Annotated in this window: 54 protein-coding genes (1 of these 54 only partly in view); 28 read left to right on the top strand and 26 right to left on the bottom strand. The window is 70.6% G+C overall.

Annotation, left to right across the window (positions count from 1 at the left end; translation table 11 throughout):
• On the top strand, positions 1-544 hold the 3' portion of the coding sequence (locus tag ABN273_RS51700) for a response regulator transcription factor (protein WP_349457082.1). 134 nt of this gene lie to the left of the window's left edge; only the last 544 of its 678 coding nucleotides appear in the window; its start codon lies off the left edge, out of view; the stop codon is at positions 542-544.
• 46 nt (positions 545-590) lie between these two features.
• Positions 591-1,301 (top strand): HAMP domain-containing protein, encoded by a 711-nt coding sequence (locus ABN273_RS51695; RefSeq protein WP_349457081.1) that lies wholly within the window; start codon positions 591-593, stop codon positions 1,299-1,301.
• Positions 1,302-1,466: 165 nt separating this feature from the next.
• Here ABN273_RS51695 and ABN273_RS51690 read toward each other — a convergent pair whose 3' ends face one another.
• The gene (locus ABN273_RS51690) at positions 1,467-2,123 is read right to left on the bottom strand and encodes an HNH endonuclease family protein (protein ID WP_349457080.1); all 657 of its coding nucleotides are present in this window, start codon (positions 2,121-2,123) and stop codon (positions 1,467-1,469) included.
• A 217-nt stretch (positions 2,124-2,340) separates the two neighbouring features.
• On the opposite strand from ABN273_RS51690, the gene ABN273_RS51685 reads away from it, so the two are divergent.
• Positions 2,341-3,327, top strand: coding sequence for a helix-turn-helix domain-containing protein (locus tag ABN273_RS51685; protein WP_349457079.1), 987 nt, complete (start codon positions 2,341-2,343; stop codon positions 3,325-3,327).
• On the opposite strand, the gene ABN273_RS51680 is transcribed toward ABN273_RS51685, so the two are convergent.
• From ABN273_RS51680 to aceB, 7 genes are all read right to left on the bottom strand, one after another.
• Positions 3,328-5,241: a zinc metalloprotease gene (locus ABN273_RS51680; RefSeq protein ID WP_349457078.1), complete on the bottom strand. Its 1,914-nt coding sequence runs from the start codon at positions 5,239-5,241 to the stop codon at positions 3,328-3,330.
• A gap of 58 nt (positions 5,242-5,299) precedes the next feature.
• Positions 5,300-5,512 (bottom strand): DUF2277 domain-containing protein, encoded by a 213-nt coding sequence (locus ABN273_RS51675; protein WP_349457077.1) that lies wholly within the window; start codon positions 5,510-5,512, stop codon positions 5,300-5,302.
• 33 nt (positions 5,513-5,545) lie between these two features.
• Positions 5,546-6,310, bottom strand: coding sequence for an IclR family transcriptional regulator (locus ABN273_RS51670; RefSeq protein WP_349457076.1), 765 nt, complete (start codon positions 6,308-6,310; stop codon positions 5,546-5,548).
• A complete protein-coding gene (locus ABN273_RS51665) occupies positions 6,307-7,515 on the bottom strand; it encodes a (Fe-S)-binding protein (RefSeq protein WP_349457075.1) in 1,209 nt (402 codons plus the stop codon). The genes ABN273_RS51670 and ABN273_RS51665 overlap by 4 nt, the downstream gene beginning before the upstream one ends.
• 76 nt (positions 7,516-7,591) lie before the next feature.
• A complete protein-coding gene (locus ABN273_RS51660) occupies positions 7,592-8,791 on the bottom strand; it encodes an FAD-binding oxidoreductase (RefSeq protein ID WP_349457085.1) in 1,200 nt (399 codons plus the stop codon).
• 13 nt (positions 8,792-8,804) lie between these two features.
• Positions 8,805-10,241 (bottom strand): FAD-linked oxidase C-terminal domain-containing protein, encoded by a 1,437-nt coding sequence (locus ABN273_RS51655; RefSeq protein ID WP_349457084.1) that lies wholly within the window; start codon positions 10,239-10,241, stop codon positions 8,805-8,807.
• Between the two features lie 24 nt (positions 10,242-10,265).
• Positions 10,266-11,843 carry a malate synthase A gene (aceB, locus tag ABN273_RS51650; protein WP_349457074.1) on the bottom strand — a complete coding sequence of 526 codons (1,578 nt, stop codon included), beginning with the start codon at positions 11,841-11,843 and terminating at the stop codon, positions 10,266-10,268.
• A gap of 153 nt (positions 11,844-11,996) precedes the next feature.
• On the opposite strand from aceB, the gene ABN273_RS51645 reads away from it, so the two are divergent.
• From ABN273_RS51645 to ABN273_RS51630, 4 genes are all read left to right on the top strand, one after another.
• Positions 11,997-12,689 (top strand): DUF4097 family beta strand repeat-containing protein, encoded by a 693-nt coding sequence (locus ABN273_RS51645; protein ID WP_349457073.1) that lies wholly within the window; start codon positions 11,997-11,999, stop codon positions 12,687-12,689.
• An 84-nt stretch (positions 12,690-12,773) separates the two neighbouring features.
• Entirely contained in the window at positions 12,774-14,192 is a 1,419-nt protein-coding gene (hflX, locus tag ABN273_RS51640; RefSeq protein WP_349457072.1) for a GTPase HflX, read from the top strand.
• A 516-nt stretch (positions 14,193-14,708) separates the two neighbouring features.
• Positions 14,709-15,917, top strand: coding sequence for an imidazolonepropionase (gene hutI, locus ABN273_RS51635; protein WP_349457070.1), 1,209 nt, complete (start codon positions 14,709-14,711; stop codon positions 15,915-15,917).
• 64 nt (positions 15,918-15,981) lie between these two features.
• Positions 15,982-17,019, top strand: a complete 1,038-nt coding sequence (locus tag ABN273_RS51630) for a DegV family protein (RefSeq protein WP_349457069.1) — start codon at positions 15,982-15,984, stop codon at positions 17,017-17,019.
• A 200-nt stretch (positions 17,020-17,219) separates the two neighbouring features.
• On the opposite strand, the gene ABN273_RS51625 is transcribed toward ABN273_RS51630, so the two are convergent.
• Positions 17,220-17,882 carry a DUF4097 family beta strand repeat-containing protein gene (locus tag ABN273_RS51625; RefSeq protein WP_349457083.1) on the bottom strand — a complete coding sequence of 221 codons (663 nt, stop codon included), beginning with the start codon at positions 17,880-17,882 and terminating at the stop codon, positions 17,220-17,222.
• A 1,272-nt stretch (positions 17,883-19,154) separates the two neighbouring features.
• Between ABN273_RS51625 and ABN273_RS51620 the strand changes: the two genes are divergently transcribed.
• The 3 genes from ABN273_RS51620 to holA all read left to right on the top strand — a co-directional run bounded on the left by ABN273_RS51620 (position 19,155) and on the right by holA (position 23,536).
• A complete protein-coding gene (locus ABN273_RS51620; protein WP_349457067.1) occupies positions 19,155-19,571 on the top strand; it encodes a ComEA family DNA-binding protein in 417 nt (138 codons plus the stop codon).
• A 685-nt stretch (positions 19,572-20,256) separates the two neighbouring features.
• A complete protein-coding gene (locus ABN273_RS51615; RefSeq protein ID WP_349457066.1) occupies positions 20,257-22,338 on the top strand; it encodes a ComEC/Rec2 family competence protein in 2,082 nt (693 codons plus the stop codon).
• A gap of 226 nt (positions 22,339-22,564) precedes the next feature.
• Positions 22,565-23,536 (top strand): DNA polymerase III subunit delta, encoded by a 972-nt coding sequence (gene holA / locus ABN273_RS51610; RefSeq protein WP_349457064.1) that lies wholly within the window; start codon positions 22,565-22,567, stop codon positions 23,534-23,536.
• A 280-nt stretch (positions 23,537-23,816) separates the two neighbouring features.
• Here the strand turns inward: holA and ABN273_RS51605 are convergent, their stop codons facing one another.
• Together ABN273_RS51605 and ABN273_RS51600 are read right to left on the bottom strand one after the other, a co-directional pair.
• Complete coding sequence (locus ABN273_RS51605) at positions 23,817-24,947, bottom strand: epoxide hydrolase family protein (RefSeq protein WP_349457063.1); 1,131 nt, start codon at positions 24,945-24,947, stop codon at positions 23,817-23,819.
• Between the two features lie 148 nt (positions 24,948-25,095).
• Complete coding sequence (locus ABN273_RS51600) at positions 25,096-25,581, bottom strand: MarR family winged helix-turn-helix transcriptional regulator (RefSeq protein WP_349457062.1); 486 nt, start codon at positions 25,579-25,581, stop codon at positions 25,096-25,098.
• Positions 25,582-25,650: 69 nt separating this feature from the next.
• Here ABN273_RS51600 and ABN273_RS51595 point away from each other — a divergent pair, with 69 nt between their 5' ends.
• Positions 25,651-26,868 carry an MFS transporter gene (locus tag ABN273_RS51595; RefSeq protein WP_349457061.1) on the top strand — a complete coding sequence of 406 codons (1,218 nt, stop codon included), beginning with the start codon at positions 25,651-25,653 and terminating at the stop codon, positions 26,866-26,868.
• Here ABN273_RS51595 and ABN273_RS51590 read toward each other — a convergent pair.
• The 6 genes from ABN273_RS51590 to ABN273_RS51565 form a co-directional block, all read right to left on the bottom strand.
• The gene (locus ABN273_RS51590) at positions 26,861-27,553 is read right to left on the bottom strand and encodes an ABC transporter ATP-binding protein (RefSeq protein ID WP_349457060.1); all 693 of its coding nucleotides are present in this window, start codon (positions 27,551-27,553) and stop codon (positions 26,861-26,863) included. The two genes, ABN273_RS51595 and ABN273_RS51590, sit on opposite strands and share 8 nt — an antisense overlap.
• On the bottom strand, positions 27,546-28,463 hold the full coding sequence (locus ABN273_RS51585) for an ABC transporter ATP-binding protein (protein ID WP_349457059.1): 918 nt from the start codon (positions 28,461-28,463) through the stop codon (positions 27,546-27,548). Before ABN273_RS51585 ends, ABN273_RS51590 begins: the two co-directional genes overlap by 8 nt.
• Positions 28,460-31,027, bottom strand: coding sequence for an FtsX-like permease family protein (locus ABN273_RS51580; RefSeq protein WP_349457057.1), 2,568 nt, complete (start codon positions 31,025-31,027; stop codon positions 28,460-28,462). Before ABN273_RS51580 ends, ABN273_RS51585 begins: the two co-directional genes overlap by 4 nt.
• Positions 31,024-34,074, bottom strand: a complete 3,051-nt coding sequence (locus ABN273_RS51575; protein WP_349457056.1) for an ABC transporter permease — start codon at positions 34,072-34,074, stop codon at positions 31,024-31,026. The genes ABN273_RS51580 and ABN273_RS51575 overlap by 4 nt, the downstream gene beginning before the upstream one ends.
• Before the next feature lie 174 nt (positions 34,075-34,248).
• Positions 34,249-34,521 carry a 30S ribosomal protein S20 gene (gene rpsT, locus ABN273_RS51570; RefSeq protein WP_349457055.1) on the bottom strand — a complete coding sequence of 91 codons (273 nt, stop codon included), beginning with the start codon at positions 34,519-34,521 and terminating at the stop codon, positions 34,249-34,251.
• A 108-nt stretch (positions 34,522-34,629) separates the two neighbouring features.
• A complete protein-coding gene (locus ABN273_RS51565; protein WP_349457054.1) occupies positions 34,630-35,022 on the bottom strand; it encodes a hypothetical protein in 393 nt (130 codons plus the stop codon).
• A gap of 337 nt (positions 35,023-35,359) precedes the next feature.
• Here ABN273_RS51565 and ABN273_RS51560 point away from each other — a divergent pair, with 337 nt between their 5' ends.
• From ABN273_RS51560 to ABN273_RS51550, 3 genes are read left to right on the top strand one after another with little or no spacing between them, the layout of a single operon-like run.
• Positions 35,360-35,635: a hypothetical protein gene (locus ABN273_RS51560; RefSeq protein WP_349457053.1), complete on the top strand. Its 276-nt coding sequence runs from the start codon at positions 35,360-35,362 to the stop codon at positions 35,633-35,635.
• Entirely contained in the window at positions 35,632-37,500 is a 1,869-nt protein-coding gene (gene lepA, locus ABN273_RS51555) for a translation elongation factor 4 (RefSeq protein WP_502911291.1), read from the top strand. Before ABN273_RS51560 ends, lepA begins: the two co-directional genes overlap by 4 nt.
• A gap of 17 nt (positions 37,501-37,517) precedes the next feature.
• Complete coding sequence (locus ABN273_RS51550) at positions 37,518-38,009, top strand: GNAT family N-acetyltransferase (RefSeq protein WP_349457051.1); 492 nt, start codon at positions 37,518-37,520, stop codon at positions 38,007-38,009.
• On the opposite strand, the gene ABN273_RS51545 is transcribed toward ABN273_RS51550, so the two are convergent.
• Positions 37,997-39,499: a DUF6297 family protein gene (locus tag ABN273_RS51545; protein WP_349457050.1), complete on the bottom strand. Its 1,503-nt coding sequence runs from the start codon at positions 39,497-39,499 to the stop codon at positions 37,997-37,999. The two genes, ABN273_RS51550 and ABN273_RS51545, sit on opposite strands and share 13 nt — an antisense overlap.
• On the bottom strand, positions 39,496-40,119 hold the full coding sequence (ccmA, locus tag ABN273_RS51540; protein ID WP_349457049.1) for a heme ABC exporter ATP-binding protein CcmA: 624 nt from the start codon (positions 40,117-40,119) through the stop codon (positions 39,496-39,498). Before ccmA ends, ABN273_RS51545 begins: the two co-directional genes overlap by 4 nt.
• A 162-nt stretch (positions 40,120-40,281) precedes the next feature.
• Between ccmA and ABN273_RS51535 the strand changes: the two genes are divergently transcribed.
• Entirely contained in the window at positions 40,282-40,524 is a 243-nt protein-coding gene (locus tag ABN273_RS51535; protein WP_349457048.1) for a hypothetical protein, read from the top strand.
• Positions 40,525-41,041: 517 nt separating this feature from the next.
• Entirely contained in the window at positions 41,042-41,677 is a 636-nt protein-coding gene (locus tag ABN273_RS51530; RefSeq protein WP_349457047.1) for an MOSC domain-containing protein, read from the top strand.
• Positions 41,678-41,742: 65 nt separating this feature from the next.
• On the opposite strand, the gene ABN273_RS51525 is transcribed toward ABN273_RS51530, so the two are convergent.
• On the bottom strand, positions 41,743-42,948 hold the full coding sequence (locus ABN273_RS51525; protein ID WP_349457046.1) for a styrene monooxygenase/indole monooxygenase family protein: 1,206 nt from the start codon (positions 42,946-42,948) through the stop codon (positions 41,743-41,745).
• 88 nt (positions 42,949-43,036) lie between these two features.
• Here ABN273_RS51525 and hemW point away from each other — a divergent pair, with 88 nt between their 5' ends.
• Positions 43,037-44,257, top strand: coding sequence for a radical SAM family heme chaperone HemW (gene hemW / locus ABN273_RS51520; RefSeq protein ID WP_349457045.1), 1,221 nt, complete (start codon positions 43,037-43,039; stop codon positions 44,255-44,257).
• Here the strand turns inward: hemW and ABN273_RS51515 are convergent.
• Genes ABN273_RS51515 through ABN273_RS51505 form a run of 3 tightly spaced genes read right to left on the bottom strand, consistent with a single transcriptional unit; the run spans position 44,254 to position 46,369 of the window.
• Positions 44,254-45,111: a DUF4870 domain-containing protein gene (locus tag ABN273_RS51515; protein WP_349457044.1), complete on the bottom strand. Its 858-nt coding sequence runs from the start codon at positions 45,109-45,111 to the stop codon at positions 44,254-44,256. The genes hemW and ABN273_RS51515 overlap by 4 nt on opposite strands.
• A complete protein-coding gene (locus ABN273_RS51510) occupies positions 45,108-45,914 on the bottom strand; it encodes a DUF3097 domain-containing protein (protein WP_349457043.1) in 807 nt (268 codons plus the stop codon). Before ABN273_RS51510 ends, ABN273_RS51515 begins: the two co-directional genes overlap by 4 nt.
• 17 nt (positions 45,915-45,931) lie before the next feature.
• Positions 45,932-46,369 (bottom strand): hypothetical protein, encoded by a 438-nt coding sequence (locus tag ABN273_RS51505; protein WP_349457042.1) that lies wholly within the window; start codon positions 46,367-46,369, stop codon positions 45,932-45,934.
• 461 nt (positions 46,370-46,830) lie between these two features.
• Here ABN273_RS51505 and hrcA point away from each other — a divergent pair, with 461 nt between their 5' ends.
• From hrcA to ABN273_RS51490, 3 genes are read left to right on the top strand one after another with little or no spacing between them, the layout of a single operon-like run.
• A complete protein-coding gene (hrcA, locus tag ABN273_RS51500; protein WP_349457041.1) occupies positions 46,831-47,844 on the top strand; it encodes a heat-inducible transcriptional repressor HrcA in 1,014 nt (337 codons plus the stop codon).
• Between the two features lie 11 nt (positions 47,845-47,855).
• Positions 47,856-48,995, top strand: coding sequence for a molecular chaperone DnaJ (gene dnaJ, locus ABN273_RS51495; protein WP_349457040.1), 1,140 nt, complete (start codon positions 47,856-47,858; stop codon positions 48,993-48,995).
• Between the two features lies 1 nt (position 48,996).
• Positions 48,997-49,722: a 16S rRNA (uracil(1498)-N(3))-methyltransferase gene (locus ABN273_RS51490; protein WP_349457039.1), complete on the top strand. Its 726-nt coding sequence runs from the start codon at positions 48,997-48,999 to the stop codon at positions 49,720-49,722.
• A 7-nt stretch (positions 49,723-49,729) separates the two neighbouring features.
• Here ABN273_RS51490 and ABN273_RS51485 read toward each other — a convergent pair whose 3' ends face one another.
• Positions 49,730-50,380 (bottom strand): hypothetical protein, encoded by a 651-nt coding sequence (locus ABN273_RS51485; protein ID WP_349457038.1) that lies wholly within the window; start codon positions 50,378-50,380, stop codon positions 49,730-49,732.
• Positions 50,377-50,889 (bottom strand): SigE family RNA polymerase sigma factor, encoded by a 513-nt coding sequence (locus ABN273_RS51480; protein ID WP_344987656.1) that lies wholly within the window; start codon positions 50,887-50,889, stop codon positions 50,377-50,379. The genes ABN273_RS51485 and ABN273_RS51480 overlap by 4 nt, the downstream gene beginning before the upstream one ends.
• 278 nt (positions 50,890-51,167) lie before the next feature.
• On the opposite strand from ABN273_RS51480, the gene ABN273_RS51475 reads away from it, so the two are divergent.
• From ABN273_RS51475 to era, 8 genes are all read left to right on the top strand, one after another.
• On the top strand, positions 51,168-51,512 hold the full coding sequence (locus ABN273_RS51475; RefSeq protein WP_349457037.1) for a histidine triad nucleotide-binding protein: 345 nt from the start codon (positions 51,168-51,170) through the stop codon (positions 51,510-51,512).
• Between the two features lie 91 nt (positions 51,513-51,603).
• Positions 51,604-52,644, top strand: coding sequence for a PhoH family protein (locus tag ABN273_RS51470; RefSeq protein ID WP_349457036.1), 1,041 nt, complete (start codon positions 51,604-51,606; stop codon positions 52,642-52,644).
• Positions 52,641-53,111, top strand: a complete 471-nt coding sequence (ybeY, locus tag ABN273_RS51465; RefSeq protein WP_349457035.1) for an rRNA maturation RNase YbeY — start codon at positions 52,641-52,643, stop codon at positions 53,109-53,111. Before ABN273_RS51470 ends, ybeY begins: the two co-directional genes overlap by 4 nt.
• A gap of 2 nt (positions 53,112-53,113) precedes the next feature.
• The gene (locus tag ABN273_RS51460; protein WP_349457034.1) at positions 53,114-54,409 is read left to right on the top strand and encodes a hemolysin family protein; all 1,296 of its coding nucleotides are present in this window, start codon (positions 53,114-53,116) and stop codon (positions 54,407-54,409) included.
• A gap of 321 nt (positions 54,410-54,730) precedes the next feature.
• Positions 54,731-55,357 carry a hypothetical protein gene (locus ABN273_RS51455; protein ID WP_349457033.1) on the top strand — a complete coding sequence of 209 codons (627 nt, stop codon included), beginning with the start codon at positions 54,731-54,733 and terminating at the stop codon, positions 55,355-55,357.
• Between the two features lie 9 nt (positions 55,358-55,366).
• Complete coding sequence (locus tag ABN273_RS51450; protein WP_349457032.1) at positions 55,367-55,684, top strand: cytidine deaminase-like protein; 318 nt, start codon at positions 55,367-55,369, stop codon at positions 55,682-55,684.
• 2 nt (positions 55,685-55,686) lie between these two features.
• Entirely contained in the window at positions 55,687-56,163 is a 477-nt protein-coding gene (locus ABN273_RS51445) for an NUDIX domain-containing protein (RefSeq protein ID WP_349457031.1), read from the top strand.
• Positions 56,164-56,181: 18 nt separating this feature from the next.
• Positions 56,182-57,090: a GTPase Era gene (era, locus tag ABN273_RS51440; protein WP_349457030.1), complete on the top strand. Its 909-nt coding sequence runs from the start codon at positions 56,182-56,184 to the stop codon at positions 57,088-57,090.
• 3 nt (positions 57,091-57,093) lie between these two features.
• Here era and ABN273_RS51435 read toward each other — a convergent pair.
• On the bottom strand, positions 57,094-57,423 hold a 330-nt coding region (locus ABN273_RS51435; protein WP_349457029.1), incomplete at its 5' end, for a hypothetical protein.

Genomic DNA, 57,423 nt, shown 5'->3' with positions numbered 1-57,423 from the left:
ACCTGACCTGATCGTGCTCGATCTGGGGCTGCCGGACCTCGACGGGGTGGAGCTGCTTCGCATGTTGCGGGCGGTCAGCCGGGTGCCGGTCATCGTGGCGACCGCCCGCGACGGGGACGCCGAGATGGTGCCGGTGCTGGACGCGGGGGCGGACGACTACGTGGTCAAGCCGTACAGCGCGGCGCAGCTCGACGCGCGCGTGCGGGCCGTGCTGCGGCGGGCCGGCGGTTCGGTCCCCGAGCCGCTGGCCGTGGGGGCGCTGCGGGTGGACCCGCGGGCGCGTACGGCCACGCTCGACGGGGCCGCGCTGGATCTGACGCCGCGCGAGTTCGACGTGCTCCACTATCTCGCCGCGCGGCCCGGTGAGGTGGTGACCAAGCGGGAGTTGCTGACGGAGGTGTGGCAGCTGCCGTACGGGGGCGCGGACAAGACCGTGGACGTGCACCTGTCGTGGCTGCGCAGGAAGCTCGGTGAGACGGCCGCGGAGCCCCGCTACCTGCACACGGTCCGCGGCGTCGGCGTCAAGCTGGTCGAACCGTCATGAGGCACGCGCATGCAGGGGTGCGCGGGTCCGGGCCGGGGGTGCGGTCGTGAGACGGTGGCTGGCGCTGCTGGTGGCGGCGACGACGTCCCTGGTTCTGATCGCGTTGCTGGTGCCGATGGCGCTGCTCATCCGGGCCGTGGCCGAGAACAGCGCGATGAGCAGGGCGACCGCCGCCGCCGAGTCCGTGGCGCTCGCGGTGGGCACGCCCGACCTGGCGCTGGCCGTGACCAGGCCGGTGGACGGGCTCGCGCGTGTCTCGCACCGGCTGGCCGGAGGCGATCTCACGGCTCGGGCGGAGCCGGGCGGGCCGCCCGAGGTGCGTTCCGTGGCGCTGGCGCTCAACCATCTGGCGGGGCGGATCGACGGGCTGCTGGCGGCGGAGCGCGAGTCGGTGGCCGACCTGTCACACCGCCTGCGCACCCCTCTGACGGGCCTCAGGCTGGACGCGGAGTCCCTGCGGGACCCGGAAGGACGCGGCGCCGCGTACAGGCCCGTGTGGACGCCCTGGAGCGCGCGGCGACACAGAGGCACCCAGGTCGCCGCGCCCGGCGCGTCAGCGGGTCATCTTCATGACGACGGGCCGATGGTCGGACAGGGTGCTCGACAGGACGGCGCCGCTCGTCGTGGACGCCTCTCGTGTAGATGTAGTCGATGCGGGCGTCGCCGAGGGTCGGCTTGTCGGCGTACCTGGCGCCGGTGTCCACCCAGCCCGCGCTCACGAACTTCTTCGACAGCGCGTCCGTGGGCAGGGCGTTGAAGTCGCCGGTGAGGATCAGCCCCGATCGGAGCGATGTTCCAGTCGAGGACCACGAGGTTGGTCGCCGCCCTGGCCGTGGTGGCGAGGGTGGCCACCATGGCCATCAGCACACTGATCCGGCTTGATACTCGCATGGCCGGATCTTCACTGATCACCTGACCGGGATCAACAGTCCGCGAGGATGGTCTCCATGGCGTTCTTCTCCGCCGACGTCACCCAGACCGCGTACTTCGCCTTCACCTCGATCTGGCGGGCGATGTAGGCGCACCGGTACGCCTTGCGCGGCGGCAGCCAGGTGGCCGCGTCGGAGTCGCTCTTCTGGCCGTTCAGCGGGCCGTCCACGGCCAGGAGGTTCAGCGGGTCGTTGGCGAACTGCTTGCGCTTGTCCGCCGACCACTGCTGGGCGCCCTTCTGCCAGGCGTCCGACAGCGGTATCAGGTGGTCGATCTGCACGTCCGTGCTGGTGTCCTGGCCGCGCCTGAAGTTGATCGTCTTGCCGCTGTACGGGTCGTGCAGCGTGCCGGTCAGCACGATGCAGTCGTGCGTGCCGGCCTTGAACTTCTCGTCCACCAGGTCGCGCTTGAGTATGTCGTTACGGGTGTCGCACCCGTTGTGGTCCACGTCCGACCAGGCGGGGCCGAACTTGTCGCGGTCGAACCCGGTCTTCGGCGCGCGCCCCTTCACCGACAGCCTGGCCAGCTTCTTGCGGGCGTCCGAGACCGAGGCCGAGTCCGGCTTGGAGGTCTCGCCGGAGCCGCCCGTGGACTGCACCTCCAGACCGCCGCAGCCCGCCAGCACCGCAACCGTGGCCACACCGGCCATGAATCCCCGAACTCGCCGCCCCACGCCATCCCCCAGACTTGTCCGAGTTTTCGTAAAGTCTAGGTCAAGTGCCCATAAACGGCCTTACAACGCGTCCAGGGCGACGTGTCGCGGCCTCGCCGCTCGAGGATCGGGCGAGGTCCTGAAAGCCCCACGCATCCTCGAACAAGCATGAGTACTCTGAACGCGGATCATGGCATGTCAAGAGAGAGGCGAGATGGCGCAGCGGCGCTTACTGGAGGGACTCGGCGTCACCGTCACCGAGGAGACCGCCTACCGCGCGCTCCTCCGGCACGGCCCGGCCACGCTGAGCGAGCTCGCCGCCGAGACCGGCTCGTCGGCTGCCGCCATCCGCCGCATGCTGCCCAGGCTGGAGGACCTCGGCCTGATCTCCCGGGTGGCCGGCCGCCCGCTGCGGCTGATCGCCACGCCCCCGAACATCGCCATCGACATCCTCGTCGCGCGCCGCCAGGAGGAGATCACGCACAGCCGGGCCGCCGCCGCGCTGCTGGCCACCGAGGTCGCCGAGCGCAGCGGGCCGCACCCGGAGGAGGTGCTCGAGGTGGTGAGCGGGCGCGACGCCGTGGCCCGCCGCTATCTCCAGATGGAACGCAACGCCACGCGGGAGATGCTCGTCCTGGTGCATCCGCCGTACGCCGTGGACGTCAGCGACGACCGGGAAAACCGCCGGCGCGCGGCCCGCCAGGGGGCGCCCACCCGCGGGATCTACGGCCCGCAGGCGTTCGAGCACCCGGGCATGCTGGCCCACACGCGCCGCGCCATCGCCGACGGCGAGCAGGCCAGGCTCGGGCAGGTGCCGGTCAAGCTGGCCATCGCCGATGCCCGCACCGCCATCCTGCCCCTGGTGTCCGACGAGGACAGGGCCGTGGAGAGCGCGCTGGTGGTGCACCCGTCCGCGCTGCTCGACGCCCTGGTCGGGCTGTTCGAGACGTTGTGGCGCACCGCCGTGCCGCTCCGCCTGACCGCCGAGGACACGCTGGAGCACGAGATGTGGCCGCAGCCCCCCGACACGGAGGTGCTGGCGCTGCTGGCGGCCGGCATGAAGGACGACGCCATCGCCCGGCAGCTGGGGCTCTCGCCGCGCACGGTGCAGCGGCGCGTGCAGGTGCTGTCCGAACGCCTGGGCGCCAGGACCCGCTTCCACGCGGGCTTCCTCGCCGCCCAGCAGCGCCTGCTGGAGTGATCACGCCTCGGCGGCGAGTGCCTCCTTCGTCAGCTCGGCCTGGTGCCGTATCTGCCCCATGACGATGGGGTTCACCCCTTTGGCCTGGAACGTGGCGACCATCTGGTCCATCACCGCGTTCGCCCGCCGGAGGTCGCCCTGCCGCGCCTCGGCCCTGGCCAGGCGGCGCATCACCATGTTCAGGGTGATGTTGTCGATGCTCGCGTCCCCGGCGACCCGGGTGAGGTGCTCGATGCCCTGCTTGGGGTCCGGCGGCCGGACGCGCAGCCGCTTGCCGGCCGTCAGCGCCTTGAACTCGCGCTCCGCGTTCAGCCCCTTGACCATGCGGGCGTAGACGGCCAGCGGGTGGGTGCCGTACCGGTCGATGACCTCGTCCAGCGCCAGGTTCCCCGAGCGCAACGTGGGCGAGTCGGAGCCGAGCAGCGAGAACAGCCGGCCCTGCTCCTCGCCCAGCATCAGCGCGGCCACCTGGTGGTCGTCGCGGCTGACCGGGAAGCGCACCCTGACCAGGCACGCGGGGGAGACGATGCGCGAGCCGTCGGCGGCGATGTACTGGGCCCGGACGTGGTACTCGCCGGGCTGCTGGAAGTAGTGGCCGTCGCGGCCGTGGCCGATGTACGCGCTCCGGTACATGGCCGGATTGCCGGCGTCCAGCCGGATCTCCGGCGAGGAGTCCACACAGTGCCGCATCATCGGCCGGTACAGCACGGTTCTGCCGTCCGGCTGCGTGATCGACACCTGCGTGAACTCGGTGTCGGGGTGCAGGTGGCCGTGCGTCGTGCGGGGCTCGCCGGCGCAGGAGAGCTTGAGCTCCACCACCACGGGCTCGCCCAGCTCGAACGACTCCTTGGCACGCAGCTCCAGGCGCAGCCCCGAACGGTCCTCGACCGGCTGCTCGAACGGCGCGATCTCGGCGGCCCCGGTGCCGAACGCGTTCGCGCCCATGGCGACGTCGCGGTAGAAGCCGTGACGCAGGTGGACCAGCTCCGCGTCCGTGAACTGGAAGGGGAAGGCCGCCCAGTAACCCTGTTCACCGCCGGGGAGGTAGTTCTGCACGTAATTCATCCACGAGAGGTCGCCGAAGCCGCCCTGCGGGCCCAAGGGCTGGGGTGGGGTGCCGAGGTTCTTCTGCCAGGAGTGCAACAGGTTGAAGGCGTGCCCGAGCTCGTGCACGTACGTACGTAACTGCGCCCGCCGCGCCTGCGGCGTCGTTCCCTTGATCACGTCGTAGAACACCGCGGACCCCTGCCGCTGGTGCGCGTCGTTGTAGTCGAACATGATCCCCCGGAAGCCGCCCACGTGCTTGCTCGCCACCAGCAGCCACATCCGCCAGGCCGGCGCGTCGCCGAACGCGCTGAACTGCTGGGTCATCGCGTGATGCAGCTCGGCGTCGTCCCACGCCAGGTCCGCGCCGGACCCGTCAACCGGGATGACGCCCGGCTGCGCGAGGGTCAGCTCGATGCCCGCCTCCGCGTACGCGGCGCTCACGCTCAGCTCCCTGGCCGGCGAGCCGCTCGGCCCGGGCAGCGTGCCGGTGTGGTACGACGCGAACGGCACGGTCCCGATGACGGAGTCCTGCTCGAGCAGCACGCTGCGGAAGTACAGCGAGGCGAGGGCCACCTGGTACGTGCGCCCCGCGACCGCGGCCGTCCCCGACCCGTCCACGATCGTGACGCTCACGTCCTTCACCGGGGTCTCGAACGTGAAGACCCCGCGGCCCTGGACCCGCGCCTCGTCACCCGCGGCGTGCACGGTGGGGGCGTCGACCACGAACGAGCCGACGTAGGAGGTCGTCGCGCCCGCCACGGTGAACAGGTCGCCGCTCACCCGCCCGGTGGGCCTGGCCCCGTCGACGTCGACGCGGAGCGCCAGCTGCGAGTCGTCGTCCTGTCCCTGGTAAAGCCCGCTGATCATGGGGAGCTCCCTCGCTTGGGCCTACACGAGGGAACATTTCTCCGACAGCGGGTGCCTGTCAACGCGATCCGCGAACTTGGAGCGCCCCGAGAAGCTCCTCCGACGCCTTCGTGATCGTCTCGACGGCCCGGTCGAACGCCTCCGCGTTGTGCGCGGCGGGCGCGCGGAAGCCGGAGATCTTCCTGACGTACTGCAGCGCCGCCGCCCGCACGTCCTCCTCGGTCACGCTCTCGGTGTACGGGGGCCGGAGCGTCTTGATGCTTCTACACATGCCCTAACGGTAATAGCCGATCCGCCGGCTTATTCAGCGGGCGCCGACGTCAGGGCCGGCCGCTGGGCTGAGCTCGTTGCCGAAGCCGACGGCGATCTTGCGCATGCCCTCGGCCAGGTCGTCGCGGTCGAGCGCGTCGATGCGCTCGGCGGGCCCGGAGACCGACATCGCGGCCACCACCCGGTCGCCGTCCCACACGGGCACGGCCAGGCAGTGCACGCCGAGCTCCTCCTCGCCCAGGTCCATGGCGTGGCCCCGCGCTCTGACGCGATCGAGCTCGGCCAGCATGGCGGTCATGTCGGTGATCGTGTTCGGGGTGCGGCGCGGCATGCCGGTGCGCTCGAAGACGGCGACCGCCTCGGCGGCGGGCCGTCCGGCCAGCAGCACCTTGCCCACGGCGGTGCTGTGCGGCAGCACCCGCCTGCCTACTTCGGCGAACATGCGCAGCCTGCGCGGTGAGAGCACCTGCGCCACGTAGACGACGAAGTCGCCTTCGAGCACGGCCAGGTTCGCGGTCTCACCCGACAGCTCGACCATCTTCGTCAGGTACGGCTGCGCCCATACGCCGACCATGCCCTCGGCGATGCCGCCCAGGCGCACGAGGCCGCCGCCCAGGGCGTACCTCTTGTCGGATTCCTGCCGCACGTAGCCGCGGGCGAGCAGGGTCCGCAGCAGCCGGTGGATGGTCCCGTACGGCAGCCCGGTCCTGGCGGCGATCTCCGACAGGCCCGCCTCGCCCCCGTGCTCGGCCAGCGCCTCCAGCACGTCGAGCGCCCGCTCCACCGACTGCACACTCATAGGGCGACCCCGCGCAGCGAGGCGTCGAGCACCTCGGCCGTGTGGGCCACCCTGATCTGCGCGCCGGCGCGCCGCATGGCCGAGGCGATCTGCATGGTGCAGCCGGGATTGGCGGAGACCAGCAGGTCGGCGCCGGTCGTGGCCACCGCCGCGGCCTTCCTGTCGCCGAGGTCGCGGGCGGCCTCCGGCTGGAAGATGTTGTACGTGCCCGCGGAGCCGCAGCAGATGGCCGACTCGGGGATCTCGCGGATCTCCAGGCCGGGGATGCCGCTCAGCAGCTCGCGCGGCTGGGCGCGCACCCCTTGGGCGTGGGCCAGGTGGCAGGCGTCGTGGTAGGCGACGGTGAGCGGCAGCGGGTGCCGCTTGGCCACGGGCCCCAGCTCGGCGAGGTACTCCGACAGATCGACCACCCTGAACCCGGGCTCGCGCCCGAGCAACTCGGCGTACTCCTTCATCGAAGAGCCGCAGCCGGCCGCGTTCACCACGACGGTGTCCACCCCGGCCTTCTCGAACGTCCGCACCGTCCTGCGCGCCAGCCGTCTGGCCTGGTCGTCGCGGCCCGAATGCACGCTGAGCGCCCCGCAGCAGCCCTGGCCGCGGGGGATGACCACGTCGCAGCCCTCCAGCGAGAGCACCCGCGCGGTGGCCGCGTTCACCTGCGGGAAGAACTCGCCCTGCACGCAGCCGGTGAGCATGCCCACCACGGCCCTGCGCTCGCCCCTCGCTCTTACGATGCGCGGCATGCGCTGCCGGCGCTCCACGCGCGGCGCGAGCGCGGCCATGGCGCCGAGGCTGGGGTTCGCCCTGGTGAGGACGGGCGCCATGCGCTCGGCCAGCCGCATCGCCGGCCGCAGCAGCCGGAGTCTGCGCGGGTAGGGGAACAGGCTGAACACGATGCCGCGTACGGCCCGCTCCTGCGGATCGCGTACATGCCGCCGCTCCACCTCGGCCCTGGTCTGCTCGATCAGGCGGTCGTACTGGACTCCGGAAGGGCAGGCCGTGACGCACGCCATGCACCCCAGGCAGGCGTCGAAGTGCCCGGCCATCTCCGGCGTGATCGGGGTGCCCTCGACGTGCTGCTTCATCAGGTGGATCCGCCCGCGCGGCGAGTCCATCTCCTCGCCCCACAACACGTACGTGGGGCACGTCGGCAGGCAGAACCCGCAGTGCACGCAGTCGTTGATCAGCTCGGGGTCTGCGCCCATGGTCGCGCTCCCTCGGTCCTCCGTTGGCGTAGGGCTGGACGCCCTCGCTCTCTCCGGCCCGGCTCGCCGCTCCATATCAAATGCCTCCCAGGAACCGGCCCGGAGACATCCTGCGCCCGGGATCGAAGCGTTCCTTGACCCGCCGCATCAACGGCAGTGCGCTCACCTGCCCCCACCTGTCGGCGCCCTCGTACGGCGCGGCCAGCACGCTCACGCGCCCGCCCAGCGCCTCGATCCGGGCCCGCAGCCGGGTGACGACGGCCGCCAGCTCCTCCTCCGGGATGTCGCCCCAGCTCTCCAGGTAGGCCCGCCCCGAGGCGGCGGACCCGCGGAACGAGAACCGGGCGTCCCGGGCGGCGGCCAGCGCCTCCACCGTGTGCGCGGGCGGGAAGCGCGCCTCAAGAAGCAGGTCGTCCCTGAGTATCAGCCCCCACCACTCCGGCGCCTCGGCCGTGACCGCGCCGTCTCCGAGCACCTCGCGCAGCGCCAGCGCCCGCGCCTCGGCCGCCGAGCCCTCCACCAGCACCGCGACGGTCGTGTTCTTGCCGTCAGGGCAGTCGATCTCCACGGCGGACGGCTCGGCCTGGGAGGCGGCCAGGCGCAGCAGCACGTCATTCGAGGGCGCAGGAGACTGTCCGGCGCTCGCGACGAGCCAGCGGCGGTCCGCGGGCAGCGGGTGCAGCCGGAACGTGGCCTCCGCGATCACGCCGAGCGTGCCCTGCGAGCCGGTGAAGAGCTTGCCGAGGTCGTAGCCCGCGACGTTCTTGACCACTTTGCCGCCGGACTTCGCGATCGTCCCGTCGGGCAGCACGACCGTGATGCCGATGAGCAGGTCGCGGGCGGTGCCGTAGCGGAAGGCGCGCGGGCCCGCCGTCGCGGTGGCGAGCGTGCCGCCGACCGTCGTGTGCTCCGTGAACGGCGGGTCGAGCGCGAGCTCCTGGCCCCTGTCCGCGAGCGCGGCGGCCAGGGCGTGCATGGTCAGTCCGGCCTGCGTGCGCACCACGAGGTCGCCCGCGGCGTGCTCGAGGACGGCGTTCATGCAGCACATGTCCAGCAGGACGTCGCACCGCTCGGGCGGCGGCCCCCAGTGCAGCTTCGTGCCGCCGCCCGCGGGCACCACCGCGAGGTCCTGCTCGGCGCAGGCCCGCAGCACGGCCGAGACCTCCTCGACGGTCTCGGGCAGCGCGACCCATCGGGGCAGCACGCCGTTGACGGCGTCGTCCGCGTCCGCCTGCCTGACGGTGGCCCCCATGTTGGCCGGCATGTCGGCCGGCATCAGCACCGCCCCATCAAAATTGCTCCGCCTTCCCCGACTCCACCAGCGGATGCACGCCCTTGCGCACTCCTGGGACCTCGCCGCACAGGCGCGGGGTGGGGAACACCTTGCCCGGGTTCGACAGGCCCTGGGGGTCGAACGCGCACCGGACGAGCTGCATGGTGTCCAGGTCGTCCGCGCTGAACATCTTCGGCATGTAACGCGACTTGTCCACCCCGACACCGTGCTCGCCCGTGATCGAGCCGCCGTTCTCGATGCACAGGTCGAGGATCGCGCCGGAGACCACCTCGGCCCGCTCGCCGGCCCCCGGCTCCGCGTCGTCGAACAGCACGAGCGGGTGCAGGTTGCCGTCTCCGGCGTGGAAGACGTTGGCCACCCTGATGCCGTGCTCCTGGGAGAGCCGGTCGATGGCGGCCAGCACGCCGGGCAGCGACGTGCGCGGCACGACCCCGTCCTGCACGATGTAGGCCGGGCTGATGCGCCCGACGGCGGCGAACGCCGACTTGCGGCCCTTCCAGATCGCCGCCCGCTCGGCCGGGTCGGCCGCCACCCGCAGCTCGAACGCGCCCGAGCAGATCTCCGTGAGCTGCGCGAACTGCCGCTCCACCTCGGCGTGCGGCCCGTCCAGCTCCACGATCAGCACGGCGCCCGCGCCCTCCGGGTAGCGGCAGGCCACGGCTGCCTCGGCCGCCTCGATGGCGAGCGCGTCCATCATCTCGATGGCGGCGGGCACGATGCCGGCTCCGATGATCGCGGAGACCGCCTGCCCGCCCTGCTCGATGCTCTCGAACGCGGCCAGCACCGTGGTGACGGCCTCGGGTGCGCGGCTCAGGCGTACCGTGATCTTGGTGGCGACGCCCAGCGTGCCCTCCGAGCCGATGAACGCGCCCAGCAGGTCGTAGCCGGGGTCCATGCGGTCGAGCGTGACCAGGTCGCCGTCGGGCGTGACGATCTCGCAGGCCTCGACGTGGTTGACCGTGAAGCCGTACTTGAGGCAGTGGGCGCCGCCGGAGTTCTCCGCGACGTTGCCGCCGATGGAGCAGACCTGCTGGCTGGAGGGGTCGGGCGCGTAGTAGTAGCCGCGGTCGCGCACGGCCTCGGTGATGGCCAGGTTCGTGACGCCGGGCTCGACGACCGCCCTGCGGTTCTCCAGGTCGATCTCCAGGATCCTGCGCATCTTGGAGGTGACGATGAGCACGCCGTCCTCGCGGGGGAGCGCGCCCCCCGACAGACCGGTGCCCGAGCCCCTGGCCACGAAGGGCACGCCGAAGTCATTGCAGAGCCGTACGACGCGGGCGACCTGCTCGGCGGTGTCGGGCAGCACGACCACGCCGGGCGTCGCCCGGTGGTAGGTGAGGCCGTCGCACTCGTACGTGCGCAGGCGTACCGGATCGGTGATCACCGAGTCGTGGGGCAGCAGCGAGCGCAGGGCGGCCGTCAGCGTTTCCAGCACCGATCCCCCCTAACCTCTGTTCTACGGCATTTGAGCATAGGCCGGAAGTGTCAGGAATTCGGCAAAGTCGTCGTCCAGCGCCACTTCCTTGAACAGGGCCGTCGCCTGGCCGTACAGCTTCTCGTCGTAGCCGGGCTCCTCGGCGAGCTTGGCCAGCTCCTCCGAGATGATCTGCTCGACCAGCTCCTTCGTCACCTGCGCGCCCGTGTCGGCGAGCGTGATGTCGTTGTGGATCCACTGCCAGATCTGCGAGCGCGAGATCTCGGCCGTGGCGGCGTCCTCCATGAGGTTGTGGATCGCCACCGCGCCCAGGCCGCCCATCCACGCGGCCAGATAGCGCAGCGCCACGTCCACGTTGTTGCGCAGCCCGGCCTCGGTGATCTCGCCCGGCGTCTCGGAGACGGCCAGCAGCGCGGTGGCGGTCACGTTGACGTCCTCGCGCAGCCGGTCCAGCTGGTTGGGGCGCGAGCCCAGCACGCCGTCGAACACCTCCCGGCACACCGGCACCAGGTCGGGGTGGGCCACCCACGACCCGTCGAACCCGTCGCCCGATTCGCGCGTCTTGTCCGCCCGCACCTTCTCCAGCGCCACCGCGTTCACCTCGGGGTCGCGCCGCGAGGGGATGAACGCCGCCATGCCGCCGATGGCGTGCGCGCCGCGCTTGTGACACGTGCGCACCAGCAGCTCGGTGTACGCGCGCATGAACGGGGCGGTCATCGTGACCGCGTTCCGCTCGGGCAGCAGGAACTCGCGGCCCCTGGTGCGGAACTTCTTGATCACGCTGAACAGGTAGTCCCAGCGGCCCGCGTTGAGGCCCGCCGAGTGGTCGCGGAGCTCGTACAGGATCTCCTCCATCTCGAACGCGGCCGGGTAGGTCTCGATGAGCACGGTCGCCCTGATCGTGCCGTGCGGGATGCCGAGGAGCTCCTGCGCCCTGGTGAACACGTCGTTCCAGAGCCGCGCCTCCAGGTGGGACTCCATCTTGGGCAGGTAGAAATACGGGCCCTTGCCCTTGTCGATCTGCCGCTTGGCGCAGTGGAAGAAGTAGAGCCCGAAGTCGAACAGCGATGCCGCGACCGGCCGTCCGTCCACCTGGGAGTGCTTCTCGTCCAGGTGCCAGCCGCGCGGGCGCACCACGATCGTGGCCAGCTCGTCGTCGGGCCTGAGCGCGTATGTCTTGCCGCCGGTCTCGAAGTCGATCGTGCGGTCGAGCGCGTCGCGCAGGTTGAGGTGGCCGGTCACGCAGTTTTCCCAGAGCGGGGAGTTGGCGTCCTCGAAGTCGGCGAGCCAGACCTTGGCGCCGGAGTTGAGCGCGTTGATGGTCATCTTCTTGTCGACCGGGCCGGTGATCTCCACCCGGCGGTCCTCCAGGCCGGGCGCCGGGGGCGCGACCTGCCAGTCGGCCTCCCTGATCTCCTTGGTCTCCGGCAGGAAGTCGAGCACGCCGCCCGCCGACAGCTCCGCCTGCCTCGCCTGGCGCGCCGCGAGCAGCTCCAGCCGCCTGGCGCCGAACTCCCGCTGGAGAGCCGCCACGAAATGGAGCGCCTCCGGCGTGAGGATCTCGTCGAACCGGTCGAGTATCGGGCCGGTGATCTCCATGGGACCTCTTTCCGCTTCGTGGAAAATGAGTTCTGGATTGTGGAAGTGAAAGTACTCCGCCGGTGCTCCCCGGTCAAAGGTTGGGGTTCCCTCGGGGAGTCGTCGGGGGCATCCCCGATGTCTGCCAGGACGTACCCGGACAGGATTTACGGCATGAAGACCATCGCGATCGCGGGCGGGCTGCTGGCCTCCGCACTGCTGCTGACCGGATGCGGGCTCGCGAGCATCGCGGGCCCCGACAACCACGACACCACGACCTACCAGGTGACGGACAAGGTGACCAAGCTGCAGGTGAAGAGCGGCTCGGGGGACACCGTGGTCACCGAGACCGACGGGAACGCCGTCCGCGTCACGGAGACCATGAACTGGCGCAGCGACGACAAGCCGAAGACCGAGCACAAGGTCGAAGGGGAGGCGCTGCTCCTCACGTACGACTGCCCGTCGGACTGGGGCAGCTGCAGCGTCGATTACAAGATCGAGATCCCCAAGGGGCTGGCCGTCGACCTGGACGCGGGCTCGGGCGACGTCACGCTCAGGAGCCTGACCGGGCGGCTCGACGCGCGGCTCGGCTCCGGCGACCTGGACGCCGCGGGGCTGGCGGGCAAGCAGGTGGTCGCCGAGGCGGGGTCGGGGCGGATCGAGCTCAAGTACGCCTCCGCGCCCGACAGCGCCGAGCTGAAGTCCGGCTCCGGGGACATCCTGCTCACCGTGCCCGACGGGGCTTATGACGTGAACACCGAGATGGGATCCGGAGACGCGAAGGTCTCGGTCAAGGACGACGGCTCCTCGCCGCACAAGGTCTCGCTGACCTCGGGCTCGGGCGACGTCACCATGTCAGCTGGATAACCGGATGATTGCGGCACGGATCTCGTGCCACCATCGTGGGAAGACACCGAGGTGTCCAGACGTTCCCTAATAGAGATGACACGTATGCACGATAACTCCGCGCTCGACTTCGACGAGTTCGAGAACGGCGACATGGACCTCGAGGAGCGCCAGGCGCTGCGCCGCGTGGCGGGCCTCTCGACCGAACTCCAGGATGTCTCCGAGGTCGAGTACCGGCAGCTGCGGCTGGAACGGGTCGTCCTCGTCGGCGTCTGGACCTCCGGCACCGTGGACGACGCGGAAAACTCCCTGCTCGAGCTCAAGCTCCTGGCCGAGACGGCCGGCTCGCAAGTGCTCGACGGGCTCATCCAGCGCCGCCAGAGGCCGGACCCGGCCACCTACATCGGCTCCGGCAAGGCCCTCGAGCTCCGCGACGTGGTCGAGTCGACCGGCGCCGACACCGTCATCTGCGACGGCGAGCTGACCCCCGGCCAGCTCCGCCAGCTCGAAGAGACGGTCAAGGTCAAGGTCATCGACCGCACCGCGCTGATCCTCGACATCTTCGCCCAGCATGCCAAGAGCCGCGAGGGCAAGGCCCAGGTCGAGCTGGCACAGCTGCAATATCTGCTGCCCCGCCTGCGCGGCTGGGGTGGCAACCTGTCCAGGCAGGTCGGCGGTCGCGCCGCGGGCGGCGTCGGCATCGGCGGCCGCGGCCCCGGTGAGACCAAGATCGAGCTGGACCGCCGCCGCATCCGCGAGCGCATGGCCAAGCTGCGCCGCCAGATCAGCGGCATGTCCACCTCGCGTGACACCATGCGCTACCAGCGCCAGCGGCGCGAGGTTCCGGCCGTGGCCATCGCGGGCTACACCAACGCGGGCAAGTCCTCGCTGCTCAACCGGGTCACGGGGGCGGGCGTGCTGGTGGAGGACGCGCTGTTCGCCACCCTCGACCCGACCGTGCGCCGGGCGCGCACGCCGGACGGCCGGCTCTTCACGATCGCCGACACCGTGGGCTTCGTGCGGCACCTGCCGCACCAGCTCGTCGAGGCGTTCCGCTCGACGCTGGAGGAGGTGGCCGAGGCCGACCTGATCCTGCATGTGGTGGACGGCTCGCACCCCGACCCCGAGGGGCAGCTGGCCGCCGTACGCGAGGTGCTGGCCGACATCGACGGCGCTTCGGACGTACGCGAGATCGTCGTGATCAACAAGGCCGACGCGGCCGATCAGGACGTGATCGACCGGATCATGCGGCGCGAGCGCGACAGCGTCGTGGTGTCGGCGCGGACCGGCCGCGGCATTCCCGAGCTGATGGCGGTCATCGAGCGGGAGCTGCCTCGGCTGGATCACGAGGTTCACCTGCTGGTGCCGTACGACAGGGGGGATCTGATCTCCCGGGCGCACCAGGAGGGCGAAGTGCTCTCCGTGGACCACGTGGCGGACGGCACGATCCTGCACGCCCGCGTGCTGCCCAGCCTGTCGCAGGAGCTGGAGCGGGTGGGCAAGCCTGTGGAGCGCGTCTTCTAGCCTCTGGGCTTTTTATGGCCGGGCGGCCTCATCGGCGCGGTACGGTGGGGACGCCCGGTGCGAAGTCGCCTTCGGTGAGGGTGACTGTCGCCGCAAAGTACGCATGCCTGCCCAAAAGCGTCAGTGGTCCCTGAACCCTGGGGTTGCTACCATTGGCCAAACCCATCGGCGGGTTTCTGGTTTTCGGGTTCTAGGTTTCGGACGATGACTGTAGGTATGGAAGTCGTCAACGGGGGCCGTGGGGACGACGTATGGCTGGGTGACGGTTGGGATCATTGGTCTTTCTTCCGAATAACCCTGTACAGCGAGCCCAGCTGTGAAATAACGTAACTGAACTGAAATCGCTGGATCATGGCTCCGGCGATACGGTCACCGCACAACAAATGCGGATGAGAGCAGGAGACCCCCCATGTCGTCCGGACCCGGAGCGGACTCAGTGGGCGCGGCACAGGCCGTGCGCTGTGCGCTGCGCTCATGCCGGTGCGCGGGTGGGGAATCACGCAGGGCGGTGATGCGGTGACCGTTCGACTGCTGACCAACATCGGCCGCCTCTGGACCGGCAACGAGGTCCTCAGCAACGCGGCCATCCTCGTTCACAACGACCGCATCGCGTGGGTCGGCCGTGCGCCTGACCTGCCGCAGAGCGTGCCCGGGGTGGTCGACGACATCGTCGACGTCGACCACGTCGAAAACCTGGGCGGCGCGCTCGTCACGCCCGGTCTCATCGACGCCCACACCCATCCCGTCTACGCCGGCAACCGCTACGCCGAGCTGGCCATCCGCACCGGCGGCTCCACCTCGGCCTCGATCACCGCGGCGGGCGGCGGCGTGGGCTCGACCGTCACCGTGACGCGCGGCACCGACCCGTGGACCCTCTGCAACGGCGTACGCGAGCGGCTGCGCGGCTGGCTGCTCAGCGGCACCACCACGGTCGAGGCCAAGACCGGCTACCACCTCACCCGCGACGGCGAACTGGCCGACGTCCGGCTCCTGCGCGAGCTGGAGAAGGAGCCGATGATGCCGCGGGTGCACGTCACGTTCCTGGCGGCGCACGTCGTGCCGCCCGAGTACTTCGGGCGGCAGCGCGAATACGTCGAGGCCGTGGGCGCCTGGTGCGCCGACGCCGCCGCGGCGGGCGCCGACAGCGTCGACGTCTACTGCGACGAGGGCCACTTCACCACCGAGGAGTCCCGCTGGGTGCTCGCCTCGGGCCGCAACGTCGGCCTGCTGCCGCGCATCCACGCCGGCATCTTCAGCCGCCGCGGCGCCGTCCAACTGGCCGCCGAGCTCGGCTGCGCTTCCGCCGACGGGCTGCACCACATGTCGGACGAGGACATCGCGATCATGTCCCGCTACGGCGTGCCCGCCGTCGTCTGCCCGGCCACCGCCCTCCAGCGTGGCCATCTCCCGCCGGTCCGCCAGATGATCAAGCACGGCGTGCAGATCGCCCTCGGCAGCGACCACAACCCCGGCTACTGCGGCATCACCTCGATGTCCCTGGTCATCGCCATGGCGGTGTCGGCGTTCGGGATGAGCGTCAACGACGCCCTGCGCGCGGCCACCCTCGGCGGCGCCACCGTCCTGGGCGCTCCCGACCGCGGCGTCCTCGCGCCGGGCCGGCTGGCGGACATCGTGCAGTGGGACGCCGACCACGAGGGCGCCTTCGCCTGGTCCTTCGGCCTGAAGCCGCGCCGGGTGTGGCGGGGTGGGACGCCCGTTCAGTAGCTAGTCTCGGGTTATGCCGCCCTTGGTCGCTGTTGTCACTGATTCGACGGCTTATCTGCCGCCTGTGCCGGGTGTCATGGTGGTGCCGGTACAGGTGATCGCCGGGGGTGTGTCGTACGACGAGCCCGCGTTCCGGATCGACGGCGCACCGTCGGACGGGCGCCCCGCGGGCGAGGCCGGGCCTTCGGGCCGGGTCCAGCCCACGGGCGGTGGGCCCGCCCGCGAGAGCTCTCCCCACAGCGACGCGCCCCACCACGAGAGGATCAGCACCGGGAGATCCGGCACCGAGAGCACTGGCGTCGAGAGGGCCGACAACGGGAGATCCGGCGCCCAGAGGGCCGACAACGGGAGATTCGGCAACGACGGGGTGCGTTCGGGCGGCGGCTACCGCCGCGATGCAGGCTCCTTCATCGGCGACCTCGCCTCCGCCAGCACCTCCCGCCCCTCGCCGGAAAGCTTCGCCTCCTGCTACTCCTCCCTGGCTGCCGCAGGCGCGACCGGGATCGTCTCGATCCACCTCTCCCGAGAGCTCTCGGGCACCGTCGAGTCCGCCCTGACGGCCGCCGCCCAGGCGCCCGTCCCGGTGGAAGTGATCGACAGCCGCTCGATCGCCATGGGCCTCGGCTACCCCGTCCTGGCCGCCGCCCGCGCCGCCGCGAACGGCGCCTCCCTGGAGGCGGTGACATCGGCCGCCCGCCGCTGTATGGAAACCACCCAGACGTTCTTCTACGTCGACACCCTCGACCACCTGCGGCGCGGCGGCCGCATCGGCACCGCCGCCTCCCTGGTGGGCTCGGCCCTCATGATCAAGCCATTGCTGCACATCGTGGACGGCCACATCTCACTCCTGGAAAAGGTCCGCACGTCGTCACGCGCCATCGCCCGCCTGGAGGACCTGGCCGTCCGTGCGGCGGGAGAGGGGCCTGTGGAGGTGGCCGTGCAGCACTTGGAAGCAAGGGAACGGGCCGAGGCGCTGGCAGAGCGCCTGCCAAAGCGGCTGGCCGGTCTGGTGGAGCTGCGGGTGGTGGAACTCGGAGCGGTGATCGGCGCCCACGTGGGCCCCGGCACGCTCGGCCTCACGATCACGTCGTGCGACCTTTAGCTCCCTGATGTTCAGGGGCGCGCATGGACCTCAGCATTTGAGGTTCAGCGTCGCGCATGGACCTTCAGCGGCAGGTGAATCCGAACGGAATCCGGCGTGAGTGCGATCGGAACAGAGAAACGCAGCGTGCTCGCTGACCTGCGTAAATCGCGTTAACACCGGATTCCGTGCCAAATGTCTATGACCCCCGAGGCCGCGGGTCACAGACTGCGGGCGGTGATGTCGCCGTTGGAGGTGGTGGCGTGGATGTCGAGTTCGGCGGTGCCGTCGTTCTTGAGGGCGTTGGTGATGCGGCCGTGACTGGTGCCGGCGTCCAGGGCGGCCGAGACCCCGCTGGCGGCGGCGATCGAGATGTCGCCGGACTGGGTGCGGAGCACGACCGTGCCGCCGGTGGCCTCGGCGATCCGGATGTCGCCCCGTTCGGTGCTGATCTGCGCGGGGCCGCCCAGCCGGCCGACCTCGACGTCGCCGTCGGTCGCGGTGAGGCGGAGGCTCGCGGCCTCGTCGAGCTTGATCTGGCGGTACGCGCCTTCGAAGACGACGTCGCCGAGGCGGCCGACGGTCCGGAGTTCGGCGCTGGCCGCCTTGGCCTCGACGCGGGAGCCGGCGGGCAGCTCGACCGTCACCTCGATGGATCCAGACGGGCCGAGGTACTGGTTCTTCACCGAAGTCTCGATCCGCAGGACGCCGTCGGCGTATTCGACCGTGGTCTGCTCCGCTGCCTTCACGTCGCGGCTCTTCGAGGCGTTCGCGGGCCGGACCTCGACCGCGGTGTCGGCCCGGTCGGCGGCGATGAACTGGACGCGTCCCGCGGGGATCTCCAGGACGGCGGAGATCGGGGCGGGGGTGTCGAACTTCTGCATCATGTGCTCCTTGTGCTGCGTTGTTTCGATCTTGCGAGACCCGTCCTGGCGTGGCACGAGGCTCGGGGGTTGAGTTTCGGCGCGGCCCAGTTAGCAGCCCCGAGGCCGCATCGCTGAACCGTTCATGGCATCCACCATCGCCGACCGCGCTGATACCGGGCTGTCGCCGTCCTGACGCCGCCCCTGACATACGGCGGGAAGTAGCCGATCACCGTCTTGATCCCTCGCCGACGCAGGAAGTCGCTGTTGCCGGGGAGAGTGAGGCCCTGTGGCCAGCACGTGTGAGGGCCGCACGCGCGGACGGCCCAGGCAACGCTGGACGATCCGCACCCGCTCCAGCACCCGCGGCACGTATGGGCTGTCAGCGTGCTGACCGCGATCGTCAAGCGAGCGAGACGGTCCCCTTGAACGGCCGGTCGGCGGGCGGGGACGTTCCCGGCGCTCCACGTCGCCCATGTAACCGCAGGTCACTGACAGGTTCGTTGGATTTCCGCGAGTGCTACCGGGACCCTTGCAGGCGGACGGCCCGTACCCCTCGGCTGGGATCCCAGGTCGGTTGTCCACAGCCCTCTCGCTCGTCGCCTGCCCCATCCCCAGAACCCGGTTCGGGACCTCGACGATGGCCGCTGAGGACCTACGTTCACTGCCGTGCGAACCCCCGACCCCACGGCAGAGCGGACCATAGCCGAGTCCCGGCTACGGTCGATCAACGCGCCTTCCCGCCGCTCCCGCCACCCTCTCGGCCAGCGCGCTCGTGGCGCGAGCGAGCCGGCCGAGGGCCGGGCGAAAGGCCACGACGTTCCACCTGAGCCTCGGGGGAGAGGCCGCCAGACTGGACGGCCCCCGTACACCTCCCAGGAGGGTCGCGGCCAGGCTGGACGGTCTCAGGACGGAAGCCGTTGGGGCGTCGTTGCTGGCTCAGATGTCGCCGTGAACACATCGCATGCGAGGCATGGGCGGGACGACGCCAGCTCGCCCACATCCCACGAAAGCCGCGAACGGCGCCCAAACGCTTCAACCTCATCTCACCGAAAGAGCGGCAGGCCTGCCCCCATGCCACCCTCCTTTCCGGCATTCCGCGCAGCCATCGCCGCCCAGGCTCCAGCCCTCGACCCAGGCAAGCCCGGCCTCCGGGTCCTGCTGGCCGTGGGCGCGCTGGCCGCAGCCATCGCCGCTTTCTTCCTCTGGCGATCCCAGCCCTCACCAGAGCCCTTGCCGCCCCCCACTCCGATTGCCGCACACACCACCCCATCGCCGACATCTCCGGCCAAAGTGACTGTCCATGTCACCGGCAAGATCCACAAACCCGGCGTCTACCAACTGCCTTCAGGCTCCCGCGTCACGGACGCCGTGACGGCAGCAGGGGGCGTGTCACGCGGTGCCTCCACCGGCTCGCTCAACCTCGCCAGACGCCTGATCGACGGCGAGCAGATAGTCGTAGGCGGCGCCGCCGGCCAGGCGGCCCCCGGTTCGCCCATCACGGACCCGGCCGCCTCCGCCGTCCTCGACCTCAACTCCGCCACGACGGACCAGCTCGAACAACTTCCAGGAGTAGGGGAGGTCCTGGCAGCCCGCATCGCCGAGTTCCGCAACTCCCACGGCGGCTTCGCCACGGTCGAGCAGCTACGCGAAGTGAGCGGAATAGGCCCACGAAAGTTTGACGAGCTCAAGGCAAGGGTCCGCGTCTGACATGGCCACCACCCGTCCAGCGCGTACGAGCCTGCACAACGACAACACTCCATTCGACGGCGGCCGGGCTGACGACGGGAACGACACGAATACCGGGGCAACCGGCAACGCCCAGCGCAGCGGTAGGCGTGAGCAGGCCTGGCCCCTCATCCTCCCCGCGCTGGCCGCTTGGGCGAGTGCCCTGACCCTGCTCGGTTGCTCCGCGCGTACAGGCCTGATCGTCGCCATCTCCGCAGCCCTGGCTGCCACGGCCGTAGCCTGGCGCGCCCGGCCCGTACTGTGGCGCGCCCAGTCCGTGGCGTGGCGAAGGAGGAGTGACACCGACCGACCCGGACGGAAACCGCGCATCCCAGCCCCTCGGACGTGGCGACGACCTTGGCCCGCACCTCTCGAACACCTCGACCAGATCGACCAGATCGACCAGACCGACCAGCACACAAGCCCACCACCCCGATGGGTGGCACGACGACCAGCTCACCCGGCTGCGTGGCGCAACATCACCATCGCCACGCTCATCTGCGCTGCCGCAGCCTCGGCGTCGGTCGCCTTCCGAGTCCACGCCTTGACCACCGGCCCAGCAGCTGACTTGGCCAAGAAGAACACCTCCGTAAAGGCCCAGATCGCCCTAACAGATGACCCCAAACGGAGACAGAACAGAAGCGGCCACTTCAACCAAGAGAGCTACGTGACCCCAGCCACCCTGGAGCTCATCCACACAGCCGGTACCCGGCAGACCGTCAACGTCCCCATCACCGTCTTCGCCAACGGACACGACTGGAGCACCTTTCTCCCCAGCCAGCGCCTCGAAGTCACCGGCCGCCTGGCCGAGCCGAGTCCGGGCGACCTCGTCGCCGCCATCCTCCTGGTGCAAGGCTCACCCCGAGTCCTGACACCCCCGTCCGGCATCCAGACGGTGGCGGGCGCCCTCAGAGCGGGCCTGCGAGGCGCCGCCGACGCCCTCCCCGCCGACCAGCGAGGCCTTCTGCCGGGCTTGGTCGTCGGTGACGTCTCACGCATGGACCCTCAGGTGGCATCCGACCTCAAGGAGGCCGGCCTGAGCCACTTGAACGCCGTAAGCGGTGCAAACCTGGCAATCGTGGCAGGCGCCGCGCTCGCCCTCTCTCGCGTCCTCGGCCTCTCCCTCCCCCTGAGAGCTGTCTTAGCCGCCATCGCGATGCTCGCGTTCGCCGTGGTCGCCCGTCCATCCCCGAGCGTTCTACGCGCCCTCCTCATGGGCCTGGCTGCCGTCATCGCGCTGGGCACAGGCCGCTCGAAGGACGGCCTGGCGGCCCTGTCCGCAACGGTCCTCCTCCTGGTGCTGTTCGCTCCCGACTTGGCCCGCTCGTACGGCTTCGCCCTCTCGGTAGCGGCCACCGCCGGAATCCTCATCCTCGCCCCACGCTGGCGCGACCGCCTGTCATCCCCGAGAAACGAGGGCGGTTCGCAGCAGGACTGTGGTCAGGCCCGGGAACGCGAAGGTCATCGGTGTCACGAGGGTGATGTGTCATCGGATGGCGGCGGTGCCAAGGTGCCGTGCCGGCGGTTGCCGCGTTGGATGGCCGAGGCTGTTGCCGTGCCGGTGGCCGCTCAGGTGGCCGTGACGCCTGTACTCGTGCTGATGTCGGGGCAACTGACCCCCGTCGCGGTGGTCGCCAACCTGCTCGTGGCTCCGGCGGTGGCGCCTGCGACGTTGCTCGGATTCGGTGCCGCTCTGGTGGCGCCCGTATGGCCCGAGGGCGCCAGGCTTCTGGTGATTCCGGCCGGTTACGCGGTCGGGTGGATCGTTACGGTGGCCCGTTGGGCGGTCAATCTGCCTTTCGCCACTGTGCCGTGGCCTGGTGGACTTCCAGGATTGGGGCTGCTCCTGGTCGCGGTGGCGGTCGCGATCCCGATCCTGCGGCGGCGGGCCTGGCGGGCGGTGGCCCTGACCGTGGCCGGTGCTGCCTTGACGGCGGTGCTGGTGATCCGGCCCATCGCCGGTTCGTGGCCGCCCAAGGGATGGCTGATGGTGATGTGCGATGTCGGTCAGGGGGACGGTCTTGTGGTGGCGGCGGGACCGGGGCGAGGCGTCGTGGTCGACACCGGCCCCGATCCGATCGCCATGGATCGGTGCCTGCGCAGGATCGGCGTTGACGACGTGCCCCTGCTCGTCCTCACCCACCCGCATGCCGATCACGTGGACGGCCTCCCGGGCGTGCTCAGGAACCGGCGTGTCGGAGCCGTGGTCGTCAGCCCGCAACGGACAGGCACTCGATCCAGCGCTCACATTTCGGCCATGCTGGCACACCAGCACATACCGGAGTGGACGGCCTCGCCGGGCACTCGCTGGCGATTCGGCCCGTCCGAGCTGACCGTGCTCGCCCCTGATCTCGCCCAGACCGAGATGAACGGGCATGGTGAGGGCAGTGCGATCAACAACTCCAGCGTGGTCGTCCACGTGCGCTGGCGGTCCGGCTCCATCCTGCTGAGCGGCGACCTGGAGACGGAGGCCCAGGAGGAGCTGTTGCGACGGGTCTCGGTGCGGGCTGACATCCTCAAGACCCCGCACCACGGATCGAACAGGCAGTCCCCGGACTTCCTGTCTGCCGTCGGCGCGCGGGCCGCGTTGATCAGCGTGGGGGCCGACAATGACTACGGCCACCCGGCCCTGTCCACTCTGACCCTCCTGCGTCGCCTCGGGGCCAGCATCTACCGGACCGACAAGTCAGGCGACCTGGCCGTCGTGGAGCGGGAAGGGGAGATGGCGGTGGTTTCGCGTGGCCTGTAGATCCCTTTTGTGAGGGGGAAGGGAGGTGGCAGTGGTTTCGCCTGGGCCCGTAGATCCCATGCCGTCAGGCCATGCCAACCACCATAGGCGTGACCTGGGCATTGTCCCTGTCCCTGGGACTACCAGGATGTCTCGAACGAAGCCGTCCCAAGCTGTGGTTCGTCGATGGTGCTCCAAGAGGCCTTCGAGTACCAGGTTGTCGGTGGCGCATGGCATGCTGCCTGACATGGCGGGAACCGATCCAGCACCTGTGACTCTGGTCCTCGGCGATGAGGAGCTGCTGGCCGAGCGGGCGGTGAGTGGTGTCGTCGCGGCGGCCCGGTCCGTTGAGCCGGAGGCCGACGTGCATGACCTCGTCGGCGGGAAGGTCGGGATCGGGGAGCTGACGCAGCTGACTTCGCCGTCGCTCTTCGGCGATCGGTCGGTGGTGGTGATCCGTTCGGCGCAGGATCTGGCGAAGGACGTCATCGCCGAGGTCGTCGCCTACGCCAAGCAGCCCTCAGGCGACACCGTGCTCGTTCTGGCGCACCCGGGCGGGGTGAAGGGGAAGGCGCTGGTCGACGGGGTGAAGAAGGCCGGGGCCAAGGTGGTCACGGTCAACAAGGTCACCAAGGCAGGGGAGCGGCTGGACTTCATCAAGGGCGAGTTCAAGCGGGCCGGGCGCGGCATTTCCGGTGACGCGGCGCAGGCGCTGCTCGACGCCGTGGGCAATGACCTGCGGGAGCTGGCGGCGGCGTGCAGTCAGCTGGCGTTCGACACGGAGGACAAGACGATCGGCGCGGCCGCCGTGGCTCGCTACCACAAGGGCCGGGCCGAGGTGACCGGCTTCAACGTGGCCGACTCCGCTGTCGAGGGGCGCCTGGCTGACGCTCTGGAGCAGTTGCGGTGGGCGCTTGGCACCGGGGTCGCTCCGGTCTTGCTGGTGAGTGCGCTCGCCGGTGGTCTGCGGTCGCTCGCCAAGGTCGGCAGCGCGCCCCGCAACCTCCGGGGCGGGCAGTTGGCCAGCCATGTCGGCATGCCGCCGTGGAAGGTGGATCGGGTCAAGCGGCAGCTGAACGGATGGGGGCCCGAGGGGCTGTCCAAGGCCATCCAGGCCGTGGCCAGTGCGGATGAGCAGGTCAAGGGTGGGGGAGCGGACCCGGCCTACGCGTTGGAGCACACGGTGCAGGTCATCGTCGCCTGCCGCACAGGGCGGTAGCGGGCAGCCCATCCCTCGACGCGCTGTGGTGTGGTGTGCATGAGCGTCGAGGTGCGGCGCCACGGCGTTGGTGGAGGTGGCGGGTTCCGATGTGGCGCGCCTGAGTGACGATGGCGATGGCGGTATTCGGTGTGGGTGCCCGAATGTCGGCGGCGGTTTTCGGTGTGGCGCTCCCGGGTGTCGGCGGCGGTGGTGGTGGTGAGGCCGAAGGCGCGCGCTTCGGCGCTGCCCGGGCTTCGGGGATGGGGGCGGTGGGGCGAGGGTGCACCTTGGGTGAGGGTCAGGCGGTGTGGCGGAGGGAGCGGAAGAACGTTGTCAGCTCCTCCTGCATCAGCTCCGGTTCCTCCAGCGCAAGGAAATGTCCGCCGCGTCCGGGTTCGTTCCAGTGGCGGAGGTCGGTGCAGGATCGTTCGGCGATCGAGCGCGGGATGCCGGACATCGACGGCTCGTGGCTGAGGGTGATGGCCGCCGGCACCGTGATCGGTGGGCGAGGGGTGTTGTGCTCCCAGTCGTAGTACTGCCTGAACGAGGTGCCGATCGAGCCGGTCGCCCAGTACAGCGTCAGGATCGTGAGCAGCGTGTCGCGGTCGAAGCGGGACTCCACGTCGCCGTGGCAGTCGCTCCAATCCCGATATTTGTCGACTATCCACGCAGCCAGTCCCGCGGGTGAGTCGAGCAGGGCGGCGGCGATGGTGTCGGGCCGTGTCCCCATGATGGCGCTGTAGCCGCCGTCGAGCTCGTCGTACGCCTCCTCCGCAGCCATGAACGCCTGCTCCTCCGCCGACATCGGCGGCTCCTCCAGCGAGGCGGGGAACGGTGGATGGATCAAGTGGATCCCGGCCACCTCCGCGGGATGGAGCGCAGCGAGCCACTGGATGGCCGCGCCGCCGATGTCGCCGCCGAAGGCGGCATACCGCTCGTACCCGAGGGTGTCGGTCATCAGCGTGTGCAGCGTACGCGCCATCGCGGCCCGCGTGAGCGGCTCAGCCGGCAGGTCGGAGTAGAGGAAGCCCGGCATGGACGGGATCACGACGTCGAACGCGTCGGCCGGGTCGCCGCCGTGGCGGGCGGGATCGGCCAGGCGCGCCGCCAGGGGGAGCATCTCGAGGAAGCTGCTCGGCCATCCATGGCAGAGGAGGATGGGCATGGGCGCGGGGCCGGCCCCCGGGATCCGTACGAAATGCAGGCCCTGCTCCCGGTAGTGCGGCAGCGCGTTGAGCTCGGCCTCCCGGGCGCGGTAGTCGAACCCTTCCGCCCAGTACGCCACGAGTTCCCGCAGGTACGCGGGGTCGGCTCCGGCCTGCCACGGCTGCGCGCCGCTGCGGTCCGCGAACCTGGTCGCCCGCAGGCGGGCCCGCAGGTCGTCCAGCACGTCGCCGGGCACCTCGATGCGGAAGGGGGATTGGGCCACGTATTGCCTCCGATCATCGGAATCCTGGACTGGCTTACCACCGGCGGCATGCCTCACTCAATCGGATTACCTGCGCGGATCACGAGGCGCGGTCTTGGGGGAGGGATGAACGGCTGGAAGGTGTTCATGCGACCACGAGCCGTCGAGGTCAGTGGCCGGTTTCCGTCTTGACCAGGAGTTGTTTGAGTAGGCCGTCCAGGACGGCCCGGTCCGCGGGCGAGAGGGCGTTCACCATGTCGGCTTCCACCTCCGCCCTGATCGTCATCGCGTCCATCCAGATGTCGTGGCCCTTGGCGGTGAGCTCGACGTCCACCCGTCGGCGGTCCTCCGTGCTGCGCACCCGCCGTACCAGGCCCGATCGCTCCAGGGTGTCCAGCCGGCCCGTCATCCCGGCAGGGGAGAGCAGGAGGTCGGCGGCCAGCTCGGACGGGGTGGCCGAGCCGTCGCGTGCCACGAGCCGGTGCAGCGTCTCGAACTCGAAGTCCTGCATCCCCACCTCCTTCAGCGCCGCCTCCTTGGTGTGGGCCAGGTGCTTTACGAGGACCTGCAGCCGCGTCACGATCGCCTCCACCCGCTCATCGAACGGGGCCTTGCCGCGCCAGCGGGCCAGGTGGCGATCGACCGAGTCCTCCATGCAACGGATCATACGGGCCGCAAGTACTTTGTTGACGAAACATTCGTTGGCGAAATACTCTACTGTCCCGTGATCAAGCGACTTTTGATCGGGCGATGCCTGTCCGCGCTCGCCACCGCGCTCATCCCCACCACCCTGACACTCGCGGTCCTGCGGGCGACCGGGGACGGCGGTGCGCTGGGCATCGTGCTGGCGAGCGAGATGGTGCCGCTCCTGCTGTTCCTGCCCGTGGGCGGGGTGCTGGCCGACCGGATCCGGCCTGAACGGGTCGCGCTGCTCGCCGACCTGACCCGGTGCCTGTCGCAGGCCGCCATCGCCGCTGAGCTGCTGCTCGGCGTGTACCGGCTCCTCGACCTGGCGGTGCTGTCAGCCGTGGCGGGGGTCGCCATCGCGTTCGGCAGCCCGGCCGTGCCGAGGCTGGTGGTCGCGGTGGTGCCCGGCGAGGACAGGTTGCGGATGAACGCGCGTATCGGCGTGGCCACCAGCCTGTCCGCGGTCATCGCTCCGGCGCTGGCGGGGACGGTCACGCTGGCCGCCGGTCCCGGCTGGGCGGCCGCGCTCACGGCGGTGCTGTTCGCCTGTTCGGCGCTCACTCTCGGCGGGATCAGCACGCCCGCGGCGCCTCATGTCAAAAGAGGCTCCTCGTTCGGCAGGGATGTGGTCGAGGGGTGGCGGGAGGTCAGGGCCCGTCGATGGTTCCTGGCCTCCTGCCTCGGGCATGGCGTGTGGCATTTCATGGCCGGGTTGTTCCTGACGCTCGGCCCGGTGACGGCCGTGCGGGAGCTGGGTGGCGAGGTGAGCTGGACGGTGATCGTGCAGAGCGGCACGGTCGGCTTGGTCCTGGGCGTGTTCGCCGCTCCTCGGCTGCCCATTCGCAGGCCGCTGATGGTGGTCCAGGCCGGTGCCGCGTGCTACTTGCTGCCCATGGTGGCCCTGGCCGTGACGGCGCCCGCCGCGGTGATGGCGGGTGCGTACTTCGTGGCGATGTTCGGGCTGGGGCTGCTCAGCCCGCTGTGGGAGACGGTGGTGGCCAATGAGATCCCGGAGCGGGCGCTGGGGCGGGTGCGCTCGTTCGACCAGCTCATCTCGTTCGCGTCGCGGCCGTTCGGGCTGGCGGCGGCGGCGCCGCTGGCCGACGTCACCGGGGTGACGGCGCTGGCCCTGACCGGTGGCGTGCTGGTGGCCGCCGCGAATCTCGCCGTGATCCTCCCGCCGGTGAGGCAACCCGGCGAAGAAGGCCGGGGGGAAGCCGAAACCGCGAGGCCGCGCAGCAGCGGCGTCAAGTGAGCGCCGCCTCCTGCACGACGCCGTCGCTGATCTCCAGCACCCGGTCGGCCAGCGTGATCAGGCTGGGATCGTGGGTGGCCACCAGGGCGGTGACCCCCTCACTCCGTACGAGCGCCCGCAGCAGCTCCATGATCTGCCGCCCGGTCTGCGAGTCCAGCTGCCCCGTGGGCTCGTCGGCCACCAGCAGCCGGGGCCGGTTCGCCAGCGACCGCGCGATGGCCACCCGCTGCCGCTGCCCTCCGGACAACTCGTACGGCCGCTGGTTGGCATGCTGCTCCAGCCCCACCAGAGCCAGCAACAGACGTATGCGATCCTCCCGCTCCGCCACCGGCATCCGCAGCAGCCGCATCGGCACGCCGACGTTCTCCGCCGCCGACAGCACCGGGATCAGACCGAACGACTGGAACACGAACCCCACCACGTCCCGGCGCAAGGCCAGCAGGGCGTCCTCGGACATGGCGGTGACCTCGTGCCCGGCGACCACCACCCGCCCGGCGTCCGGTTTGTCCAGGCCGCCGATCTGGTTGAGCAGGGTCGTCTTCCCGGACCCGGACCGCCCGCGGACGGCGACGAGCTCCCCCGGGAACACCGAGAAGGACACGTCCTGCAGCGCCACGACCTCCTTGGGCCCGCTCCGGTAGACCTTGTGCAGCCCTTCCACCACGACCAGCGGCGAATCAGTCATCAGAGGGCTCCTCCCGGGCCGGCCACACGCCGATATGGTCGGATTCGAGCTCGAGGCGTACCCGCCGCTCCATCTTGAGGGCGTTCATGAAGTCGCGCGGCAGCTGCAGCCGCCCCACCCGGTCCAGCACCGCGTACTCCTCGGCGACGATCTCACCCTCGGCGCCCTCGCGCCGCAGCGTCTCGCTGCTGGTCCGCCCGTCGCGAATGCCCACGGTACGGTCCACCTGCTCCGCCACCAGCGGGTCGTGCGTCACGACGACCACGGTCACCCCCAACTCCCTGTTGGCCTTCCGTAGCGCGTCGAAGACCTGCTCCGACGTCTCGCTGTCCAGCTCACCGGTGGGTTCGTCGGCCAGGATGAGCTGCGGGGAGTTGGCGAGCGCGACGGCGATGGCCACCCGCTGCTGCTCCCCGCCCGACATTTCGGGAATCTTGCGGCTGGCGCAGTATCCGACCCCGAGCAGCTCCAGCAGCTCGAGCGCCCGCCCCCCGCGCCGCCCGGCCAGCTTCATCGGCAGCTCGACGTTCTCGCGGGCGGAGAGGTACGGCAGCAGGTTCCGCGCGGTCTGCTGCCAGATGAAGCCCACCACGGACCGCCGGTACCGCAGCCGGTCGCGCGCGTTCATCGACAGCAGGTCCATCCCCGCCACCCGCGCCACCCCGGCCGTCGGCACGTCCAGCCCGGACAGCACGTTGAGCAGCGTCGACTTGCCCGACCCCGAGGCGCCGACGATGGCCACCAGCTCGCCCTTGTCGATCACCAGGTCGAGCCCCTGCAGGGCGACGACCTCGACGCCCTCGGTCTTGTAGATGCGCACCAGGTTGTCGCACACGATGTGCGCGTCGCCGCCGAACGCGGCCTTCTCCCGGGTGGCCCTGGCTTCCAGCTCGGACAGGGTCGGGTTCATGTCAGGTCCCCCACTCGCAGGACGGCGCCGAGGTTGCGGCGGCGGCTGATGGCGGTGTGCGCGTACGCGCCGAGCACGGCGACGGCGGCGAGCCCGGCCGCCAGCGCGACAGGTGTGAACAGGTCGAGCGAGTAGTCGCCGACGGGCAGGTCACCCGCGTACGACGACAGGTCCACGCCGGGCCCAAGCGCGAACGGCAGGAAGAGGCCCAGGCCGAGCCCGACCGATGCGGTGAGGAGGATCATGGGCAGGATCTCCAGCACGGTCAGCCGCTGCGCCTGACGGTCCGACAGCCCGAGGGTACGCAGGAACGACACCGTCCTGGCCCGCTCAGCGGCGCCGACGACCAGCGACAGCACGACCGCGACCAGCGCGTACGAGCCGAGCGCCACCGTCACCACGACCAGCGCCCAGCGCACGGCACTGGTGAGCGGATCGTCCCTGATGGCGCTCAACGCCCGCTCCTGCGACTCCACGGTCGCCGACGGGACCAGCCGCGCCAGCGCATCAAGGGACACGTCGCCCTTGATCAGCAACGTGTTCACGGCCAGCCGGGTCAGCACGCTCAGGGGCACGACCATGAACTTTCCCTTGGTGTAGAACCCGGGCACCGAGGAGATCACGCCTCGGGTGGTGAGCTTGACCCGCGACTGCCACCCGATCTCGAACGTCCCCCGCCCCCGCAGTTCTGGAGAGACCAGGGCGCCATCGGCCAGAGCGGGCAGGCTCACGGGAGCACCATCCAGGATCCGGCGCCACTGCGCCATGTCCACCGCGATGGTCTCCGCCCGTTCCGCGCCGTACCCGACCTGTACTCGCCCGGTCTGCGCGATCACCACCTGCTCCACCCCGGCGAGCCCGCGCACCTGAGAGATCGTGGCGGCCGGGATCTCGATGTCCGACGTCAGCTTGACCGGCGCGCCCACCTGCTGCCAGGACGCCAGCCGCTGCGTGCTCGCGATCCCGTCGGAGATCACCGCCGCGAACACCGACACACCCAACGCGGGCAGCAGGATCAGCACCGGCAGCACGCTGGCGGAGCGCGCCCTGGCCGCCCTGGTCAGCCCCAGGAACGGCACGGCCGCCCGCCCGCGCGCGGCCAGCCGTACGAACAGCCGCAAGGGGTACGGATAGCAGCGCAAGGTGATCAGCGCGGCCGCCAGCGTCAGCCCGACCGGCACCAGGAGCAGGAACGGATCGCCGCCCGCCAGCCCGCGGGCCCGCAGCAGGTACGCCCCCACCAGCGCGAGCGCCACGACCAGCACCTCCAGCGTGACCCGGCGGGCCGAGGTCCGGCTGGCGGCCACGTCGTCGCGGCGCTCGTGCAGCGGGGTCCGATGCGTGCGGGCCACCCGGGCGGCGGTGAACCCCACGGCGACCAGGACCACGACGGCCGGTCCCAGGTGCACGACCGGCAGCACGGGGCCGGGCACCAGGAAGGACAGCCCGTACCCGGCCAGGCCGGCGGGCACCACCGCGACCCCGGCCACCGCGGCCGCGGCCCCGGCCACCTGGCGCAACGATCCGCCGCGCGCCCGGGCCATGGTCAAGGTGTGATCGAGGCGGTCGGTCAGCAGCAGCACGACCAGTGCGATCACGCCGAGCGCCACCGCCAGCAGCCCGCCGAGCACCAGGTACATCACGGTCTGCGCGGTGGCCAGCGCGGCGAGGAAGTCGCCGAGCAGCTTGTGCAGCCCGGTGTCCAGGTGGTACGGGCTGCCCGTGGACTGCAGCGCGGCCACCCGCCCGAACTCGGCGACCGCCGCGTCGATGTAGGGCGCGGCCAGCGCGCTCGCTCCCCGGGCGTCGATCGGCAGGATCCAGTGGTAGGACAGGTTACGACCCTTGCTGCTGAGCGCGGTCAGCCCCTCGTCGGAGATGAGGCTCGTGATGTGCTTCTCGAAGTCCAGCGCGCCCGGTGGCTGGATCTTGGTCACCTGCAGGATGTCGAGGTTGTGGCTCCAGTAGCGATCTCCCGGATTCCTGGCCTGGAAGGAGCCGACGATCTTCACGGCGACGTAGTCGTTCTCGCCGAGCATCTTCGTCTGGCCCACCCGGAGGTCCATCTCGCGCAGGGCGTCCGCCACGATGCCCACCTCGAACACCGGGATCGTCGCGCCCTCGTACCGCATGGTCGAGGGCCTGCCGGGCGCCCGCCCCTGGACCCAGTCCACGCGCTGGGCCGCGTCCGAGAGCCAGCCCAGGTTGATGTGCGTCTGGCCACCGGTCCCGGTGACGGGCGTGAGGGTGGTCTTGGCGCTCATGTGGCCGGCGGCGGTCATCAGCGGGCGCAGCGTCGCCGGCAGGATCTCGCGCCAGCGCCGGTCGCGGAGGTCGAACTGTCCGCGTTCGTGCAGGTCCTCCTCCGGCGAGCGGGACTCCACGCTCACCGTCAGGTCGGCCTGCCACGCGGGCGCGGCGGCCAGCGAGCGGCGCAGCGCCTCGTCGAAAGACGCCTGCGTCGCCCTGGGCAGGCCCGCGACCAGCAGGCTGGCGCTCAGCGCCAGCACGAAGAGCACGGCCAGCGTGCCCAGGTGTACGCGAGTGAGCAGGGCGATCCTCACCGTTCCTCCACGAGTTGCCCGTGGTGCCCGCGCAAACGGCGGGCCAGCCCGGCCACGATGGCGAACAGCACGGCCGCCACCAGCGCCAGCATCGCGACGGTGGCGCCCCACGGGATGTCGAGCACCACGCCCGGCGTGACCGCCGAGGCCTGCCCGGTCAGCACGATGTGCGGCACCACCAGCACGCCGACGGCCACGGCGAGCCCGGTGCCCGCGGCCAGCGACAACCCGATGACGAACGCCTGCTCGATCGCCAGCAGTCCGAACACCTGCCTCGAGCTCACCCCGAGCGCCCGCAGGATCGCGAACTCGCCCAGGCGCTCCCGCGCCGCGACGGTCGCGTTCACCAGGAACCCGAGGGCCGCGAACACCAGCGCCGCCATGAACCCGAGCATCAGCGCCCCCTGCAGCCCGCTGGCCAGAGGGTCGTCCTGCAGCTCGGCCGCCAGCTGCCGCTGGTCGAGCGCGCTCACGTCCCACTCGGGCCGGGCCTTGAGCGCCTTCACCGCGGGCGCGGTGTCGTCGGCCGCGAGCCACCATTCGGTGGCGGGCCTGGGCAGCTGCGCCGCGGCGAGCTCGTACGCCTGCAGCGTCCCCCAGTCCGCGAGCACGGCCTGCTGCCCCGCGGCGGTCGTCGGCATGCTGTCCACGACGGCCACCACCTTGATCTGGAGCACCTTGCGGTCGATGCTGGCCGGTCCGGCCTGCCCGGCGGCCAGCTTGAGCGAGGCGGCCAGATCGGCGGTGAGCACCACGGGCAGCGGGCCCGGCCGCGCCGGCATGAAGGCGCCGGCCGTGGACCGCGCCACCTTCATGGACAGCGGCGGGGCCGCCAGCTCGCGTCCGTCGGCGTCGAGGCCGGTCAGGGTCAGGTTCGCGGTGCCCTGCGGCGAGCTCGCGACGAGGCCGCGCAGCGACAGCGGGTACGTGATCTTCCCGGTGCGCCCGGCCAGCGCCCGGAGGTCGAGGCCGATCCGGTTCTCGCCCTTCCGCAGCACGCCGAGCGGCATGTCACGCCACACGCCCAGCGCGTCGGAGAGCACCAGCCGCACCGCGACGTCCGCGTCCGCCTCGGCCCGGAGCGTGAGCGTGGCCGGCCGGCCAGGGATGTCCAGCTTGCCCGCCTGCTCTCCCACCAGCGCGCGTGCCATCTCGCCGACCGGCTGTGAAGACAGGTCAGGCCGCAGGTGGAACAGCGTGCCGAGCTTGGTCGCGTCCACGCCGAGCAGCAGCGCGCTCTCCCCGCTCACCTCGGTCTGCCCACGAAAGCCCGGCGAGTACGCCGTGACGCCCGGCAGCGCCGTGAACGCCGTCCCGCGTCCGAGCGCCCCCAGCTCAGGTCCGTCCGGCGGCCCCGACAGCCGCAGATCGGCCCCGGCCTGATGGCGGGCCTGGTCGAGCTGCGAGGCCCGCCAGGTGGCGGCGGTGGCCATGGACACGATGCCGATCGCGATGGCCATGGTCAGCAGCAGGGCGGGGCCGGCGTACTTGAGCGGCCGCCTGCTCACCTGCCACGCCCCGAGCGCGGGCGCGAGCGTGGGCCGCCTGGAGGTCAGCCGCTCGGCCAGCTTCGAGATGCGCGGCACCAGCCGCAGCCCCAGCATGCCGCCCGCGAGCAGGGCCAGTGCGGGCCCGGAGATGATCAGCGGGTCGATGCCGAGCGCGCCGGCGGCCGTCGCGGTGACCGGCGCGCCGTAGTGCTGGAGCTGCCAGATCGCCAGCCCCGCCACCACCAGCAGCGCCAGGTCGGCGCCCGCCCGCTCGATCAGCCCGCGCCCGCCGCCGCGGCCGCGCGCCGACTGCTCCTCCACGTACGTGCGCCGCGCGCCCGCCAGCGCCGGCAGCACCAGCAGCACAGCCGCGGCCAGGGCCACGCCGAACGACACGAGGAACGTGCCCAGATCGGGGGAGGGCGCCAGCCGCACGCCCGAGGCCTTGATCCACGGCAACTGGTTGACCAGCGCGAGCAGCGGCGGGCCCAGGAACGGCGCGGCGACCGCGCACGGCAGCGCCACCAGCAGCGCTTCGCCTCCCGCCAGCGCCGCCAGCCGCACCGTGCCCGCGCCGCGCGAGCGCAGCAGCGCCACCTCCATGCGCCGGTGGTCGGCGAGCAGCCGCGCGGTGAGCATCAGCGCGTACGCGGCCAGCAGCAGGAGCTGCAGCACCGGGATGAGCATCGTGGAGCGTGCCACCAGGGACGCGGTGTCGAGCTGGGTGAGCATCTCGGGCAGCCGGCTGGCGGCCACACAACTGCCGCAGCCGTCGGCCTTCAGCCGCGCGCCCACCTGGTCGATCGCGCCGGCCAGGGGGCGGAGCTGGGCGGGCGTCAGGGTGCGCAGGTCGGGTACGGCGGTCCAGGTGGCGTTGACGTTCGTGGCGAAGCGGGCGACGAACGTCTGGCGCGGCACCATCAGCGGCCCGTACGTGGTGAACTCGCCGCGCTCCACCCCCCGGCTGAGCAGCTGCTCGCCCGCCCATCGCTCGCCGAACGGGTCGTTGAGCTGGAACACGCCCACGATGCGCACCTTGACCGGGCGCGGGTCCAGGCGGCCCTTCGTGGTGAACTGCTGACCCGCCTTGAACCCGGTCGCCGAGGCCGCCGACAGCGAGATCGCGGCCTCCACCCGGTCTCCGGCATCGCGCGGCCAGGCGCCGGAGACGAGCCTGGCGTGCCGGTCGAGGCCGTCGTAGCTGCCGAACCTGAGCAGCTCAGGCCGCTCCTGGCCGTCCTGGCCGGGCATGACGTAGGAGTCGGAGCGGAAGCTGGTGGTGACGGCGGGCGGCTCGGTGTACGCCTTGCCGAGCTCGGCGTGTACGGACCGGTCGAACTTCGGGAACGTCTCCGCTGTGACGGGGGTGCTGACGGTGGCGGCGATCTGGCGGTACGAGGCCGTCTCCATCGTCCTGCGGACACCGGCGTCGGCGATGGAGGAGGCGTACATGGTCAGCGCCACCAGCGTGGTGGTGGCCAGCAGGATCGAGCCGAACGCGGCCAGGAGGAGCAACGGCTCACTGAACGCCCGCTTGACGACCAGCGGCCCCCGCATGCATCCCCCTTAGCCCGTTTAGTGCACCTTCAGGCAGATGCCGGAGCAGGGGCAAGGTGATCTTTGCAACGGTGACGCACCCGATACGGGCGTGTGATATCGAAACTGTGACAAAAGGGCGCGTAACGAAAACGCCGCACCCCCGAAGGGAGTGCGGCGTCGCTATGCCAGCGTTTACTTGGCGGCGGCCAGCGCCGCGGCCTGCTTGGCGATCGCGGACTTGCGGTTGGCGGCCTGGTTCTTGTGAATGACGCCCTTGCTGACGGCCTTGTCGAGCTGGCGGGCGGCGGCCTGCTGCAGCGCGACGGCCTGCGCGACGTCGCCCTGCTCGGCGGCCTCGCGGAACTTGCGGACAGCCGTCTTCAGGGAGGACTTGACCGCCTTGTTGCGCAGACGAGCCTTCTCGTTCTGCTTGTTGCGCTTGATCTGGGACTTGATGTTCGCCACGAAGAAGCCTCGGTGAAAGTCTGAAGTGATGGATGGGCGCGCGGGCTCGAGAGAGGGCGCGCCACACGCAGTTGAACAGGTTACCAATAACTCAGGTGGCTGCTCAAATCAACGCCAGCGCGTCATGTACTCCTGCCAATCCTCCTCCGTGGCGGCGAAGTCCACGTAGAGGGCCAGGCCGAAGCGCTCGCGGCGGCCGTGCGCCGATAACGCGAGCCTAGCGCCCTCCGCGGACATGGCGACGCTCTCGGCGCCGTCGGCCCAGGCGACGCCGTGATCGTGGTAGGCGGGGGCGCCCATGAGCAGCAACTTGCCCTCGGGGACCAGGTCCAGGGCCAGTTCGGCCTGGCGGGCCACGTAACCGCCGTAGAGGGACTGCAGGGGCGTGAACGAGTCGTAGGTCATGACGGCGATCTGGTCCACGCGGTCGACGACCTGCTTGAAGTAGCTCTCGGACCAGTACTTGTCGTGGGCCAGGACGGCCCTGGCGGTCAGGCGCATTCCCGGGGTACGGCTCGATCTGCGGGGTGGAGGTGGACAGCAGCTTCGTGTGCTGCCGGGTCTTGTCGAGGAGTCCGAGGAACTCGGTGTCGCCGTCGCCGATCGGCTCGAAGTTGTAGTGGATGCCGTCGTAGCCCTGCTTCATGATGGCGGCGACTCCGGCCAGGACGTTTGCGCGGGACTTGGGGTCGTCCAGGTCGAGGCCGTTCTTGACGGTCTGGCCGAGCCAGGCGGAGACGCGGACCGTGGGGAGCTGCTCATGCATCCACTTCACGAAATTTCCGGCGCTGGGGTATTTGGCGGGATTTAGTGTGCCGTCCCAGTCGAAAGGGCCCGAGTGTACGTACACGTCCTTGATGCCTGTGGTGCGCAGGCGTACCGCCAGTTGCTCGACGTCACGCTCCGTACGGCGGCCGTCCACCCACATGTGGCCCAGCCACAGGGCGTCGTTGCCCGTGCTCTTCGCCCAGGCCGCCGGGGCACCGGTAAACTGGAGTCGGAGCGCGGCGGCGAGGAGGCCGACCAGCGCGACGACGATGGCCAAGGCAAGCGCGAGCACGCGCAGGCCGCGGCGGATGACGGTTCGGGCAGTCACCCGGGCATGTCACCATGAAAGACTGCTTGACCTCAACCCTGTCGAAACGGACTTCGGTGCGCACTCAGCCTGGCCAGACCGACCCCGCGTTGATCCGCAACTTCTGCATCATCGCGCATATCGACCATGGCAAGTCGACCCTTGCCGACCGGATGCTCCAGATCACCGGCGTGGTCGACGACCGTTCCATGCGCGCGCAATACCTCGACAGGATGGACATCGAGCGCGAGCGGGGCATCACGATCAAGTCGCAGGCCGTGCGGCTGCCGTGGGACGGCCACGTGCTCAACATGATCGACACGCCCGGCCACGTCGACTTCACGTACGAGGTGTCCAGGTCGCTGCAGGCGTGCGAGGGCGCCGTCCTGCTGGTCGACGCGGCCCAGGGCATCGAGGCGCAGACGCTGGCCAACCTCTACCTGGCCATGAACGCCGACCTGCACATCATCCCCGTGCTCAACAAGATCGACCTGCCGGCCGCGCAGCCGGAGAAGTTCGCCGAGGAGCTGGCGGGGCTGATCGGCTGTGACCCGTCCGACGTGCTCAAGGTGTCGGGCAAGACCGGCGAGGGCGTGCGCGAGCTGCTCGACCACGTGGTCAAGACGGTGCCCGCCCCGGTGGGCGAGGCCGACGCGGCCGCCCGCGCACTGATCTTCGACTCGGTGTACGACACATACCGCGGCGTCGTCACGTACGTGCGGGTCATCGACGGCCACCTGGGCAAGCGCGAGCGCATCCTCATGATGTCCACCAGCGCCACCCACGAGACGCTGGAGATCGGCGTCATCTCGCCCGAGCCGAAGCCCGCCGACCTCGGCCTGGGCGTCGGCGAGGTGGGCTACCTCATCACGGGCGTCAAGGACGTGCGCCAGTCGCGCGTGGGTGACACCGTCACCTCGGCGGCCAAGCCCGCCGGCGAGATGCTGGCCGGCTACGAGCACCCGAAGCCGATGGTGTTCTCCGGGCTCTACCCGATCGACGGCGACGAATACCCCGAGCTGCGCGAGGCGCTCGACAAGCTGCAGCTCAACGACGCGGCGCTGATCTACGAGCCGGAGACGTCGGCGGCGCTCGGGTTCGGGTTCCGGGTCGGGTTCCTGGGGCTGCTGCACATGGAGATCGTGCGGGAGCGGCTGGAGCGCGAGTTCGGCCTGTCGCTGATCTCCACCGCGCCCAACGTGGTCTACCGCGTGGTCATGGAGGACGGCAAGGAGCTGACCGTCACCAACCCGTCGGAGTTCCCCACGGGTGGGAAGATCGCCACGGTGTACGAGCCGGTCACCAAGTCGACGATCCTGGCGCCGGCCGAGTTCATCGGGGCGATCATGGAGATCTGCCAGGGGCGGCGCGGGCAGCTGCTCGGCATGGACTACCTGTCGGAGGACCGGGTCGAGATCCGCTACACGCTGCCGCTCGGCGAGATCATCTTCGACTTCTTCGACCAGCTCAAGTCGCGCACCCGTGGCTACGCCTCGCTCGACTACGAGCCGGCCGGCGAGCAGGAGGCCGACCTGGTCAAGGTCGACATCCTGCTGCAGGGCGAGGCGGTCGACGCGTTCAGCGCCATCGTCCACAAGGACAAGGCCTACACGTACGGCGTCGACATGGCGAAGAAGCTGCGCGAGCTGATCCCCAGGCAGCAGTTCGAGGTGCCGATCCAGGCCGCCATCGGGGCCCGGGTCATCGCCCGCGAGAACATCCGCGCCATCCGCAAGGACGTCCTGGCCAAGTGCTACGGCGGTGACATCTCCCGTAAGCGCAAGCTGCTGGAGAAGCAGAAGGAAGGCAAGAAGCGGATGAAGATGGTCGGGCGCGTGGAGGTCCCCCAGGAGGCCTTCGTCGCGGCGCTGGCCACCGACTCCAGCTCCGACAAGAAGAAATGACCGCCTAGTCTGAAACCATGGAAGTGGTGCAGACGGCGCGATTGGTGCTTTCTCGGGTCACACCCGACGATCTAGCCGCTGTCCACGAGATCCACTCCGACCCGCGGACGAACGTCTACAACCCCGCCGGCCCGACCCCTGACCTGGAGTCGAGCCGGGCCATGCTGGATCTGTGGCTGGCCGACTGGGACGAGCGCGGGCTCGGCTACTGGGCGGTGCGGGCGACGGGGGAGCCGGAGGTGCTCGGGTTCGGGGGGCTGCGCCATGCCCTCCTGGACGGGGAGCACGTGCTGAACCTCTACTACCGGTTCCGGCCGTCCGCTTGGGGACACGGGTACGCGGGTGAGCTCGTGGAGGCGGCGCTACGGATCGGGAAGGGCCTCGGGACGGTCGTGGCGGTGATCCGCGACATCAACGAGCCGTCGCACCGGGTGGCCGAGCGTGCGGGCATGCGCAAGGACCGGACGATCCCGTACGGGGGCGTGCCGAGCGACGTCTACATGGCCTGACCCGCTCCTCTGCGCCACACGTACCCCACGAGCGTCAGCACCCCGAACACGCCCTGAGCCGCCAGGAACCCACCCGGCGCGCCGGACGGGGACAGCACGGCCGCGATGGCAGGCAGGCAGCCGAGCACGGCCAGATCCGCCCCGGTGGCGGCCCAGAGCAGCGGCCCGGTCGGGATCGCGCCGCCCGGGGTGTCGATGACCGGCATGGCATGGTCGACCGGGCCGCGCCTGGCCATCCGCAGCGCACCGGCGGCTATCGCGGGGGCGGCCAGCGGCCCGAACAGCCACCAGACCCCGGAGAACGCGCTCACGCCGCCCAGCGCCAGGCCCGCCCACGCGCCGGCCAGCGCCAGGCCCGCCCACACGCCGCTCAACAGCATGGGCAGCAGCGCACGGGCCGCGAGCGCCTGGCGGTGCCCCACGCCGATGATCCTGGCCAGGGCCGGGTTGTCGCTGTCCCGGCGCGCCCCTGACACGCTCGCCGCCGCCACGGCCAGCGCCCCCGCCAGCACGGCCGCCTCCAACGCCACCGGACCCGCGCCCGCCCGGGCCAGTACGGCAGGCAACGCGGCCGCCCCGAACATGATCGCCAGCCGCCCGGGCCGGCGAGCCAGCCGCCGCCAGTCCTGCCAGGCCAGCGCGAGCGGCGCGGGCAAAGACGGCCACCGCCGAGAGTTGAGCGTCCTGGCCCGCCAGTGGTTGTCCTCGGCGATCCAGGTGAGCGCGCCGGGGTCGAGCCCCACGGCGGCGTTCGCCAGGTGACCGGCGCGGGTGGAGGAGGCCAGGAGGGTGCGGGTGGGGATCCGGCCGAGCGACGTCCACGCCAGCCGTACCAGCAGCCCGGACACCACGGCGGCCGCGGAGGCGGCCGCGGCGACCGCAGGGAGGGGCGCGCTCGCGGCGACGGCCAGCACCGTACGGGCCTGACCGGTCACCGCCACCACCGCCAGCACCAGCAGCGCGACCATCGCGGCCGTCAGCCAGACCTGCCACGACTGGGACGCCTGGCCGAGCACCGCCAGCGCCATCCCGCCCACGGTCGCCGACACTCCCAGGGCCAGCGCGCCGAGCAGCCGCCAGACGAGCTGATCGGGCGCGCCCAGCACCGCCAGCAGCCCCAGCCCGAGCGCCAGGCCCGCCACCACCGCGACCATGATCAGCACCCGGCCGGTGCGTGCGAGCAGGCGCCGCCGGTTCAACGGCGAGAGCAGGAGCCAGGACGCGTCGGCGGCGGGCAGCAGCACGGGCCCCGCCGCCCGGGCCGCGGCCAGGAAACCGGCCACTGCCAGCGTGACCAGCGCCGCACCCGCGCCCATGCGCACGGGATCGACGGGTCCGCCCAGGCCGGTGATCATGGTGGACAACGGCCGGCCGAGCACCGCGATGAGCATCACCAGGCCGAAGACGGAGGTGTACCGATCGAGGAGGCTGGCGGGGGTTCGGCGGCGCGAACGGAGGTATGCCCGCACATTTCCCTCTGCCCCGCTCACGCGGCCACCCCTGAGGGCGAGACCTGGCGGGCGCGGGCGGCCAGGCCCTGGTCGTGGGTGGCCATGACCACCGTGCCGCCCTCATCCGCGTACCCGACGAGCAGGTCGGCCAGCCGGGCCCGGAAATCGGTGTCCAGCCCGCGTTCCGGCTCGTCCAGCAGCAGCAACGTGCTGGGCCTGAGCAGTGTGGCGGCCAAGGCGAGGCGTTGGCGCTGGCCGGTGGACAGGTTCAGCGGCGCCGAGTCGGCACGCTCCACCAGCGCGAACACCTCCAGCGCCGCCTCGACCGTCATGCGGGCCTGGGCGTGCACGGCTCCCATCAGCTCCAGGTGCTCGCGGGTGGTGAGCCCCGGATACCAGGCGGGCTCCTCGCCCAGCAGCGCGACCTGGCGCCAGAACGCGGCATCGTCGGCAGGCGGCTCCCCGAACACCCGCACCTCGCCCGAGGTGGCGGGCTGGAGCCCGGCCAGGCAGCGCAGCAGGGTGGACTTGCCGGACCCGTTCGGGCCGACCACGGCCACGATCTCGCCCGTGGACACGGTCAGCTCCATGTCCCGCAGCACGGGGTTGCCGCCAAGCTCGACCGTGAGGTCGCGAACACTGATGATCGAGTCGTACACCGTTCGAGAGTAGCCACCGGCACGGGCAGTCGCGTGCCCGGTTGATCACAAGAAATTTCTGTCGGTGCCATCGCCTACCTTCTGTTCCGAACACCAGTGCGACTGGAGGGTGACGTGACTGCTTCTGAGCGATTTGAGCGTGCCGCCGTTTTGGGGGTCGCTGTGGCTGAGGAGACTCGACGGCTGCTGCGGCTCCACCTGGCTCCGGGCGAGGAGGGGGACGACGGCACGGTGCTCGTCGATGTGCCCTACCCCGATGCGGTCGTGGTGACGGCGCTGCTCGACGTGGCGGCGGAGTGTTTCGGCGAGCGGGGCGACTCGGTCGAGGAGACCAGGCAGGCGGCGCTGGAGACGTTGTTACAGCTGGCCGGATTCGACGGCGAGTCCCAGCTCGGCTCGGGTTGATCCGCGGCTGCGCCCGTACGCCCGTGACTGCTCACCCGCGCCGTCCCAGCGGCGACGGCGCACTCCCGCGATCTTCGCGGCCCACCGCTCATGCTTCACGGGCCCCGTCCGTGGTCCTGGACGGCGGTTCTCGAGGCGCGGCGATCGGGGAGTGTGGAGGTTCCATCCGGTGGTGGCCCGCGTGGAGGTTTCCACGCGGTGGCGGAACGCGTAGGTGACCGCCTGCGCCCGGTGGCCTCCATGCCGTGCATCCGGTCGTCGACCACGATCACCTTGGTCATGACGGCACCTTCAGATGTACCAGGAAGCCGCCGTCGTGTTCGCCTGCCGACAGCGTTCCGCCCAGGAGCGTTCGCGCAAGCCCACGACGCCGTAGCCGCCTCCTGGGGAGCCCCTCTCGCTGGAGGGAGGGTTCGTGACGCGCAGTTCACACCAGGGTCGGCCGAACTTGGGTGGAGGGCCGAGGTGAGGGGGAATCGGTTGGCTATTCGGAGTGGGTGCGGGTTACCGTCCAACTATGCGCGTTCTCTCCGTAAATGTGGGCAAACCGGTCGAGGCTGAGTGGGCGGGGAAGCTGGGGCGTACTGCGATCGACAAGCAGCGGGTCACACACCGGGTGGGGGTGCTGGCCAACGGGCTCGCCGGCGACGAGCGGGCCGACAAGGAGCACCACGGCTCGCCCGATCATGCCGTCTACTCGTATGCGAGGGAGGACTACGACTGGTGGGAACGCGAGCTCGGGCGGGAGCTGCGTGACGGGCGGTTCGGGGAGAACCTGACCACGTCCGGCCTCGACGTCACCGGCGCCCTGATCGGCGAGCGGTGGCGGGTGGGCAGCGCCGTGCTGGAGGTGAGCGGGCCCCGGATACCGTGTGTGGTGTTCCGCAACTGGATGGACGAGCCCGGGTGGGTCAAGCGGTTCACGGAGGCGGGGCGGCCCGGGGCGTACCTGCGGGTGGTCGAGCTCGGTGAGCTGGGCGCAGGGGACTCGGTGGAGATCGTCTCGCGGCCTGAGGCCGGAATCACGGTGGGCGACTGGTTCCGTGCCCGCCACGGGGACGTGGACGCGCTCCGCCGTATTCTGGCGGTTCCTGGACACGACGCCGAGTGGGACCGGATGGCTGAGCGGGTGCTCGGCGACGTGTCCTCCTGAGCCTCGTTGTCACGGGGCGCGGTGATGTCACGGAGGTCGGTGGCGCGGACGTCTCCGGGGTGTGCTCATACGGGATCGCCGTCGACGATCCGTGCCACCTCCTCCGGGCTGGAGATCACCGCCCACGCGTACGCCGGGTTCGCGAACAGCCCAAGGACCAGGTCCGCCACGTCCTGCCTGGTTGCGGCGGCCAGCAGCAGGGTCATGACGTGCTCTGCCGGCGGGCGCAGGAACGCGTTGGTCCAGTGCGTGACCGGTGCCGCCGCCTCCCACATCCGCTCCGCCGTGGTGTGGCCGAAGGCGGCGTCGTACGGGCCACCCGCCGCGATGGCGTCGGCCGCGATCCAGGCGCAGGCCGAGCCCAGGTTCGCGCCTTGGCCGGTCAGCGGGTCGTTGGTGATCCAGGCGTCGCCGACGGCCAGCGCGATCCGGCCGCTGGGCAGCTCCGCCACCGCCTCCCGTACGACCGGCGTGACCGCGCCCTGCAACAGATCCTCCTTGCCCAGCAGCTCGAAGCCCGTGTCCGTCCGCTCGGCCAGCCGCGGCGCGTGCTCGGGCAGCAGCCTCGCCAGCTCTCCGGCGACCTCAGCCGCGGGCAGGCGCGAGATCGGCTCCAGCGGCCCGCCGGGGACCGCCTCGACCAGGACGCCGGAGGCCACGCCGTGCCTGGTCATCATCGGCAAGCGGAGGATCTCCCCGCATCCCGGCGAGACGTTGTAGCTGAACATGGGGCCGAGGTCGAGACCGCCGTACAACCCGGCCGTGAGGATGCGCTGCGGCCGGTCGTACGGTGAGCGCGTCGGGTCGGGCGGGAACAGCTCCGCCACCGAGCGCCGCCCGGCCGCCACCACCATCAGCTCGTGCTCCCGCGACCAGCGGTCCACCTGCGCCGCGTCGGGAGCGGCGCCCGTGACGACGAGCTCGCCGCCCCGGCCGGTGAAATCGTCCAGGTACGCGGGGAGCAGCAACCGGAAGTCGACCGCGTGGATCGGCTCGGGGACCCGGCCGAGGAACTCCAGCGGCGGATCCCCCTTGATCGAGAGCTTGGCGGAAGTCATCAGGCACCCGGGATCGCGATAGTGCTCGCTGCCCAGCTCCCGCTCGCGCGCCTGGGTGTGCCCCATCCTGCCCACCGTGTTGGGCAGGCGTCCCGAGCGCATGGCGTCGGCGTCGGCCTCGCTGTAGAGCGTGGCGTCGATGCCGAGCTGCTGCAGGCGCAGCGCGAGGGTCAGACCGGAGATCCCCGCGCCCACGATGCCGATGCCCGCCATGGGGACCCCTTTCAGCCGGTTCGGCACCAGTGGATACCCCGGGGGTTGCAATTCGATAGCACCCCCGAGTACCCGGCAAACTGGAAGCGTGCCATCCACCCTGCCTGACGGCGATCCTGCACCCACCTCGGGCGAGCTGCCCGACAGCGCCCTGAGGGGCCTCGGCGAGCGTCCGTTCGGCTTCTACGTGCACGTGCCGTTCTGCGTGACCCGCTGCGGCTACTGCGACTTCAACACCTACACCGCCGCCGAGCTGGGCCCCGGCGCCTCCCATCGGGACTACGCGGACACGGTCGTCGAGGAGATCCGCCTCGCGCGCCGCGTCCTGGGCGCGGCCGACCTGCCGGTGGAGACGGTGTTCTTCGGCGGCGGCACGCCCACACTGTTGCCCCCGGAAGACCTGGCCAGGATCCTGGCCGCGATCGACTCGGAGTTCGGGCTGCGGCCGGGGGCCGAGGTGACCACCGAGGCCAACCCCGAGTCCGTGGACCCGGCCTACCTCGACAAGCTCCGCCAGGGCGGCTTCAACCGGGTCAGCTTCGGCATGCAGAGCGTACGCGAGCACGTGCTCCAGGTGCTCGACCGCCGGCACACCCCCGGCAGGGCGGCGGCGGCCGTGCGGGAGGCCAGGCAGGCCGGGTTCGAGCACGTCAACCTCGACCTCATCTACAGCACACCGGGCGAGTCCGACGACGACTGGCGGGCCTCGCTGGCCGCCGCGATCGAGGCCGGGCCCGACCACGTGTCGGCGTACTCACTGATCGTCGAGGAGGGCACCAGGCTGGCGGCCAGGATCAGGCGCGGCGAGTTGCCCATGCCCGACGACGACGTGGCCGCCGACCGCTACCAGATCGCCGACGAGCTGCTGTCGCAGGCCGGGTTCAGCTGGTACGAGGTGTCCAACTGGGCCACCTCCGACCAGGCACGCTGCCGCCACAACCTGCTCTACTGGACGGGCGGCGACTGGTGGGCCGCCGGGCCCGGCGCCCACAGCCACGTCGGCGGCACCCGCTGGTGGAACGTCAAGCACCCGGCCGCCTACGCCCAGCGCCTGGCCGCCGGCGCCTCGCCCGCTCATGCGCGCGAGGTGCTCGAGGACGACGACCGGGCGGCCGAGCGGCTGATGCTGGAGCTGCGGCTGTCGTCCGGCTACCCGCTGGCCGAGGTGGCGCCCGCCGCGCGCCCGGCCGTGGCGAGCGCCCTGGCGCGCGGGCTGCTGGAGCCCGGGCCGTTCAGGTCGGGCCTGATGATGCTCACGCTCCAGGGACGGCTGCTGGCCGACGCCCTCATCAGGGATCTGCTGGTCTAGGTGATCATGCGGATGGCGAACGGGTAGCGGTACCTCTCGCCCCGGTTGGTGGCCATTGCGCCCTGGATGTGGAAGATCAGGGACAGGATCCAGATGACCGGCAGCAGGAGCACGCCGATGAAGATGAACGACAGGATGAAGGCGATGACGTAGCCGATGAACATCGTGATCTGGAAGTTGAGCGCCTCCGCCGCCTGGTCCCTGACGTAGGGGGACTCGTCCTTCTTCATCAGGTAGATGATCAGCGGCCCGATCCAGGAGACCAGCAGGCCGAGCAGGTGCGAGAGCATCGCCATGGTGGTGTCGTCGGTGCCCGGGCGGGGGCCGAACCTGCCGGGGACGTACGGCTCTCCAGGGGGCGCGGCGTACCCGTAGCCGGGCTGCCCCGGCGCGGGGCCGTAACCGGGCGGGGGAGGGCCGTAGCTCGGCGGCTGCTGCCCATAGCCAGCCTGCCCATAGCCAGCCTGCCCGTAACCAGCCTGCCCGTAACCGGGCTGGCCGTAGCTCGGAGGCTGCTGGCCGTAACCAGGCTGTCCGTAACCGGGCTGGCCGTAGCCGGGCTGGTCGTAGCTCGGGGGCTGCTGGCCGTAGCCGGGCTGGCCGTAGCTCGGGGGCTGCTGGCCGTAACCAGGCTGGCCGTAGTCCGGTTGTCCATAAGCTGGCTGGCCGTAGGCGGGCTGGGAGCCGGGTTGCTGGCCGTACCCGGGCTGCTGCCCGTACCCGGGCGCTGAGCCGGGCTGCTGTCCGTAGCCCGGTTGCTGGGGACCGGAGCCCTGGCTGGGCGGGATGTCCGATGGTGGGACGAAGCGGGTGGCGTCGTCGTCCGGCGCCGGCTGTGGTGGGTCCTGGCTCATGATGCCTCCGTTACGAAGTCGATCAGTTCCTCGACCCGGCCGAGCAGTTCCGGCTCCAGGTCTGCGTACGTGGAGACGGCGCCGTGGATCCGCCGCCATGCCTCCGCGGGCTCCATGCGCCAGCCCAGGGCGGCGATCACGCCCTCTTTCCACGGCACCCCGCGCGGCACGGTGGGCCAGGCGGGAATGCGCAGCACGGACGGCTTGACCGCCTGCCAGATGTCGATGAACGGATGCCCCACGACGAGCACGTCCGGCGAGGTGATCTCGGCCGCGATCCTGCTCTCCTTGGACCCGGGAACGAGATGGTCCACCAGCACCCCCAGCCGGCGCCCCGGCTCCGGGCCGAACTCCGCCACGATGGCCGGCAGGTGGTCCACGCCCTCCAGGTATTCGACCACGACCCCCTCGACCCGCAGGTCATGACCCCAGATCTTCTCGACCAGGGCGGCGTCGTGCACGCCCTCCACATAGATCCGGCTCTCCTTGGCGACCCTCGCCCGCAGCCCCTCCACGGCGATGGAACCCGACGCGCTGCGCCTGGGGCCCGCGGGGGCCGCCGTCGGGCGTACCAGCGTCACGGGCTTACCCTCCAGCAGGAAAGCGGCGGGCGCGAGCGGGAACAGCCGGCGCCTGCCGAACCGGTCTTCGAGCGTCACGGCCTCCTTGTCGCAGGCCACCACCGCGCCGCAGAAGCCGCTGTCGGCGTCCTCCACGACGAGGTCCAGCTCGGCGGGCACTTTGGGGATCTTGCCCTTCCCCGGTCGCCGCCAATTTCCCGCCAGCACATCGCCCTCGTACACACGGGGACCGTAGCAAATCACCCGCTGACCGCAAGGCGCTTACGCGCGCCACTACGGCGTACCAGGACGACGACGGTGCCGATGACGGCCACGAGCAGCCCCGCGCCCGGGATCAGGAGGAGCGCGGCCACCCCGCCGGCGATGCCGCCCGTGGCCGAGGCCAGCTCACGGCCCACGCCGAAACGCACGTCTGCCTGCTCCTCGGTGGCGCAGATCAGCTGGTAGTCGCCCTTGGCCGGGGCGTTGATCACGAGGAGCTGCTCCCAGGTGACGGCTCCGGACGTGACCTTCTGCGTGCCCCTGGTCTTGGCGAGCTTGGCCTGGCCGGAGATCTGGCACTCGTAGTGGACGGCCGTGTCGCTGGAGAGGTAGATCGCGGGCTTGTTCGCCGGGTCGATCGGCAGCGTCACGCTCTCGCCGGATGCGAACGTCCTGGTCGGGGCGATGTCGTTCACGCTACTCACGATGCCCGTGGCGAACAGGACGACGCCGGCGATCGCGCACACGACGAAGATCCCCCAGGAGAGCCCGATCCACCACAGGCGCGGCTTTATGGCTTTCGAGTCGATTCGAGGGGGAAATTGGGGTTGTTGGCCGTATTGTCCGTACTGAGGAGGTGGGCCGAATTGGGCAGGCGGGCCGTACTGCGGTGGCGCCCCGTGCTGAGGCGGAGGCCCGTACTGCGGCGGAGGCTGCCCATAACCCGGCTGCGACCCGGGCTGGGGGCCGTACGGCGGAGGCGGGGAATTGTCGCTCATGTCGGCAAGTGTGGTACTTGCCCCTTGAAAGAAGCTAGGAGCCAGCTTGCGACCTGGTGTTATCGCACCTTGTGGGCGAGAGCCGTACACTTGGCACTCAGGAACACAGAGTGCTAGATGGTTGTGCTCCTCAGATGTCAGAGGCAGGAGGTGAGCACGTGCTCGACGATCGGAAGCTGGCGGTGCTACGCGCCATTGTCGAAGACTACGTGTCCACCAACGAACCGGTGGGCTCCAAGGCGCTCGCCGAGCGCCACAACCTGAAGGTCTCCCCGGCGACGGTCAGGAACGACATGGCCGCGCTGGAGGAGGAGGGTTACATCACCCAGCCGCACACCAGCGCGGGCCGCGTGCCGACGGACAAGGGCTACCGGCTGTTCGTTGACCGGCTCTCCCAGGTCAAGCCCCTGTCGGCGGCCGAGCGCAGGGCCATTGAGACGTTCCTCGCGGGCGCGGTCGATCTCGACGACGTGGTCACCCGCACGGTCCGGCTGCTCGCGCAGCTGACCAGGCAGGTGGCGGTCGTGCAATACCCGACGCTGACGCGTTCCACGGTCCGGCACGTCGAGCTGGTGCCGCTGAACGACCGGCGGGTCATGCTCGTGCTGATCACCAACACCGGCCGCGTCGAGCAGCGCGTGATCGAGCTGCCCGAAGTGGTGGAGGAAACCCGCATCGCCCATCTGCGCGCGGTGCTCAACGCCTGCCTCGACGGCTGCGGCCTGAGCACCGTGCCCGAGCTGGTCGCCGACCTGCCCGAGCGGCTGCCCGTCGAAGACCGGCCCGCGGTGGCCACGATCCTGTCGGTGCTGCTTGAGACGCTGGTCGAGCGGCACGACGAGAAGATCGTGTTCGCCGGCGCGGCCAACCTGGCGGGCGCCGACTTCACGACCGGCCTGCGTGACGTGCTCGAGGCCCTGGAGGAGCAGGTCGTTCTCATGCGGCTGCTGGGCGAGACTTCCACAGACACACCGTCCGCGCTCACCGTGCGCATCGGCTCCGAAAACCCCTACCTGCGAGGGACATCCATTGTCGCGACCGGATACGGTTCTGGCGACAAGCAACTGGCCCGGCTCGGCGTGCTGGGACCGACGAGGATGGACTACCCGGTTACGATGGGCGCCGTGCGCGCGGTGGCACGCTACGTCAGCCAGATCCTGGCTGCATCATAAGAGGTCGATAAGTGGCAAACAGCGACTACTACGCCACCCTCGGGGTGCGCCGTGACGCCAGTCAGGACGAGATCAAGAAGGCGTACCGCCGCCTGGCCCGCGAGCTGCATCCCGACGTGAATCCCGATCCTGAGACCCAGGAGCGGTTCAAGGAGATCACGCAGGCCTACGAAGTGCTGTCCGACCCCAACAAGCGCCAGATGTACGACCTGGGTGGCGACCCCTTCGGCGGCGCGGGAGCAGGGGCGGCCGCCGGCGGCTTCGGCGCGGGCTTCCCGTTCAGCGACATCATGGACGCCTTCTTCGGCACCGCGGCCGGCGCCAGGGGGCCGCGCTCGCGTGCCCGCAGGGGGCGCAACGCCACCATCCGGGTCGAGCTGGACCTGCGCGAGACGGCGTTCGGCACCACGCGCGAGCTGGTCGTGGACACGGCCGTGCTCTGCGAGGTCTGCCACGGTGCGGGCGCGGCGTCCGGCACGCATCCCGACACCTGCGACATGTGCAGCGGGCGCGGCGAGATCTCCCAGGTCACCCGCTCGTTCCTGGGTCAGGTCATGACCTCGCGGCCGTGCCCGCAGTGTGGCGGGTTCGGCACCATCATCCGCCACCCCTGCCAGGAGTGCTCCGGCGACGGCCGGGTGCGCACCCGCCGTACGATCAAGGTCCGCATCCCCGCGGGCGTCGAGGACGGCACCCACATCCAGCTCGCCGGCGAGGGCGAGATCGGCCCCGGCGGCGGCCCGCCCGGAGACCTGTTCCTGGAGATCGTCGAGCGGGCTCACGAGATCTTCGAGCGGCGTGGTGACGACCTCCACTGCACCGTGCAGATCCCGATGACGGCCGCCGCGCTCGGCACCATCCTGACCGTGGAGACGCTCGACGGCGCGGAGGAGATCGACGTCCGCCCCGGCACGCAGTCGGGCCAGGTCATCACCATGTTCGGGCGGGGCGTGCAGCGGCTCAACGAGTCCGGCCGCGGCGACCTGCTGATCCACGTCAACGTCGAGACCCCGACCCGGCTCGACCTCGCGCAGGAGGAGCTCCTGCGCGAGCTGGCCAAGCAGCGGGGCGAGGAGCGGCCGCCGGGCAAGTTCGCCCCCGGCCAGCAGGGCTTCTTCTCCCGGCTGCGCGACGCCTTCAACGGCAGGTGACGTGACCGTCCCGGTGTTCCTGTCCCAGGAGCTGGACGGGCCCGAGCTGACGCTCTCCGGCCCCGAGGGGCGGCACGCGGCCTCCGTACGGCGCCTGCGGGCCGGCGAGCGGGTCGATCTGACCGACGGCGCCGGCTCGGTCGCCGAGTGCGTCGTGCGCGCGGCGCTGAAGGACTCACTCAGGCTCGACGTGCTGCGCCGCTACGAGGTCGAGCCGCCCGAGCCGCGGCTGGTCGTCGTCCAGGGGCTGCCCAAGGGCGACAGGGGCGAGCTCGCGGTCGAGATGATGACCGAGGCGGGCGTCGACGTCATCGTGCCCTGGGCGGCCTCGCGCAGCATCACCCAGTGGAAGGGCGACAAGGTCGCCAAGGGGCTGCACCGCTGGCGCTCCACCGCGCGCGAGGCGGGCAAGCAGGCCCGCAGGTTCCACCTGCCTGAAGTGACCGAGCCCGCCACCACCGCGCAGGTCGAGAAGCTGCTGGCGGGCGCGGCGCTGGGCCTGGTGCTGCACGAGGAGGCGGCTGAGCCGCTGTCCGGCGTGGCGCTGCCCGCGTCGGGCGACATCGTGGTGGTCGTGGGGCCCGAGGGGGGCGTCTCGGAGCAGGAGCTGGCCGGGTTCCGGGCGGCGAAGGCGGTGCCGGTGCTGCTGGGGCCCACGGTGCTGCGTACGTCCACGGCGGGGGTGGCGGCGGCCTCGGTGCTGCTCGCGCGTACCGGACGCTGGTAGAGCCCGTTCAGGGCGTCGTGTGGGAGGCGTCCACCAACGGGCTGGTCACGTTGGTGGGGGCGTCGGTGACGTCATCGGGCGGGCACTCGTCGACCGGGCATGACGTGGGCTGCAGCGTCTCCTCCACCGACGGCGACGGCGGTGGCGGCGTCGGCGAGGCTGTGGGGCAATCGGACGGCGGGTCGGCCTGCTCGCTCTGCGGCGTCGGGCACGCGGTCGGAGTCGGAGTCGGGGTCGGAGTCGGGGTCGGCGACGGCCTGCTGGTCGACTCGGCCCTCTTCGTGGGCTGGGGCGACGGGCTCTTGGAGACCTCGGGCACCACGACGGGGTGCTGGTCGTGCGGCGGCTCGCTGGGCGGCGGCTCCTGGGAACGGGTGGTGGAGGAGTTGGACGGGAGTCTGGAGGTCTGGTTCTCGACAGGTTGCGAGTTGATGATCTGCGTGCGCAGCTGCGGAACGGCCATCACGATCGTTCCCGCCACCAGGACGGCGCTGGCGGCGGCCGCGCCCGCTCGCCACCAGAACAGATTACGGACGCCGCGCCGCTCGATACGGGCGCGGATGATCTCCAGTCCGTCCGGCGAGGGCACGACCGCGTCCGCCTCCGCGCGGAGCGTACGGCGCAGGATATCGCCGTACTCGTCGGGGGGCTGGGTCATGACATTTTCTCCAGAACGGATCGCAGTGCGGCCATGCCACGTGCGGTGTGGCTCTTGACCGCGCCCTTGCTGATGCCCATCGCGTGGGCGATCTCAGCTTCGGACAGATCACCGTAGTACCGCAGAACCAGTGCTTCTCTCTGACGGGTGGGCAGGGCGCGTAACGCCTCGATGACGGCGGAGCGTTCCAGCTCGCCGATCGCGCCGTTCTCGGCGCTCGGGGCGTCGGGCAGACCCTTGGGAGCGTACTTCTCGACGACCGCGCGGTGACGCAGCACGGAACGGGACCGGTTGACGACGGATTGACGGAGGTAGGCGAGTGCTTTGTCGGGGTCACGCAGCCTACGCCAGGCGCCATGGATGGCGACGAACGCGTCCTGCACGACCTCCTCAGCTGTTGCCGTGTCTCGCACCAGCAACACGGCGAGACGCACCAACGACCGGAAGTGCGCGCTGTAGAGCGCGGTCACGGCCATGTCGGCATCCCACCCGACCGGCGCCGCCCCCATCGACCTGTCGGCCAGAAGGGTTTCGGTGGTCACATCAATGGGACGCTCAGCCTTCCCAGAGGGTTTACGCTCTTCCGGTTCTTGAGGTTTCCCCGGTTCCTTAGGGTGCATTACCCAGTCGTGTCCTCGCCAGGTGGCGCTCGCCCGACCCTGAATCGTCCTTTTTCGTTGAAGTGTCGCACACACACCCTAACCTTGTGGATCTTCCTTCGCACGACACAGAGGATTACCGATTGGCAACGGGTTTCGTACGTAGGGGCTCTCGGTAGGGTGATCGGGTGAGCGATTGCCTCTTCTGCAAAATCGTCGCCAAGGAGATTCCCGCCGAGATCGTTTATGAAACCGGCAGGACCCTGGCGTTCCGGGACGTCAACCCGCAGGCGCCCACCCACGTGCTGGTCGTCCCGAAGCAGCACCACGCCACTGCCGCGGCGCTCGCCGAGGCCGATGATGGGCTGGCCGACGAAGTGCTCAAGGCCGCCCATTCGGTGGCGGTGCTGGAGCACGTGGCCGACAGCGGCTACCGCGTGGTGTTCAACACCGGGCTCGGCGCCGGGCAGACCGTCTTCCATGTGCACGCCCATGTTCTGGGCGGGCGTGACCTGACCTGGCCGCCCGGCTGATATTGGGGAGAGCGGTCGGCCCGGTCCCGGATACGATGGGCTCAGAAGAACACCGAAAGAGACCGGGAGGCATCAGGCCACTGGCCTGCCCATGTCCGAACTACACGAATCCCGACGCACGGCACCTCCCTCGCGCACTCAAGCCAAGGTGCTGATTCCGGACGAATACTCGATGGTCAGCCTCCTGGGCTCCCGCGACGAGCTGCTACGCGTCATCGAGGGCGCCTTCAGGGCCGACATCCACGTTCGCGGCAACGAGATCACCGTCACCGGCAGCCCCGACGAGAGCGGCGCGGTGGTGCGGCTCTTCGAGGAGCTGGTCGAGGTGCTGCGCAGCGGCGGTGAGCTCACCCCTGACGCGGTCGAGCGCAGCATCGCCATGCTCCGCATGACCTCCGACCGGCCCGCCGAGGTGCTGTCCCTCGACATCCTCTCCTCGCGCGGGCGCACGATCAGGCCGAAGACGGTCAACCAGAAGCGGTACGTCGACGCGATCGACAAGCACACGATCGTGTTCGGCATCGGCCCCGCGGGCACCGGCAAGACCTACCTCGCGATGGCCAAGGCCGTGCGGGCGCTGCAGGAGAAGCGGGTCAACCGGATCATCCTGACCCGCCCGGCCGTCGAGGCCGGCGAGCGGCTGGGCTTCCTGCCCGGCACGCTGTACGAGAAGATCGACCCCTACCTGCGCCCGCTCTACGACGCGCTGCACGACATGCTCGACCCCGACTCCATCCCCAAGCTGATGGCCGCGGGCACGATCGAGGTCGCGCCGCTGGCGTACATGCGCGGACGCACGCTCAACGACGCGTTCATCATCCTCGACGAGGCGCAAAACTCCTCGGCCGAGCAGATGAAGATGTTCCTCACCCGGCTCGGCTTCAACTCCAAGATCGTGGTGACCGGTGACGTGACGCAGGTCGACCTGCCCAACGGCACGGTGAGCGGGCTGCGGGTCGTCCAGGAGATCCTCGACGGCATCCCCGACATCCACTTCGCCCGCCTGACCAGCTCCGACGTGGTCCGCCACAAGCTGGTGAGCGAGATCGTGGACGCGTATGGGCGCTACGACGCCTCGCAGGCCGCCCAGGAGCCGAAGAGTATCCAGCATCGGGGGAAGCGGCGACCATGAGCATCGAGATCAACAACGAGTCGGGCGTCGGGGTCGACGAGGAGAGTCTCGTCGCCCTGGCCGCCCACGTGCTCGGCGAGATGGGCATCAACCCGCTCGCCGAGCTGTCCATCGTGGTGGTCGACGAGGACGCCATGTCCGAGCTGCACGAGAAGTGGATGGGCGAGCCGGGCCCGACCGACGTGCTGGCGTTCCCGATGGACGAGCTGCGTCCGGGCGGGGGCGCGCGCGGCGACTCGGACAGCCCCGCGGACCCGGCGCTCCTCGGCGACGTCGTGCTCTGCCCGCAGGTGGCCGCCAGGCAGGCCGAGGAGGCGGGCCACAGCACGGCCGACGAGCTGGAGCTGCTGTGCACCCACGGCATCCTCCACCTGCTCGGCTACGACCACGCCGAGCCCGATGAGCACAAGGAGATGTTCGGCCTGCAGGCCCGGCTCCTCGAGTCGTGGCAGGAGGTGCGCAACTAGCGGTGAACGCCTGGTTGTTGTCGGCCATCGCCCTTGTGCTCATCGGTGGCCTGATCGCCAGTGCGGAAACGGCACTGACGCGCGTCTCCAGGGTGCGTGCCGAGGAATACGTGCGCGAGGGCCGGCGGGGCGCCGTGCGGCTGCAGGCCATCGTCGACGACCCGCCGCGCTACCTCAACCTGCTCCTGCTGCTCAGGCTGAGCTGCGAGCTGGTGGCCACGGTCATCGCCACGCTGCTGTTCATCGATCTCCTGCACGACCAGGGCTGGGCGTACGTCTGGGCCGCCGTCGTGATGATCGTGACCAGCTACGTCGTGGTGGGCGTGATGCCGCGTACGCTGGGGCGCCAGCACGCCGAGCCCGTCGCGCTGGCCAGCGCGCCCATCGTGTACGGCCTGACCCGCATCTTCGGGCCGCTGCCCAAGCTGCTCATCCTGCTGGGCAACGCCCTGACCCCCGGCAAGGGGTTCCGCGAGGGGCCGTTCACCTCGGAGGCCGAGCTGCGCGACCTGGTCGACCTGGCCGAGGAACGCCGGGTGATCGAGCCGGACGAGCGCGAGATGATCCATTCCGTCTTCGAGCTGGGCGACACGCTGGTGCGCGAGGTCATGGTGCCCCGCACCGACATGGTCTACATCGAACGCGGCAAGACGATCAGCCAGGCCCTGTCGCTGGCCTTGCGCAGCGGGTTCTCCCGCGTCCCCGTCGTGGGCGAGAACGAGGACGACGTCATCGGCATGGCGTACCTCAAGGACATCGCCCGCAAGATCCACGAGGCCGGTGAGGGCGGGGGCAAGGAGACGGTCGAGTCGATCATGCGGCCGGCCGCGTACGTGCCGGAGAGCAAGCCCATCGACCAGCTCATGCGGGAGATGCAGGCGCGGCAGATCCACATCGCCATCGTCATCGACGAGTACGGCGGCACCGCCGGGCTCGTCACGATCGAGGACGTCCTGGAGGAGATCGTCGGCGAGATCACCGACGAGTACGACCAGGAGGCGCCCCGCGTCGAGCCCATGGCCGACGGCGGCATGCGGGTGACGGCCCGGATGCCCGTCGACGAGCTGGGCGAGCTGTTCGACACGGAGATCGAGGTGGACGACGTGGAGACCGTGGGCGGGCTGCTCGCCCACGCGCTCGGGCGGGTGCCGATCGCGGGGTCGCAGGCCGAGGTGGCCGGGCTCATGCTCACCGCCGAGAGCCTGGCGGGCCGCCGCAACCGGATCAGCACCGTCGTGGTGCGCCACGCCAAGGCTCTGGAGGACGAGACCGAACCGGCCCCTGCCGACCACGACTGACCCGCCGGACGAACCCGGGCGAAGACCGCAAGTGTTCTACAAGTCTTCTGCAAGCCCGCCAGGGCACTCTCTTAACACGACATCCAGTGCGGTGGGTGTCACAAGGGGGAGGCATCCGAACGCCGGGTTGGGGTTCGCGGCGGGAGGGTGCACCTCGGGGGGAACGACGGCGTCCGGGCCGGCCAGCCGGCTGTGACGCAGGTCGACGCGAAGGGTGTCCCCATCCGGAGAACCGGATGGGGACACCTTTTTGCGTATTGGTGGAAGCTCCGGTGGATTGCCGCATTCTCCGACAGGGGAAGCTGCGATCCAGGGGGGATCATGAAACGCGAGATCATCGCCTGCGGGCTGCTGGCCTGCGCCCTTGCGGGGTGCGGAGGCGGGGAGGCGGCGAACGTCCTCGACCCGCAGGCCGCGGCGCAGTTGCGCGAGGTGCTCCACAAGGGGCCGCAGTTGCCCGAGGGGTTCGCGGTCAGGCCGGAGCAGGCGTGGCGGATGCCGTTCACGCAGGGCGACGAGAACTGCCGGGCCGTGCTGGAGCCGGCGGGCGGGCAGGCGCCCGGGCAGGCGCTGACGGCCCAGGCGGCGGCCAGCTACCGGGGCGACGGGCTGGGGGAGCAGGCCGGGGTGGGGCTGGCGCGCTACGCGGACGGGGAGGCGGAGGAGCACCTCGACGAGCTGGCCAGGGCCATGGAGTCGTGCCAGGAGCTACGCACCTCCTCCGGCACCGACCTGCGGTCGCAGACGCTGCCGCTGGAGATCGAGGCGGACGAGACCGTGAGCGCGCGGCTGCTCGGGCGGGTGAACGGCTACCCGTATGCGATGGACGTCGTGCTGTCGCGCGTCGGCGACACTCTGGTGTCCGTGGTGCACACGAGCATGGACGACATGGACCCCGCCCGCACGCGCGAGGTGGTCGACGCGGTCATCTCCATGGCCAGCGCCTAACCTGGTTCCGTGACACTCGATCCTGAAGACAACAAGATCATCACTTTGGCCCGGGCCGCCAGGGCGCGCAACGAGTCCGCCGAGGGCGCCGCCGTACGGGATGAGACCGGCCGCACGTATTCGGCGACGAACGTGGCGCTGGACGCGCTGACGCTCTCGGCGGTGCAGGTGGCGGTGGCCATGGCGGTCTCCAGCGGCGCGCGGTCCCTGGAGGCCGTCGCGCTGGTGAGCGAGAGCGCGCCGAGCGCCGCCGACGAGGCCGTGGCCGCGGAGCTGGGCGTCAAGTCGCTGCTCGTGGCCGGTCCCGACGGCACGCTGCGGGGCTGAGCATGCCGATGTCGCCGTTCCTGGCGAGGCTGCGGGAGAAGGTCGGCTCCGAGCTGCTCATGCTGCCGTCGGTGGCGGCGTTCGTGTTCGACGACGCGGGCAGGCTGCTGGTGGCCCGGCACGGCGACGTGGGGCTCTGGGCGGCGCCCGGCGGGGGCATCGACCCGGACGAGCGGCCCGAGGACGCCGCCGTCAGGGAGCTGCGCGAGGAGCTGGACATCGAGATCGAGGTGCGGGGCCTGATCGGGGTCTACGGCGGCCCCGAGTTCCGCACCGTCTACCCGAACGGCCACCAGGTCGGCTACGTCATCGCCGGCTACGGTTGCGCCCTGGTCGCGGGCGTCCCTGAGCCCGACGGCGTCGAGATCAACGGCTACCGGTGGGTGACCGAGCAGGAGCTTTCCGAGCTGGCCACGACCCCGTGGACGCCCGGGGTGGCCCCCGAGGCGTTCGCCTGGTGGCGTGAGCACGCTCATTGATGGGACACAATGCAGTACGTGACTTCGCCAGACAGCCATCGCGCCGGATTCGCCTGCTTCGTGGGGAGGCCGAATGTCGGCAAGTCCACGCTCATGAACGCTCTGGTCGGCAGCAAAGTGGCGATCACCTCGTCCAAGCCGCAGACGACCAGGCGTGCCATCAGGGGCATCGTGCACCGTCCCGACGCCCAGCTCGTCATCGTCGACACCCCGGGCCTGCACCGGCCGCGCACGCTGCTGGGGGAGCGGCTCGACAGCCTGGTGCTGTCCACGCTGACCGAGGTGGACGTGATCGGCTTCTGCGTGCCCGCCAACGAGCCGATCGGCAAGGGTGACCGGTTCATCGCCGACAAGCTCTCGGCGGTGAAGAAGACGCCGGTCGTGGCCGTGGTGACCAAGTGCGACCTGGCGAGCAAGGAGCAGATCGCGGAGCAGCTGCTGGCGGTGTCGCAGGTGGCGGAGTTCGCGGCGATCGTGCCGGTGTCGGCGCAGTCGGGTGAGCAGCTCGACGTGGTGGCCGATGTGCTGATCGAGCACCTGCCGGAGTCGCCGCCGCTCTACGAGGGCGGGCAGCTCACCGACGAGCCGGAGCAGGTGCTGGTGGGCGAGCTGATCAGGGAGGCGGCGCTGGAGGGCGTACGCGACGAGCTGCCCCACTCGATCGCCGTGGTCGTGGACGAGATGCTGCCCCGTGAGGGGCGCGACGACCTGCTGGACATCTACGCGCACATGTTCGTGGAGCGGCCCTCGCAGAAGGCGATCGTCATCGGGCACAAGGGAGAGCGGCTGCGCGAGGTCGGCACCAAGGCCCGCAAGCAGATCGAGGCCCTGCTGGGCACGCGCGTCTACCTGGACCTGCGGATCAGCGTGGCCAAGGACTGGCAGCGCGACCCCAAGCAGCTCCGGCGGCTGGGCTTCTACGACTGACGGTCAGGCGCGGCGCACCAATGCGAGGACGGAGAGCACGACGACCGCCACAGAGCAGCCCAGCGCCGCGAACCAGCCGAACTTGACCACGGGCCCGATCGACAACATCTCGCCCAGGTCCACGGAGATCCGGTCGCGCAGGCCGCCCCCGTCGGTCATGAAGAGCACCAGCACCGCCACCGCCGCGGCTCCGGGGAGGGCGGCCAGGGCGGCGATCCTGGGCCGGGTGAGCAGGCCCGCGACGCCGAAGCCCAGGGAGACCAGCCCGGCCAGCAGTGTGTAGACGCCGAACCGGTCGTCGATCCCGCGAACGTCGTTCGCCAGCGCGCCGCC

The organism is Nonomuraea sp. B19D2 (assembly GCF_040137845.1).
Lineage (GTDB): Bacteria > Actinomycetota > Actinomycetes > Streptosporangiales > Streptosporangiaceae > Nonomuraea.
Note: the sequence above shows the minus strand (reverse complement) of the source record. Positions and strands in the feature narration are given on the sequence as shown.

Bases quoted from the DNA above. Each gene is read 5' to 3' on its own strand.
- ABN273_RS51485 (WP_349457038.1), bottom strand. From the start codon at position 50,380: ATGACCCAGCCCCCCGACGAGTACGGCGATATCCTGCGCCGTACGCTC.
- ABN273_RS51625 (WP_349457083.1), bottom strand. From the start codon at position 17,882: ATGCAGAAGTTCGACACCCCCGCCCCGATCTCCGCCGTCCTGGAGATC.
- ABN273_RS51525 (WP_349457046.1), bottom strand. From the start codon at position 42,948: ATGGCGGGCATCGGCATCGTGGGCGCGGGGATCTCCGGTCTGACCCTC.
- ABN273_RS51660 (WP_349457085.1), bottom strand. From the start codon at position 8,791: ATGCCGGCCGACATGCCGGCCAACATGGGGGCCACCGTCAGGCAGGCG.
- holA (WP_349457064.1), top strand. From the start codon at position 22,565: ATGGCGGGAACCGATCCAGCACCTGTGACTCTGGTCCTCGGCGATGAG.
- ABN273_RS51455 (WP_349457033.1), top strand. From the start codon at position 54,731: ATGAAACGCGAGATCATCGCCTGCGGGCTGCTGGCCTGCGCCCTTGCG.
- aceB (WP_349457074.1), bottom strand. From the start codon at position 11,843: ATGGAGATCACCGGCCCGATACTCGACCGGTTCGACGAGATCCTCACG.
- ABN273_RS51600 (WP_349457062.1), bottom strand. From the start codon at position 25,581: ATGGAGGACTCGGTCGATCGCCACCTGGCCCGCTGGCGCGGCAAGGCC.
- ABN273_RS51480 (WP_344987656.1), bottom strand. From the start codon at position 50,889: ATGGGGGCGGCGCCGGTCGGGTGGGATGCCGACATGGCCGTGACCGCG.
- ABN273_RS51530 (WP_349457047.1), top strand. From the start codon at position 41,042: ATGCGCGTTCTCTCCGTAAATGTGGGCAAACCGGTCGAGGCTGAGTGG.
- ABN273_RS51470 (WP_349457036.1), top strand. From the start codon at position 51,604: ATGTCCGAACTACACGAATCCCGACGCACGGCACCTCCCTCGCGCACT.
- ABN273_RS51665 (WP_349457075.1), bottom strand. From the start codon at position 7,515: ATGGGCGCAGACCCCGAGCTGATCAACGACTGCGTGCACTGCGGGTTC.
- lepA (WP_502911291.1), top strand. From the start codon at position 35,632: ATGAAAGACTGCTTGACCTCAACCCTGTCGAAACGGACTTCGGTGCGC.
- ABN273_RS51685 (WP_349457079.1), top strand. From the start codon at position 2,341: ATGGCGCAGCGGCGCTTACTGGAGGGACTCGGCGTCACCGTCACCGAG.
- ABN273_RS51515 (WP_349457044.1), bottom strand. From the start codon at position 45,111: ATGAGCCAGGACCCACCACAGCCGGCGCCGGACGACGACGCCACCCGC.
- ybeY (WP_349457035.1), top strand. From the start codon at position 52,641: ATGAGCATCGAGATCAACAACGAGTCGGGCGTCGGGGTCGACGAGGAG.
- hflX (WP_349457072.1), top strand. From the start codon at position 12,774: ATGCACGATAACTCCGCGCTCGACTTCGACGAGTTCGAGAACGGCGAC.
- ABN273_RS51575 (WP_349457056.1), bottom strand. From the start codon at position 34,074: ATGCGGGGGCCGCTGGTCGTCAAGCGGGCGTTCAGTGAGCCGTTGCTC.
- ABN273_RS51585 (WP_349457059.1), bottom strand. From the start codon at position 28,463: ATGAACCCGACCCTGTCCGAGCTGGAAGCCAGGGCCACCCGGGAGAAG.
- ABN273_RS51645 (WP_349457073.1), top strand. From the start codon at position 11,997: ATGAAGACCATCGCGATCGCGGGCGGGCTGCTGGCCTCCGCACTGCTG.
- ABN273_RS51550 (WP_349457051.1), top strand. From the start codon at position 37,518: ATGGAAGTGGTGCAGACGGCGCGATTGGTGCTTTCTCGGGTCACACCC.
- ABN273_RS51690 (WP_349457080.1), bottom strand. From the start codon at position 2,123: ATGGCCGGTGTGGCCACGGTTGCGGTGCTGGCGGGCTGCGGCGGTCTG.
- ABN273_RS51675 (WP_349457077.1), bottom strand. From the start codon at position 5,512: ATGTGTAGAAGCATCAAGACGCTCCGGCCCCCGTACACCGAGAGCGTG.
- ABN273_RS51445 (WP_349457031.1), top strand. From the start codon at position 55,687: ATGCCGATGTCGCCGTTCCTGGCGAGGCTGCGGGAGAAGGTCGGCTCC.
- ABN273_RS51565 (WP_349457054.1), bottom strand. From the start codon at position 35,022: ATGCGCCTGACCGCCAGGGCCGTCCTGGCCCACGACAAGTACTGGTCC.
- ABN273_RS51670 (WP_349457076.1), bottom strand. From the start codon at position 6,310: ATGAGTGTGCAGTCGGTGGAGCGGGCGCTCGACGTGCTGGAGGCGCTG.
- ABN273_RS51590 (WP_349457060.1), bottom strand. From the start codon at position 27,553: ATGACTGATTCGCCGCTGGTCGTGGTGGAAGGGCTGCACAAGGTCTAC.
- ABN273_RS51680 (WP_349457078.1), bottom strand. From the start codon at position 5,241: ATGATCAGCGGGCTTTACCAGGGACAGGACGACGACTCGCAGCTGGCG.